The organism is Stenotrophomonas sp. 107298_Sma (genome assembly GCF_056480345.1).
This window is the reverse complement of record NZ_CM151094.1, coordinates 4569059-4625980: the sequence shown is the minus strand read 5'-3', so window position 1 is coordinate 4625980 and position 56922 is coordinate 4569059. Positions and strand designations below refer to the sequence as shown.

General features: G+C 66.8%; 50 protein-coding genes and 2 pseudogenes (2 of these 52 only partly in view). 37 read left to right on the top strand and 15 right to left on the bottom strand.

The window, feature by feature from the left end; all coding sequences use genetic code 11:
• A protein-coding gene (locus ACZK2G_RS21355; protein WP_253078564.1) for a hypothetical protein crosses the window boundary here: on the bottom strand, positions 1 to 38 show its start. It extends 109 nt beyond the left edge of the window; 38 of the gene's 147 nt are visible here — the first part of the coding sequence; the start codon lies at positions 36 to 38; its stop codon lies beyond the left edge, outside the window.
• Positions 39 to 223: 185 nt separating this feature from the next.
• Here ACZK2G_RS21355 and ACZK2G_RS21350 point away from each other — a divergent pair, with 185 nt between their 5' ends.
• Positions 224 to 670, top strand: a complete 447-nt coding sequence (locus ACZK2G_RS21350) for a universal stress protein (protein ID WP_005411629.1) — start codon at positions 224 to 226, stop codon at positions 668 to 670.
• Positions 671 to 805: 135 nt separating this feature from the next.
• On the opposite strand, the gene ACZK2G_RS21345 is transcribed toward ACZK2G_RS21350, so the two are convergent.
• Complete coding sequence (locus ACZK2G_RS21345; RefSeq protein ID WP_478474307.1) at positions 806 to 1090, bottom strand: DUF2782 domain-containing protein; 285 nt, start codon at positions 1088 to 1090, stop codon at positions 806 to 808.
• Positions 1091 to 1188: 98 nt separating this feature from the next.
• On the opposite strand from ACZK2G_RS21345, the gene polA reads away from it, so the two are divergent.
• Positions 1189 to 3963, top strand: a complete 2775-nt coding sequence (gene polA / locus ACZK2G_RS21340; protein WP_046983457.1) for a DNA polymerase I — start codon at positions 1189 to 1191, stop codon at positions 3961 to 3963.
• A 328-nt stretch (positions 3964 to 4291) separates the two neighbouring features.
• Positions 4292 to 4771: a DUF421 domain-containing protein gene (locus ACZK2G_RS21335; protein ID WP_046983458.1), complete on the top strand. Its 480-nt coding sequence runs from the start codon at positions 4292 to 4294 to the stop codon at positions 4769 to 4771.
• A 71-nt stretch (positions 4772 to 4842) separates the two neighbouring features.
• Here ACZK2G_RS21335 and ACZK2G_RS21330 read toward each other — a convergent pair whose 3' ends face one another.
• The 7 genes from ACZK2G_RS21330 to ACZK2G_RS21300 all read right to left on the bottom strand — a co-directional run bounded on the left by ACZK2G_RS21330 (position 4843) and on the right by ACZK2G_RS21300 (position 13235).
• Positions 4843 to 6006 (bottom strand): hypothetical protein, encoded by a 1164-nt coding sequence (locus ACZK2G_RS21330; RefSeq protein ID WP_337302387.1) that lies wholly within the window; start codon positions 6004 to 6006, stop codon positions 4843 to 4845.
• A gap of 93 nt (positions 6007 to 6099) precedes the next feature.
• Complete coding sequence (hemF, locus tag ACZK2G_RS21325) at positions 6100 to 6996, bottom strand: oxygen-dependent coproporphyrinogen oxidase (protein WP_478474305.1); 897 nt, start codon at positions 6994 to 6996, stop codon at positions 6100 to 6102.
• Positions 6997 to 7050: 54 nt separating this feature from the next.
• Entirely contained in the window at positions 7051 to 8667 is a 1617-nt protein-coding gene (locus ACZK2G_RS21320) for a hypothetical protein (protein ID WP_046983461.1), read from the bottom strand.
• Between the two features lie 37 nt (positions 8668 to 8704).
• Positions 8705 to 9826, bottom strand: coding sequence for a hypothetical protein (locus tag ACZK2G_RS21315; RefSeq protein ID WP_478474303.1), 1122 nt, complete (start codon positions 9824 to 9826; stop codon positions 8705 to 8707).
• Positions 9827 to 9861: 35 nt separating this feature from the next.
• Positions 9862 to 10419: a hypothetical protein gene (locus tag ACZK2G_RS21310; protein ID WP_253078569.1), complete on the bottom strand. Its 558-nt coding sequence runs from the start codon at positions 10417 to 10419 to the stop codon at positions 9862 to 9864.
• 30 nt (positions 10420 to 10449) lie between these two features.
• Entirely contained in the window at positions 10450 to 10869 is a 420-nt protein-coding gene (locus ACZK2G_RS21305) for an NUDIX hydrolase (RefSeq protein WP_478474302.1), read from the bottom strand.
• The gene (locus ACZK2G_RS21300) at positions 10866 to 13235 is read right to left on the bottom strand and encodes a S9 family peptidase (protein ID WP_046983465.1); all 2370 of its coding nucleotides are present in this window, start codon (positions 13233 to 13235) and stop codon (positions 10866 to 10868) included. The genes ACZK2G_RS21305 and ACZK2G_RS21300 overlap by 4 nt, the downstream gene beginning before the upstream one ends.
• A 167-nt stretch (positions 13236 to 13402) precedes the next feature.
• Here ACZK2G_RS21300 and ACZK2G_RS21295 point away from each other — a divergent pair, with 167 nt between their 5' ends.
• The 26 genes from ACZK2G_RS21295 (at position 13403) to ACZK2G_RS21170 (ending at position 39203) form a co-directional block, all read left to right on the top strand.
• The gene (locus ACZK2G_RS21295; RefSeq protein WP_053451142.1) at positions 13403 to 13732 is read left to right on the top strand and encodes a hypothetical protein; all 330 of its coding nucleotides are present in this window, start codon (positions 13403 to 13405) and stop codon (positions 13730 to 13732) included.
• 36 nt (positions 13733 to 13768) lie between these two features.
• Complete coding sequence (locus tag ACZK2G_RS21290; protein WP_478474301.1) at positions 13769 to 14422, top strand: RNA polymerase sigma factor; 654 nt, start codon at positions 13769 to 13771, stop codon at positions 14420 to 14422.
• On the top strand, positions 14419 to 14634 hold the full coding sequence (locus ACZK2G_RS21285) for a hypothetical protein (protein ID WP_478474299.1): 216 nt from the start codon (positions 14419 to 14421) through the stop codon (positions 14632 to 14634). Before ACZK2G_RS21290 ends, ACZK2G_RS21285 begins: the two co-directional genes overlap by 4 nt.
• A 321-nt stretch (positions 14635 to 14955) precedes the next feature.
• Positions 14956 to 16251 carry an ABC transporter permease gene (locus ACZK2G_RS21280; RefSeq protein ID WP_478474298.1) on the top strand — a complete coding sequence of 432 codons (1296 nt, stop codon included), beginning with the start codon at positions 14956 to 14958 and terminating at the stop codon, positions 16249 to 16251.
• A gap of 13 nt (positions 16252 to 16264) precedes the next feature.
• Complete coding sequence (locus tag ACZK2G_RS21275; RefSeq protein WP_478474296.1) at positions 16265 to 17452, top strand: ABC transporter permease; 1188 nt, start codon at positions 16265 to 16267, stop codon at positions 17450 to 17452.
• Positions 17453 to 17580: 128 nt separating this feature from the next.
• Positions 17581 to 18978 carry a cytochrome ubiquinol oxidase subunit I gene (locus tag ACZK2G_RS21270; protein ID WP_046983471.1) on the top strand — a complete coding sequence of 466 codons (1398 nt, stop codon included), beginning with the start codon at positions 17581 to 17583 and terminating at the stop codon, positions 18976 to 18978.
• Position 18979: 1 nt separating this feature from the next.
• Positions 18980 to 19993: a cytochrome d ubiquinol oxidase subunit II gene (cydB, locus tag ACZK2G_RS21265; RefSeq protein WP_046983472.1), complete on the top strand. Its 1014-nt coding sequence runs from the start codon at positions 18980 to 18982 to the stop codon at positions 19991 to 19993.
• A 214-nt stretch (positions 19994 to 20207) separates the two neighbouring features.
• Positions 20208 to 20948, top strand: a complete 741-nt coding sequence (locus ACZK2G_RS21260) for a beta-ketoacyl synthase chain length factor (RefSeq protein WP_046983473.1) — start codon at positions 20208 to 20210, stop codon at positions 20946 to 20948.
• Positions 20941 to 21738 (top strand): lysophospholipid acyltransferase family protein, encoded by a 798-nt coding sequence (locus ACZK2G_RS21255; protein ID WP_478474294.1) that lies wholly within the window; start codon positions 20941 to 20943, stop codon positions 21736 to 21738. The genes ACZK2G_RS21260 and ACZK2G_RS21255 overlap by 8 nt, the downstream gene beginning before the upstream one ends.
• Complete coding sequence (locus tag ACZK2G_RS21250; RefSeq protein WP_046983475.1) at positions 21725 to 21982, top strand: phosphopantetheine-binding protein; 258 nt, start codon at positions 21725 to 21727, stop codon at positions 21980 to 21982. Before ACZK2G_RS21255 ends, ACZK2G_RS21250 begins: the two co-directional genes overlap by 14 nt.
• A gap of 18 nt (positions 21983 to 22000) precedes the next feature.
• Positions 22001 to 22258: an acyl carrier protein gene (locus ACZK2G_RS21245; protein WP_046983476.1), complete on the top strand. Its 258-nt coding sequence runs from the start codon at positions 22001 to 22003 to the stop codon at positions 22256 to 22258.
• A 22-nt stretch (positions 22259 to 22280) separates the two neighbouring features.
• Entirely contained in the window at positions 22281 to 22832 is a 552-nt protein-coding gene (locus ACZK2G_RS21240; RefSeq protein ID WP_046983477.1) for a COG4648 family protein, read from the top strand.
• Positions 22825 to 24510: an ApeI family dehydratase gene (locus tag ACZK2G_RS21235; RefSeq protein WP_478474292.1), complete on the top strand. Its 1686-nt coding sequence runs from the start codon at positions 22825 to 22827 to the stop codon at positions 24508 to 24510. The genes ACZK2G_RS21240 and ACZK2G_RS21235 overlap by 8 nt, the downstream gene beginning before the upstream one ends.
• A complete protein-coding gene (locus ACZK2G_RS21230) occupies positions 24500 to 25270 on the top strand; it encodes a glycosyltransferase family 2 protein (protein ID WP_426354844.1) in 771 nt (256 codons plus the stop codon). Before ACZK2G_RS21235 ends, ACZK2G_RS21230 begins: the two co-directional genes overlap by 11 nt.
• A gap of 1 nt (position 25271) precedes the next feature.
• A complete protein-coding gene (locus tag ACZK2G_RS21225) occupies positions 25272 to 26213 on the top strand; it encodes a lysophospholipid acyltransferase family protein (protein ID WP_046983480.1) in 942 nt (313 codons plus the stop codon).
• The gene (locus tag ACZK2G_RS21220) at positions 26203 to 27753 is read left to right on the top strand and encodes an HAL/PAL/TAL family ammonia-lyase (RefSeq protein WP_478474290.1); all 1551 of its coding nucleotides are present in this window, start codon (positions 26203 to 26205) and stop codon (positions 27751 to 27753) included. The genes ACZK2G_RS21225 and ACZK2G_RS21220 overlap by 11 nt, the downstream gene beginning before the upstream one ends.
• On the top strand, positions 27740 to 28171 hold the full coding sequence (locus tag ACZK2G_RS21215; protein ID WP_136639767.1) for an acyl-CoA thioesterase: 432 nt from the start codon (positions 27740 to 27742) through the stop codon (positions 28169 to 28171). Before ACZK2G_RS21220 ends, ACZK2G_RS21215 begins: the two co-directional genes overlap by 14 nt.
• Complete coding sequence (locus ACZK2G_RS21210) at positions 28168 to 28797, top strand: outer membrane lipoprotein carrier protein LolA (protein WP_136639766.1); 630 nt, start codon at positions 28168 to 28170, stop codon at positions 28795 to 28797. Before ACZK2G_RS21215 ends, ACZK2G_RS21210 begins: the two co-directional genes overlap by 4 nt.
• Positions 28790 to 31144, top strand: coding sequence for an MMPL family transporter (locus tag ACZK2G_RS21205; RefSeq protein ID WP_478474289.1), 2355 nt, complete (start codon positions 28790 to 28792; stop codon positions 31142 to 31144). The genes ACZK2G_RS21210 and ACZK2G_RS21205 overlap by 8 nt, the downstream gene beginning before the upstream one ends.
• 216 nt (positions 31145 to 31360) lie before the next feature.
• The gene (locus ACZK2G_RS21200) at positions 31361 to 31846 is read left to right on the top strand and encodes a DUF3261 domain-containing protein (RefSeq protein ID WP_258011311.1); all 486 of its coding nucleotides are present in this window, start codon (positions 31361 to 31363) and stop codon (positions 31844 to 31846) included.
• On the top strand, positions 31846 to 33030 hold the full coding sequence (locus tag ACZK2G_RS21195; RefSeq protein ID WP_295378156.1) for a beta-ketoacyl-ACP synthase: 1185 nt from the start codon (positions 31846 to 31848) through the stop codon (positions 33028 to 33030). Before ACZK2G_RS21200 ends, ACZK2G_RS21195 begins: the two co-directional genes overlap by 1 nt.
• Positions 33027 to 33482: a hotdog family protein gene (locus ACZK2G_RS21190; protein WP_295378158.1), complete on the top strand. Its 456-nt coding sequence runs from the start codon at positions 33027 to 33029 to the stop codon at positions 33480 to 33482. Before ACZK2G_RS21195 ends, ACZK2G_RS21190 begins: the two co-directional genes overlap by 4 nt.
• A complete protein-coding gene (locus ACZK2G_RS21185; RefSeq protein WP_046983487.1) occupies positions 33479 to 34210 on the top strand; it encodes a 3-ketoacyl-ACP reductase FabG2 in 732 nt (243 codons plus the stop codon). The genes ACZK2G_RS21190 and ACZK2G_RS21185 overlap by 4 nt, the downstream gene beginning before the upstream one ends.
• Positions 34210 to 35448 carry a beta-ketoacyl-ACP synthase gene (locus ACZK2G_RS21180; protein ID WP_046983488.1) on the top strand — a complete coding sequence of 413 codons (1239 nt, stop codon included), beginning with the start codon at positions 34210 to 34212 and terminating at the stop codon, positions 35446 to 35448. The genes ACZK2G_RS21185 and ACZK2G_RS21180 overlap by 1 nt, the downstream gene beginning before the upstream one ends.
• A gap of 163 nt (positions 35449 to 35611) precedes the next feature.
• The gene (locus ACZK2G_RS21175) at positions 35612 to 35872 is read left to right on the top strand and encodes a YcgL domain-containing protein (RefSeq protein ID WP_012512459.1); all 261 of its coding nucleotides are present in this window, start codon (positions 35612 to 35614) and stop codon (positions 35870 to 35872) included.
• A complete protein-coding gene (locus ACZK2G_RS21170; protein WP_136639697.1) occupies positions 35865 to 39203 on the top strand; it encodes an ankyrin repeat domain-containing protein in 3339 nt (1112 codons plus the stop codon). The genes ACZK2G_RS21175 and ACZK2G_RS21170 overlap by 8 nt, the downstream gene beginning before the upstream one ends.
• 206 nt (positions 39204 to 39409) lie before the next feature.
• Here the strand turns inward: ACZK2G_RS21170 and ACZK2G_RS21165 are convergent, their stop codons facing one another.
• A complete protein-coding gene (locus ACZK2G_RS21165; RefSeq protein ID WP_046983490.1) occupies positions 39410 to 41197 on the bottom strand; it encodes a monovalent cation:proton antiporter-2 (CPA2) family protein in 1788 nt (595 codons plus the stop codon).
• Positions 41198 to 41542: 345 nt separating this feature from the next.
• Between ACZK2G_RS21165 and mgtE the strand changes: the two genes are divergently transcribed.
• Positions 41543 to 42913 (top strand): magnesium transporter, encoded by a 1371-nt coding sequence (gene mgtE / locus ACZK2G_RS21160; RefSeq protein WP_478474288.1) that lies wholly within the window; start codon positions 41543 to 41545, stop codon positions 42911 to 42913.
• A 147-nt stretch (positions 42914 to 43060) separates the two neighbouring features.
• Entirely contained in the window at positions 43061 to 45787 is a 2727-nt protein-coding gene (locus ACZK2G_RS21155) for a bifunctional acetate--CoA ligase family protein/GNAT family N-acetyltransferase (RefSeq protein ID WP_295378169.1), read from the top strand.
• 24 nt (positions 45788 to 45811) lie between these two features.
• Here the strand turns inward: ACZK2G_RS21155 and ACZK2G_RS21150 are convergent.
• Positions 45812 to 45919: pseudogene (locus ACZK2G_RS21150) on the bottom strand (YbjQ family protein); the annotation flags it as partial.
• A gap of 973 nt (positions 45920 to 46892) precedes the next feature.
• Between ACZK2G_RS21150 and ACZK2G_RS21145 the strand changes: the two are divergent.
• The 3 genes and pseudogenes from ACZK2G_RS21145 to ACZK2G_RS21135 all read left to right on the top strand — a co-directional run bounded on the left by ACZK2G_RS21145 (position 46893) and on the right by ACZK2G_RS21135 (position 48653).
• Positions 46893 to 47270 (top strand): hypothetical protein, encoded by a 378-nt coding sequence (locus ACZK2G_RS21145; RefSeq protein ID WP_478474287.1) that lies wholly within the window; start codon positions 46893 to 46895, stop codon positions 47268 to 47270.
• Positions 47271 to 47635: 365 nt separating this feature from the next.
• Positions 47636 to 47911: pseudogene (locus ACZK2G_RS21140) on the top strand (ATP-binding cassette domain-containing protein); the annotation flags it as partial.
• 40 nt (positions 47912 to 47951) lie between these two features.
• On the top strand, positions 47952 to 48653 hold the full coding sequence (locus ACZK2G_RS21135) for an alpha/beta fold hydrolase (protein ID WP_478474286.1): 702 nt from the start codon (positions 47952 to 47954) through the stop codon (positions 48651 to 48653).
• 119 nt (positions 48654 to 48772) lie between these two features.
• Here ACZK2G_RS21135 and dkgB read toward each other — a convergent pair whose 3' ends face one another.
• Entirely contained in the window at positions 48773 to 49582 is an 810-nt protein-coding gene (gene dkgB, locus ACZK2G_RS21130) for a 2,5-didehydrogluconate reductase DkgB (protein ID WP_136639702.1), read from the bottom strand.
• A gap of 88 nt (positions 49583 to 49670) precedes the next feature.
• The gene (locus ACZK2G_RS21125) at positions 49671 to 50885 is read right to left on the bottom strand and encodes an MFS transporter (RefSeq protein ID WP_046983497.1); all 1215 of its coding nucleotides are present in this window, start codon (positions 50883 to 50885) and stop codon (positions 49671 to 49673) included.
• 107 nt (positions 50886 to 50992) lie between these two features.
• Here ACZK2G_RS21125 and ACZK2G_RS21120 point away from each other — a divergent pair, with 107 nt between their 5' ends.
• Positions 50993 to 51895 carry a LysR substrate-binding domain-containing protein gene (locus ACZK2G_RS21120; protein WP_478474284.1) on the top strand — a complete coding sequence of 301 codons (903 nt, stop codon included), beginning with the start codon at positions 50993 to 50995 and terminating at the stop codon, positions 51893 to 51895.
• Between the two features lie 83 nt (positions 51896 to 51978).
• On the opposite strand, the gene ACZK2G_RS21115 is transcribed toward ACZK2G_RS21120, so the two are convergent.
• Positions 51979 to 54099 (bottom strand): methyl-accepting chemotaxis protein, encoded by a 2121-nt coding sequence (locus ACZK2G_RS21115; protein WP_426354851.1) that lies wholly within the window; start codon positions 54097 to 54099, stop codon positions 51979 to 51981.
• 183 nt (positions 54100 to 54282) lie between these two features.
• On the opposite strand from ACZK2G_RS21115, the gene ACZK2G_RS21110 reads away from it, so the two are divergent.
• Together ACZK2G_RS21110 and ACZK2G_RS21105 are read left to right on the top strand one after the other, a co-directional pair.
• Positions 54283 to 54738 (top strand): Rrf2 family transcriptional regulator, encoded by a 456-nt coding sequence (locus tag ACZK2G_RS21110; RefSeq protein ID WP_337302366.1) that lies wholly within the window; start codon positions 54283 to 54285, stop codon positions 54736 to 54738.
• Positions 54728 to 55633 (top strand): NAD(P)/FAD-dependent oxidoreductase, encoded by a 906-nt coding sequence (locus ACZK2G_RS21105; RefSeq protein WP_337302365.1) that lies wholly within the window; start codon positions 54728 to 54730, stop codon positions 55631 to 55633. Before ACZK2G_RS21110 ends, ACZK2G_RS21105 begins: the two co-directional genes overlap by 11 nt.
• A 151-nt stretch (positions 55634 to 55784) precedes the next feature.
• Here the strand turns inward: ACZK2G_RS21105 and ACZK2G_RS21100 are convergent, their stop codons facing one another.
• Positions 55785 to 56922, bottom strand: partial view of an RtcB family protein gene (locus ACZK2G_RS21100; RefSeq protein ID WP_478474283.1) — the 3' portion only. The gene runs 83 nt beyond the window's last position; only the last 1138 of its 1221 coding nucleotides appear in the window; its start codon lies off the right edge, out of view; the stop codon is at positions 55785 to 55787.

Genomic DNA, 56922 nt, shown 5'->3' with positions numbered 1-56922 from the left:
TTCTGTGAACTCCAGACGGGCGGCTTGTTGTCCTGCATGTCGGTCGTCCTTGGGCGCGGCGGTGCGCCGCCCACCCAGCTTGCGCTGCAGTGTCCGGGTACGCAAGCCGGCGGTGCGCACACGCCGCTGCGCGGCGCCGGATTGATCCTGCTCAAGGCGCGCCCTGCACATCCGGTGTGCAATGGTGTTGTTCCCATCTGGCAGACCGCCACGGAGCCCCACCATGTACAAGCGCATCCTGATTGCCACCGACGGATCCGAGCTGGCCGACAAGGGCCTGGCCAAGGGTCTGGAGCTGGCCAAGGACCTCAATGCCGAGGTCGATATCGTGACCGTTTCCGAGCCGTGGGCCGTCGGTATGTACGACGCCATGGGCTGGAGCGTGGGCTACATGAACAGCCCCGAGTACAAGGCCGACCGCGAGGAAGGCGCACAGAAGGTGCTGCAGCCGGCGCTGGCCAAGGCGGCCGAGCAGGGCATCACCGCCAACCCGGTGCACGTATTGGACCGCTACGCGGCTGACGGCATCATCGAGACGGCGGGTGAGCGCAACAGCGACCTGATCGTGATGACCTCGCATGGCCGCCGTGGCGTGACCCGTGTGCTGCTGGGCAGCCAGACCGCCGAAGTGCTGGCACGCAGCACGCTGCCGGTGCTGGTCATCCGCTGATACAAGCGTTCCCGGGGAGGGGACCCGACGCCGGCCGCAGGATGCGCGCCGGCGTCATCTTTTGTGGGCCGTGGCGATTGCCTTGTTGGGGTCGGATCCCTTTCCGCAGGAAAGGGCTCTGCCCCCCCGGCCACATCACCAGCTGTACAGCTTCCAGTACACCGGCGACACGCCGTCCTTGTCGTTGTCGAAACGGCCATCGCCGTTCTTGTCGTACATGTAGAACGGTGCGCCGCGCGACGGGGTCACCTTGACCATGCGCAGCTGGCCGGACACGCGGTATTCCTCGATGGTGTCGCCGTTGTCCATGGTGCGCTTGGAAATGTCCGCGCCCTTGACGTCCACCGGGGGAGCGCCGGCATCACCCATGCTGGCGCAGCCAGCAAGCAGGAGCACGGAAGCCAGCATCAGGGTCTTCATCGGCGGGGGCCTTTGCCTGGAAAGAGCCTTGATTATGCCCCATCGCCGGGGCTGTGCCGTGTCGTCGCAGTGCAGGCACGGGCGCGTAGAATCGACCCATGAGCAGATTAGTCCTGATCGACGGGTCCAGTTACCTGTACCGCGCGTTCCACGCGCTGCCGCCCCTGTCCAATGCACAGGGCGAACCCACCGGCGCGCTGTTCGGCGTGGTCAACATGCTGCGCTCGACGCTGAAGGAGCGCCCGGCCTACGTGGCGTTCGTGGTCGATGCGCCCGGCAAGACCTTCCGCGATGACCTGTACGAGCAGTACAAGGCCAACCGCCCGCCGATGCCCGACGAGCTGCGCAGCCAGGTTGAACCGATGTGCCGCATCGTTGAAGCGCTGGGCATCAGCATTCTGCGCATCCCCGGCGTGGAAGCCGACGATGTGATCGGCACGCTGGCCCTGCAGGGCGTGGCGCAGGACCTGAAGGTGACCATTTCCACCGGCGACAAGGACTTCGCCCAGCTGGTGCGGCCAGGCATCGAACTGGTCAACACCATGACCGGCAGCCGCATGGATTCCGATGCCGCGGTGATGGAGAAGTTCGGCGTGCGCGCCGACCAGATCGTCGACCTGCTGGCGTTGATGGGCGACACCGTCGACAACGTGCCGGGCGTGGAGAAGTGCGGGCCGAAGACCGCCGCCAAGTGGCTGGCCGAGTACCAGCACCTGGATGGGGTGATGGCGGCCGCGCCGACCATGAAGGGCAAGATCGGCGAGAACCTGCGCGCGGCGCTGGAGCGCCTGCCGCTGAACCGCGAACTGGTGACCATCCGCACCGACGTCGAGCTGGACGCCCGCCCGACCACGCTTGCCCTGCGCGAGCAGGACGTGCCGGAGCTGACCGAGCTGTATGCGCGCTATGGCTTCACCCAGGCGCTGAAGGAGCTGGGTGCGCCGCTGCCGGCGCCGACGGCCGCCAGCGAAGCAACGCCGAGCCTGCGTGGCACCGCCGCCGGGTTCGCCCGTGGCAGCGCCGAGGCACCGGCCGCCGGCACGCTGGATCCGGCCCTGGCCGCGCCGGGTGAATACGAGACCGTGCTGACCGCCGAGCAGCTGCAGGCCTGGGTCGAGCGCCTGCAGCAGGCGGACCTGATCAGTTTCGATACCGAAACCGATGCGCTGGACGCGATGCGTGCGCGCCTGGTGGGTATCAGCCTGGCGGTCGAGCCGGGCAAGGCCGCCTACATTCCGGTCGGCCACGATTACCCGGGTGCGCCGGCCCAGCTGCCGATGCAGCAGGTGCTGGATGCGCTGCGCCCGGTGCTGCAGGACCCGGCGAAGAAGAAGCTGGGGCAGCACGGCAAGTACGACCTGCATGTGCTGCGCCGCCACGGCGTGCACGTGCAGGGCTACCACCACGACACCATGCTCGAGAGCTTCGTGCTCAATTCCACCGCCACCCGCCACGACATGGATTCGCTGGCCCTGCGTTATCTGGGCTACAACACCATCAAGTTCGAGGACGTGGCCGGCAAGGGCGCCAAGCAGATTCCGTTCTCGCAGGTGGGCATCGACGAAGCCAGCCGCTATGCGGCCGAGGACGCCGACATCACCCTGCGCCTGCACCGCGCGCTGCAACCGCAGTTGCTGGCCGAGCCGGCGCTGGACAGCGTGTACCGCGACATCGAGATGCCGCTGGTGCCGGTGCTGACGAGCATCGAAGCCAATGGCGTGCGGATCGATACCGTCGAGCTGCGCCGGCAGAGCCAGGACCTGTCCTCGCGCATGCTGGCCGCGCAGCAGAAAGCCACCGAACTGGCCGGGCGCAGCTTCAACCTGGATTCGCCCAAGCAGTTGCAGGCGGTGCTGTTCGATGAGCTGAAGCTTCCGGCGGTGGTGAAGACCCCGAAGGGCCAGCCCAGCACCAACGAAGAGGCACTGGAGGCGATTGCCGACCAGCACGAGCTGCCGCGGGTGATCCTGGAGTATCGCGGGCTGGCCAAGCTGCGCAGCACCTACACCGACAAGCTGCCGGAGATGGTCAACCCGGATACCGGCCGCGTGCATACCAGCTACCACCAGTCCGGTGCCGCTACCGGCCGCCTGTCCTCATCGGACCCGAACCTGCAGAACATCCCGATCCGCACCGAGGATGGCCGCCGCATCCGACGCGCATTCATCGCTCCGGAGGGCTTCCAGCTGCTGGCGGCCGACTACTCGCAGATCGAGCTGCGGATCATGGCTCACCTGTCCGAGGACCCGGGCCTGGTGCGTGCCTTCGAGCAGGGCGCCGACGTGCACCGTGCCACCGCTGCCGAGGTGTTCGGGCGTACGCTGGAGGAAGTGACCCCGAACGAGCGCCGCGCTGCCAAGGCGATCAACTTCGGCCTGATGTACGGCATGAGCGCCTTCGGCCTGGCCCGCAACCTGGGCATCGACCGTGGCCAAGCGCAGGATTACGTGGCGCTGTACTTCAGCCGCTACCCGGGCGTGCGAGACTTCATGGAGCGGATGCGCCAGCAGGCCCGGGACCAGGGCTATGTGGAGACCCTGTTTGGCCGCCGCCTGTACCTGAACGACATTCATGCACGTAACCAGGGCCTGCGCGCCGGTGCCGAGCGTGCCGCGATCAACGCACCGATGCAGGGCACCGCCGCCGACATCATCAAGCGCGCGATGGTGGACGTGGACCAGTGGCTGCGTGACAGCGGCGCGCCGGCAAGGATGATCCTGCAGGTGCACGATGAACTGGTGTTCGAAACCGAAAGCAGTTTCGTTGAAGAGTTGCGTTTGCAGGTGGTCGAGCGCATGTCGCAAGCGGCCAAACTGCGGGTGCCGCTGGTGGTCGATACCGGCATCGGCAACAACTGGGACGAAGCGCACTGAAGGTGTTTCAGGCCGAAAACGACGTGAATTCGTTCATTCGTCAGAGGTTTCTGACTCGATCATGAATGTTGCCCTGATGGAGGTTCATTAAATTGGGCCCCTTCACGAACCGTTAGTGTTCGGAGTGCTTCTATAACTCTCGACAGGCGCAACGCCTGTTGTGGATCTCTCCCATCCCCTGGAGCAGATCTCGGAACGGGGACTCCTCCCCAAGTGCCCGTTCCCCGGCCCCGTTGACCTCCCCCTGGTCAGCGGGGCTTTTTATTTGTGCCGTTGCCAGATGCCGTGGCCTGCGCCACGCTGGGCCACCGCTCCGCAGGGGAAGACAATGCCCGACCTGTTCGCACTGGCCATGCCGTGGTGGGAGTTCATCCTGCGCGCGGTGGTGGTCTATGTCGTGGTGCTGGGCATGGTCCGGCTCAGCGGCAAGCGCCCGCTGGGGCAGATCACCCCGTTCGACGTACTGCTGGTGGTGCTGCTGGGCAACGCGGTGCAGAACGCGCTGCTGGGTACCGATACCTCGCTGGGCGGCGGCCTGCTGCTGGCGGCGACCCTGATCCTGCTCAACTACGGCGTAGGCTGGGTGAGTACCCGCAGCCGGCGGATCGAGCGCCTGGTTGAAGGAGAACCGGTGGTGATCGCACGCGATGGGCATCTGTTCGAAGCCGTTCTGCGCCGTGAGCAGGTCACCCGTGCCGATTTCGAGGCCGCCATGCGCCAGCAGGGCTGCCTGGGCGTGGAGGATGTGGAGCTGGCCCTGCTGGAGATCAACGGGCACATCACCATCATCCCCAGGAAGAGCACCTGACCCTGTAGAACCGAGCCTGTGCTCGGCTCCGCTTGCTCATCAGCCGAGCATCGGCCCGGCTCTACCTCTGGTCAGGGGGCGCAGTGGGCGTTGCCCGCGGTCGCCTCGCGCTGGTAGTACGCGAAGCGATTGCCGCTGTCGATGCCCACCAGGTTGCCGTTCTGCAGCAGCTGCAGCACGAAGTCGCTGCCGACATCGCGGTGCAGTACGATCCGGCCGTCGCGCAGGCTCGCGCGCAGGCGCACGTCGTCACCGCCGACTTTCACGACGCCGCCGTCGAGGAAACGCAGCTGCGACAGTACGCTGCGTTCGGCGACAAAGCTGCCGCAGGGCAGGGTGATGGCGGCAATCGGCGTGAGTGCCGATGCGGTCGCACCGGCAAGCGCAGCGAGGCCCTTGGCCGGTGCGCAGGACGGGGCATCGGTGCGCTGTGCACAGGCCAGTTGCAATGCATCGCGCGCCTGCTGCAGGCGCCCACTGCTCCACAGGGACTCGGCCGCCTCCTCACAGAACGTCTCGCCGTGCTGCTCGCGGCAAAGGCCAGCCAGCTCATCCAGCTGCGCCGGCGGCAAGGGTGCATCGACCGAATGCCGCAGGCCCAGCAGTGTCTCTCCCATCATCTGCGAGGCGACCTTCCTGGCCGTCGCCATGCAACCTTCGGCATCGAAGGACGGTGATTCTTCCTTGCATATCTCAGGCATCGGCGGGTCCGCCACCTTCGGCGCCGCTGCATTGGCCTGTTCCTGGTAAGTCTCCAGCAGCTGCGTGCAGGCGGCGCCTACGCCTTCGGCACACCAGGCGTGCAGCTTCACCGGTGCGGCCTCCGGCAGCGCCTCCAGGCACTCGGAGGTGTTCATCACGCAACCATCTTCGATGGGCTCGGGCATCGTCCTGCAGGCGGCGGCGTGCTCACGGGTGAACTCACGATAGGGCGTGTTGATCGTGCGGTCGCTGTCCGAAAAGAACCAGTTTTCCAGGCGTCCCGTGGACAGGTTGCCGGTGCCGAGCACGTCTTCCTGGCGGGCGATGCGCAGTTCCTCGGTGGCCTGGTAGGGGCCGGACAGGAAGGCGTGGCCTTCGCTCTCGATGGTCAGCGTGATATTGCCGCCGCTGTCCTTGTAGGTGCCGCAGGCCATCGATTGCGCGGCCGCCGGCAGGCTGGCCGAGGCCAGCGCGAGCAACAGCAGGGAGCGCCAGCCCGCAGCGCGGGGACGAAGGGGAACAGCAGCAGGCATGACGTCATCCTTGAAGAAGAAAAAACACGATCCGCCGATACAGGACGGACCAGGCAGGGGAAAGCACCACGCCTCAGGCGTGGCGCCGGAAGATCAGAGCCAGTCGCGCGGCACCAGGTAATCGGCCAGGCGTGCCTCGGCGCTGCCCGCTTCGGGGGCAAAGCCGTACTCCCAGCGCACCCGCGGCGGCAGGCTCATGAGGATGCTTTCGCTGCGGCCACCGCTCTGCAGCCCGAACAGGGTGCCGCGGTCATAGACCAGGTTGAACTCCACATAGCGGCCGCGACGGTACAGCTGGAACTCGCGTTCGCGCTCGCCGTAGGCGCTGTCCTTTCGCTGCTGCACGATCGGCAGGTAGGCATCCAGGAAGCCATCGCCGACCGCACGCAGATAGTCGAAATCGCGCTCGAAATCGCCGTGCAGGTCGTCGAAGAACAGGCCGCCGACGCCGCGCGTTTCATTGCGGTGGCGCAGGAAGAAATACTCGTCGCACCAGCGCTTGTGTGCGGCATAGCGCTCATCGCCGAACGGTGCGCACAGGTCGCGCGCGACCCGGTGCCAGTGCTGTACGTCCTCGTCGAACGGATAGAACGGGGTCAGGTCGAAGCCGCCGCCGAACCAGCTGGCCACCACTTCGCCGTCGCGCTGCGCCTGGAAGAAGCGCACGTTGGCATGGGTGGTCGGCACGTAGGGGTTGAGCGGGTGGAACACCAGCGACACGCCGGTGGCACGCCAGGAGGCGCCAGCCAGTTCCGGACGGTTGGCCGAGGCCGACGGCGGCAGGCGGCTGCCAGCCACGTCGGAGAAACCGATGCCGGCCTGTTCGAACACCGCACCGTCGCGCAGCACGCGGGTGCGCCCACCACCGCCCTCGGCACGCTGCCACAGGTCTTCCTGGAAGCGGGCCTGGCCATCGGCGGCCTCGATCGCCGCACAGATGCGGTCCTGCAGGTCGGTGAGGTAGGTGCGCACGCGCTCGAATTCGTTCATGGCGCGTACTTTACCGCAGGGCCCGCCCGAAGCTGCGGACAGGCCCTGGCGGGCTCAGCGCTTGCGGTTGGAGTTGCGCGGCGTCGGAGCGTTGTCCACAGCCGCCTCGTCAACCGCCTTCTGCAAGGCACCGCCCAGCGTGATCAGCTCCCAGTTCTGGGTGCCGAGCACGTCGCAGGCCACGTGCAGGCCGCTGCGGTCGGCCTTGCACAGTTGCTCCAGGGTTGCCCGTGCATCCACCTCCGCACCGTTGCCTTGCGCGGTGACCAGGTTCTCGCACCCTTCGCGGACGCCAGCCCGGCAGACCGTGGTGTAGTGCCCGGCGGCCTGCAGCCAGTTCCCGGACAGCGCAAGGCGGTTGCCGAGAATGTTGCAGCCCTGCAGCTTGCCCTGCGTGCAGCAGGCTTCGGCCCCGTCCTCGTTGGCCAGCGCCAGCGGGCAATCCTGTGGCAGTGGCAGCACCTTGAACTGCTTCGGCGCACTGCACCTGGTCGGGCCTTCACCGGTGGGGGTAAACACCTGGAAGCGGGTCCAGGTATCCAGGCCCAGCAGCTGGCCGCCCGGCAGCGGGCGCAGCACGAAGTCGCCGCCCCGGTCGTGGTGGATGCGGATGTCACCCTCTTCGACACGCGCACGAAGATGGCTGCCCCAGCCAACACCAACCAGGCCGGCATCACCGAAATCGAGCGTGTCCATCAGGCCGCCGTCGGCCCGGTAGTTGCCGCAGGGCAGGGCCGTTGCCGGTTGCGGCTGCAACGATGCACCCACCGCCTGCAATGCCGGCAGGCGCTCGCAGGTGGCGGTGTCATTGCCGGGGGGGCAGGCCGCAGCCAGGGCCTGCACTGCCTGCAGGGGATCTCCTGCCTCCCAGGACAGCTCAGCTACGCGGGTGCAGAAGCCGCCATGCGGTACCTCGCGGCATAGCCGCAACAGCTGTTGCCGCCGCTCAGCCGGAATGATCACCGGCACGGTCGGCGCCGTCATCGTCACCATGGCTTCGGTCATGGCGGCCGTCATCGCGGCCTTGACCAGCTGCTCCTGCACTGCAGGGTCGGCCTCGAGTGCGGCGGCACACGCCGGGGTTTCCTGTTCGAAGCCACCATCGTCACAGGCGGCGGGGAGTTTGATGCCAGACAGAGCGGCGTCGAGCGCTGCCTTTGCCAGGTCGGGATCGGCCTCGACCGTGGGTTTGGCCTCCTCCTGCCAACGATCAGCCAGTTGCAGGCACATGCCGGGCACACCTTCCCGGCACCCTGCTTCCAGCGCGGTCGGGGTCGCTTCGCGACGGTTGTCCAGGCACGCCGCCGCATCAGCCAGGCAGCCGCCTTCAGCCGGCATCGCTGCTGCGGCGCACTGTGCGGGGGCCTGCAGGGTGTAGACCGTGCCATCCACCTCGACCGTGCGGCCACGATCGCGCACCTGCAGCGTGCTGGGCAGGCCGTACTCCAGGTTCACCAGTTGCAGCTTTCCGTCGATCTGCTGGAACACGACCGGAGACGGCGCACTGCCGAAGTGCTTCTGCTCGCCACGGTTGGGTGCGCTGATGCGCAGCGTGCTGCTGCCTTCATCGGCCTTGAACAGGCCGCATTGCGGTGACTGTGCGGCGGCCATCGGCGCGGCCAGCAGCAACGCCCAGGCCAGCCAGCGGCGGCGCGGTGCGGGTGAATGCATGTCGTCTCCTTGACGATCTAACGGGAAACTCCCGGCGCTACGGCGAACCACGGCCCTCGCGCGGGGGCGTGCATTGTGCCGTGCCGGGCACGGGCTGGTAACGCTGGTAGGCCGTCTGGTTGTCCATGCCGAGCAGGTCGCCGTTGCCGAGCTGGCGCAGTACGAACGTTTCGCCGTTCTGTTGCAGCTGGACGGCGCCTTCGTGCAGGCGGGCCTGCGTGCCATCGCCGAAATCGAGCATGTCGATCACGCCACCGTCGGCCTGGTAGCGGCCACACGGCACATGTTGGAGCGTTACCAGGCGCAGGTCGGTGCCGAGTTCACGCAGCGGTGCGGTACGTTCGCAGGCACTGATGCGTCCAGCATCGCAGACCACCTGCAGGGCCTGCACCGCCAATGCAGGTTGCAGCGCGTCCAACTGTTGCGCGGCCACTTCCACGCAGAAGCGCCCACCACGGTGTTGCAGGCACAACTGCTGCAGGCGATCGCGTGCAGCAACGGGAAGAGGCGAAGCCAGTGTGTCCTCGTCTTCCTGTTGAAGGCGCTGGTCCACCCGCCACATCGCGGCGGCCAGTGCATCGTCGGTCATGACTTCACAGGCCTGCGGATCGTGCCCGGCCGTGTGTTCGTGGCACGGCGGCGGGCGCTCGAAGACCGTCGGGCCGGCGTCACCGGCTGCATCCGATGCGCTGCCATCACGCATCAACCGCAGCAACGTTGAGCAGCCGGAGCCTACGCCCTCGTCGCAGGCGCGCCGGGCCTGGCCGGGCGAGGCCGTTGGCAGTTGCGCCATGCAGTAGCTGCCAGCAGCGCGGCAGCTGCCAGCCACCGCGGTGGGCTCGCTGGCGCAGGCGCGGGACCGGCGCAGGGTGTAGGTCACCACCACGTTGTCTTCGATGCGCTGCCCATCGGCGCTGATCCGGATCGGCCCTGCCACGCCATCGTCGAGCATGACCAGGCGGGTCTGCGCCGCACTGCGATCGACCCACAGCGGCTCCGGCTCACCGATGCCGTTGTCGCGGTAACCGCTGCTGGGGGTGGTGAACACCAGTGCCATGCCGTCATCGATGCTGCGGTACTCGCCGCAGCGCAGGGCATCGGCGCTGGCAGGCAGCGCGGCCAGGAACAGCAGCGCGGGGAGAAGGTTCAACAGGCGCATGCGACGGTCCTTGTCGTGCGGGAAAGGAGTGTGGCTCAGTGGAAGCGCGAGCGGATGTCCGGCCGCAGCAGGCGCCAGGCCAGCCAGCCCTGCAGACCCAGGAACAGCACCGAAGTGCCGAGCAGGGTGAAGGTCATCATCCAGCGACGCGGCTGCAGCGATTGCTGCATGTCCGGTTCGTCGGCGAGCAGCACGATCATGTCACGCATGAACACGTCCAACCACCAGGTGATCGCGAAATTGGCCAGTGCGCTCAACAGCAGCATCACCACGAAGCTCCACAGGCCCCAGCGGCGCTCGCGCAGCAGCCCCCAGCTGGCCACGGCCGAGACCAGGCAGAGCAGTGCGGCGGTCATCGAGGCACCCACCGGGTGCGCCAGCAGCCAGTTCAGGCTGTGCATCTGCCGATGCTGTGCTTCACCCGCCAGCAGCTGCCAGAGTGGAACGTCGTGCAGCGGCCACACCAGCAGCCCCTGCAGCACGAAATAGCCGGTCAGCAGCACGGACAGCCAGAAGGACGCCTGGACCAGTGGCCGAATCCACGCGTGGTAGGGCGAAGGCTGCAATGAGGGCGGCGGGAGTGGCACTGACATCCGGTGTCCTTGCAATCGGTGCCCGCGCAATCAGCGGGCCGTCACCCGGGTGGCGACGGCCGGCAGGATATGGTGTTCGCTCAACGGTGCCAAGGGCAGGCCATGCGGCGGCTGCAACGGTACCCAGGCCAGTTCGGCGATCTCGGCGCGTGCCCGTGGCGTGCCGTCCACCTGCACCCACCACGCCTGTGCCTGCACGCGATGGCCGGGCTCGTTCACCGCCCAGTCCTCGAAGGTGCCCAGCGCGATGGCGGTCTCGGCGCACAGCTGCACACCGAGTTCTTCGTCCAGTTCGCGAGCCAGCGCCTGCAGTGGCGCTTCGCCGGGTTCGGGCTTGCCGCCCGGCTGGATGAAGCGGCTGGCGCCGTGCTTGCGCACCACCAGCGCCCGGCCGCGATCATCCAGGATGACCGCAGCCACGATATGGATCGTGGCCGCGGCGTTGCTCACTTCAGGTTCTGCTCGAACAGCTTGAGGATGCGCTTGTACTGGTCCAGCCAGGAATCGGCGCGCACGTAGCCGTGGCGCTCCAGCGGGTACGGTGCGATCGACCAGTTGTCCTTGTGCAGTTCGATCAGGCGCTGGGTGAGGTTCACCGAGTCCTGGAAGAATACGTTGTCATCCATCATGCCGTGGGCGATCAGCAGGTTGTCCTGCAGGTTCTGCGCGTACTCGATCGGCGACGACACGCGGTACGCCTCCGGATCGATGTCCGGGGTGTTGAGGATGTTGCTGGTATAGCCGTGGTTGTACTGGTGCCAGTCGACCACCGGGCGCAGCGCGGCGCCGGCCTTGAACGTGCCCGGCGAGCGGAACAGGGCCATGAAGGTCATGAAACCGCCGTAGGAACCACCGTAGATGCCGGCATGGTCACGGTCACCCTGCTGGGTGTCGACCAGCCAGTCCAGGCCGTCCTTGTAATCTTCCAGTTCCGGGTGGCCCATGTTGCGGTAGATCGCCGTACGCCAGTCGCGGCCGTAGCCCTCGCTGCCGCGGTAATCCATGTCCAGCACGATGTAGCCCTTCTGCACCAGCAGGTTGTGGAACATCTGCTCGCGGAAGTAGGCCGGGTAGCGCTGGTGCACGTTCTGCAGGTAGCCGGCGCCGTGCACGAACATGACGATCGGATACTTCCTGCCGGGTTCCTTGTTCTCGGGCTCGTAGTACTTGGCCCAGACCACGCCGGCACCGTGCTTGGACGGCACCGCCACCAGCTTCGGCTGGATCCACTGGCGTGCCTTGTAGTCGGCAGTGCGGGTGTCGGTCAGCACGCGGGCTTGGCCACCGGTGCTCGGCAGCACGGCCAGCTGCGGCGGCAGGTAGGCGCCGGAGTAGCGCACCAGCAGCTGCTGGCCGTCCGGCGACAGCGAGAAGTCTTCCACGCCGTTGAGGCTGGTCAGCTCGCGCACCTGGCGGCTGCCGGTGTCGACCGCGCAGACTTCGTAGTCATGCGGTGCCTGCTGGTTGCACAGGAAATAGAAGCCCTTGCCATCGGCCGACGGCACCGGCGCCGAGGTTTCCCACTTGCCGCTGGTCAGCGCCTGCGGCTTGGCCGTGCCGGCCTGGGTGTACAGGTGCGAGAAGCCCGATTCCTCCGACAGCAGCCAAAGCGTGCGGCCATCGGCCATCCAGCCGAAATCGTTGAATCCCCAGTTGATCCAGCCGTTGTCGGTCAGGCGATGACGGTTCTGCACGCGGCCATCGGCGGCGTTGATGCTGACGATCCAGCGGTCCTTGTTGTCGTTGGCGCGCAGCATCACCGCGGCCTGTTGGCCATCGGGGCTCCAGCGGATGCCACCGCCCATGAAGTCGCTCATCACCTGCACGCTGCGGTCGCCCTTCAGCGCATCCTTGCCGGCCTTGCGGCGCAGCTCGGCCAGCGGGTCGGTGGCGATGCCGGGCAGGCTGGACAGCGAGACCTTCTCGGCCTTGCCGGTGCGCACGTCCACATACCACAGGGTGTGCGGTTCGAAGCCGTTGCGACCGACGCGGGTGCGGGTGTCCTCGGTTTCCTCGTAGCCTGATTCGGTCACGTACAGCGGCATCTTGCCGCCACGGCCGTCGTCGAAGTCCTTCGGCTTGGTCACCACGATCAGGTGGGTCAGGTCCGGCGACAGCACGCTGTCACCGATCTCCACGTCGGCACCCAGGTACACCGGACCCGGCGCGCGGGTCGGGTCGGCCTGGCGCCAGCGCTGGTCCTGGTCCTTCAGCGCTTCGCGCTGGTCACGGTCGCGGCGCAGGGTTTCCAGCGTGCGCAGCTGCTGGTCGCGCAGCACATCGGCCTTCGGCGCCGTACGCGGATCCTTCTCGGCCTTCAGGCTGGCCACCTGCTGCACGCCGCTGGCGGCGGTCCAGTGGAACCAGTTCTGGCCCACCCGCCAGATCACGCCATTGTCGGCGGCGAAGTTCACGTTGCCCGCGCGCTCGTTGCTGCGGGTCAGCTGGGTCAGCGCGCCGCTGCGCAGGTCGCGCACGAACACGTCGCCATTGCGCACGAAGGCGCTGCGGCTGCGGCTGCGGTCGTAGACCGGCTCGGCCACGTCGAGGGTGCCGCGCTGGTCATCGGCCACCTGCGCGGCCACGCCACCGGCCACCGGCTGGCGGAAGGTGTCGCGCACCGGGCTGCCGTTGCGCTTGAGCTGGTATTCCACCTGCTGGCTGTTCCACGACCACCAGGCCTTCTCGACCGGCGGACCGATCCAGTCCGGGTCGGCCATGGCCTGTTCGATGGTGATCGGCGTCGGCGCGGCATGCGCAGCCGGTGCGGCCAGCACGGCCGACAGTAGGAGGGACAGGGGCAGCACTCGGGACATGGGCGGACGGCACCAGTAGAGGAAACCGGGCAAGGGTAGCAGCCGCCCGGGCCGGGGGAGGGGGCCACAGGTCATGGCAGCGGGATTGGCAAAGTGGTGCAACCGGTTGCCAGGGTTGCGCATCCATCCTTCTGAACCCGCATCATCCACCGAACAGGAGCCCGACCATGCAGGAACTGATCCCGATCACCCTCTTCATCTGCATCGCCTATGCGATCCACGCCATTGCCGATGCCCGCGCCCGCAGCAAGCTGGTAGCCCCGCACGTGCCGGAGGAAGTGATCCGCTCGCTGGCCGTGCTGGAAGAAGAACGCCGCCGCCAGGGTGCGCTGCGCTGGGGCATCAGCCTGGTCTGCCTGGCGCTGGCCATGGCCCTGCTGGAAGTCATCGGTGCGCGTGACCTGACCTTCGGTGCCGCCGCCGCGCTGGTCGGCAGTGCCGGCCTCGGCCAGCTGCTGGCCTGGCACTTCACCCGTCCCGCCGCGCGCAAGGGCTGAGGCAGGCATGCCAAGGGCACAGGGGGCGCCCCGCGCATGAGCCTGCTGGGTGAAGCGCTGTCGGCACTGCGGGGCCGTCGTCGCCACGATGCAGCGGCGACGGCGACACCCGCCGCACCGCTGGACGCGGACCAGGCCCTGGTGCGGGCGATAATCGATGGTTCGCAGGCGGCGTTTTCGCAACTGGTCGAGACCCACCAGCGCACCTGCGCGCATGTGATCGGGCGCATGGTGGGCGACCGCGATCAGGTGGCCGACCTGCTGCAGGAGACCTTCCTGGCCGTGTTCCGCCAGCTGCACCGCTTTCGTTTTGAATCCTCGCTGCGCACCTGGGTTTCCCGGGTGGCCTACACCACCGCGCTGCAGCACCTGCGCCGGCGCCGGCTGGAGGCGCAATGGATGGTGGCGGTGGAGGTGCCGGAGGAACTGGGCATTGGCGATGAAGGGCCGGGGCCGGGTGAATTGAGCGAGGCGCTGCAGGCCGGTCGTCATCTTGGCGTGGCGCTGGAGCGGCTGAGTGCACCGCAACGATTGATTGTCGGCCTGCACTACCTGGAGGACTTCGACCTGGCCGAGATCGAGCAGGTGACCGGACTGGCACGCGGTACCATCAAGAGCCACCTGCACCGCGCGCGCCAGGTCCTGAAGCAGGAACTGACGCGGCATGCCTCCGCCGGAGAACTGCTGTGACCCAATCGACCGACCCTCGTGACGCGGAAGAACGCGCACTGGCACAGGCGTTGCGTGAGCAGGCGCGGCAGGAAGAAACGCCGGATGTGAGCGAAGCGCTGCAGAAGCGCATTGCCGTTGAGTCGCGCGACAGTGGCGTGGGTTATGTGGTGGTGCAGGTGCTGTTGCTGGGGGCGTTGGTGGCGGCGGCTGTCTGGTGTTTCTGGGTCTAGAGAAACGCTGACGCCTGCACCTGCTTCTGGACGCTTCTTCCTCCAACACCCGATCAGATGGCCAGGCATCGGGTGTCATCTGCAAATCGACAGTTGGCCTTCCCCGTCAGATTCCGTCACGACGGTCTCGTCGTCAGTGGCCGTGGTTCTATCCAGGACCTACGAGCTGCGCGTGTTTCCTGAGGAAAGTTGCAAATTCCATATCTCCACTTGAGGCGGCGTTTCACAATCAGAGATTCTCAACCATCAGCTTCCAAGGGGATGGAGTGAGAATCACATGGACAGGTGCGCGAGTAAGCCAATGCCGGATGCAGTTGGATGATGCTCTATTACATCCAGCTTTCGCTTGTCCGATTCAAGCAGCGAATCGGCACTCATCTGGCAATCGCTCTTATGTTGGGTGCAGGGGTAGGGATCACCACCGTGATGCTTTCCATTGTTCTCCAGGCATCGTCCGATCCCGCACCAGGCCGGAGCTCGGCATTGTTCCGCCCGTACCTTGACGCGCGTCCAGATGCACTGCGCAGTGGCTCTCCGGATCCTGGTCAGGCACTGACCTGGCCGGACGCGAAGGCGCTTCTGAATCAAGGCCGGACGTGGAAACAGGCAGCAATGGCAGGGGGGGCGGTGACGCTCTCCCGGCCGGGAGAGTCCAGCGCAAGACTGCGCGCCAGGTTCGCCACGTCCGAAGTCTTCAGTGTCCTTGGCATTGCCGTCGTTCAAGGGCGGGCATGGACTACCGAGGAGGGACATGCTGCGAGTCGAATGGTGGTCCTGTCGCGTGCGCTCGCCCAGCGTGAATGTGCACAGGATTGCATTGGTCATCCGTTGGAACTGGGCAGACGCACCTATACCGTTGTGGGTGTCGCAGAGGATTGGCATCCGGTGCCGATGTTTCAGGGAGATCTCACGCGCCGGCCGTTTGTGGAGCCTGACGAGATCTACCTGCCAGTTGAAACCGCAATCGCGGACAAGTTGACTGTTGTGGACGGGACGGCGATCTGGGGGGGTGACCAGGACACGGATCTTGCAGGGGGCAACGTTTCATGGCTTCAACTGTGGGCGTGGCTGCCTACCGCAGATGATGTCGCCGCCTACCGCGCGAGTCTGAACGCCTATGCGCAGGCAAAGGGCCTTCGGATCGAACCAGACACGCAGCAGGTGGCACTCTGGCCGTTGATGGATTGGCTGGACAGGCTGGGATTGGTTCCGGAGCGGGCCAGGATGCAGCTTCGGCTGTCACTGATCCTTCTCGGTGTGTGCGTCGTCAACGCGGCGGCACTGCTGAGCTTCAGTCTGGGGCGCCGTAGGCGGGAGCTTGCGATACGACGTGCGCTGGGAGCGCGACGCCGAGACGTGTTCGTCCAGCTCATGTGGGAATCCATCGCGGCGGGAGTCGCAAGCAGTGCACTCGCTGTCGTCACCTATGCGCTGGGAATCCGGGTGGTTGCTGCGGGAGACGTTCTGCCCAGCGCGATAACAGCGATGCATGCTGGGGCAATGCTGATGGCGGCTGCCCTGGGAGTCGTCACGACGTTGCTCTGCTCATTGGTCCCATCGTTTGAAATCTGCAGGGTCAGCTCACTGTCGAGTGCCTTCGCGAAGGGGGCTGCCTGAAATGTTCGAATCAATGAGGGAGACCCGACGACATCTGGGAAGCGCCGCATTGCTTGCAGTGCAGGCTGCGCTTGCAAGCCTGGCATGTGCGTTCGCACTGCAATCGGCGCTGGACAGCTTCGCCAGATTGAACACCGGGAGCATCCAGGAGGCAGTATCGATTGGTGTGGTCAGGGTCTCGGATGTCGAAGAAGGCGCGGATGCTGCAGTGCTGCGGGCAGACCTGTCCGCGATCCGGCTGCCCGGTGTTCAGGACACGGTTGTGAGCGACGCTGTTCCGTTCGGGGGAAGAGCCCATCGATACGGCGTGTGCACCAGCGAGTCGGCCATGACGTACTCGATGAACGCGGGTACGACAGACGTTGCTGGATGTGATCGCATTCCCGTGGCAACTGCCAGCTCTGGCTTGCTGGCGATGCTGGGCGCGGGAATCGTCCTGGGGCGGGATGCCACAGAGGACGACATGGCTGAAGGTGCTCCGGTAGTGCTGATCAGTGAAGCGCTGGCTGCCCGTCTGTTCGGAACGGAGAGTGCTGTTGGCCGCCACCTGTATTTCGGCCCCGGCAGCAGCCGGATCATCGTGGGTGTATTTGCGTCTGTTGCTGGACCGGCACCAGGAGGCAATGAGCGGGACTCGCAGTGGGCGCTGCTTCCGGGCCTTCCCATGGGCGCCAGTCGCTATTATCTGGCGAAGTGGAAGTCGGAGGTTGATCGTTCATCGCTTGATCGCACTGTCGATGCGCTGCAGCGGCCGTATCGGATCGTGAATTCGACCGGTGTCGAGACGCTGGCGGGATATCGCGACGCCTACGTCAAAGCTGATCGCTTCGCTACGACCGTGCTCGCGGTCATGACGGCCGTTGTTCTCGGTGTGCTGATGGCCGGAGTTTCCGGTGTCGTAGGCGCCTGGCTTGATCGGCGCCGGCACTCCATTGGGGTTCGACGGACACTGGGTGCTCGCGGCTCCGTGATCTTTGCCGAAATCATGTTCGAAGTTTCACTGTTCACCACACTGGGCGCCCTGCTCGGCGCGTCGTCGTTGCAGTGGATAGGGCCGCCACAGGATGGCATCACAGATTCACTGTGGTTCTCGATATCGATCGCTGTCGTGCTGGTGATGGCGGCCTGCTTGATTGCACTGGTACCCAGGGCCCTGCGAATCGCCAAGGAGCCGCCCTTGACCTTGCTGAAGCCCCTGTAGCCCATTCATCCTGTCATCCAGCTTCCCTGCGACAAAGTGAAGCAGCGCGTCACCCGGTCGCATCCCGTTTTAACAATATCCACCTAAAGTGGTGCGGTATCCCACCGGCACCTGGCAGGAGGCGTCCCTTGGACGCGTTGTTGTTGTCGCGGATCCAGTTCGGATTCGTCATCAGTTTCCACGTACTGTTCCCCGCCTTCACCATCGGTACGGCCAGCTGGCTGGCCTTCATCGAATGGCGGTGGCTGCGCACGAAATTGCCCGTGTGGCGCGAACTGTATTTCTTCTGGCAGAAGATCTTCGCAGTGTCGTTCGGCATGGGCGTGGTCAGCGGCATCGTCATGGCCTTCCAGTTCGGCACCAACTGGCCGAGGCTGAGCGAGGTCGCTGGCACGGTCATCGGCCCGCTGCTGACCTATGAAGTGCTGACCGCCTTCTTCCTCGAAGCCAGCTTCCTCGGCGTGATGATGTTCGGCTGGGGCCGGGTCTCGCCGCGCCTGCATTTCCTGTCCACCTGCATGGTGGCGCTGGGCACGCTGTTCTCCACGTTCTGGATCCTGTCGTCCAACAGCTGGCTGCATACCCCGGCCGGCTACGAGATGGTCAATGGCATCGTGCATCCGGTGGACTGGTGGCAGGTGGTGTTCAACCCCTCGTTCCCGTACCGCCTGGCCCACATGGCGCTGGGCTCGTTCATCACTACTTGTTTCGTGATTGGTGGCGTCGGCGCGTGGTACCTGCGCAAGGGCACGCACGTGGAAGCGGGTCGGCGCATGCTGATCGCGGCGGTGGCGTTCGCGGCGCTGACCGTACCGGTGCAGATTTTCGTCGGCGACATGCATGGCCTGAACACGCTCAAGCATCAGCCGATGAAGATCGCGGCGATGGAGGCGCACTGGCATGAAACCAAGGAAGGCGAGGGCGTGCCGCTGGTGGTGTTCGCGCTGCCGAACGAGAAGGAAGAGCGCAACGACTTCGAAGTGGCCATTCCGAAGCTGGGCAGCGTGATCCTCACCCACAGCCTGGACGGCACCTTCGATCCGCTCACCTCGGTGCCGGCCAGCGAGCGCCCGCCGGTGACGCCGGTGTTCTTCGCCTTCCGCATCATGGTCGGGCTGGGTACGTTGATGCTGTTGCTGGCCTGGGTCTCGGCCTTCCAGCTCTGGCGGAAGAAGCTGCTGGACTCGCCGTGGCTGCTGCGCGGCTGGAACTGGATGCTGCCGAGCGGCTTCATCGCGCTGCTGTCGGGCTGGTTCGTCACCGAAATGGGGCGCCAGCCGTGGGTGGTCTATGGCGTTCTGCGCACCGCTGATGCGGTCGGCCCACAGAGCGCGTGGATGACCGCGCTGTCGCTGGGTGTCTACGTGGTCGGCTACGCATTCGTATTTGGCTGGGGCATCTGGTACCTGGTGAAGATCCTGCGCCATGGGCCGCAGCCGTATGCCGAGGGGCCGTCGCTGGACCATGGCAGCCATACCCCGGCACGTCCGTTGTCGGCCGCCGACGAACCGCTGGAGGAGCATTGAAATGGACCTGATGACCTGGCTGCCGGTGGCGTGGTTCGCGGTGATCGGCTTCGGCGTGCTGATGTACGTGGTGCTGGACGGCTTCGTGCTCGGCATCGGCATCCTCGCCCCGTTCGCCGAGGACGAGGAACAGCTGGACCTGATGATGAACACTGCCGCGCCGATCTGGGACGGCAACGAGACCTGGCTGGTGCTGGGCGGTGCCGGCCTGCTGGCGGCCTTCCCCAAGGCGTATGCGGTGCTGCTGTCGGCGCTGTACCTGCCGGTGCTGCTGCTGGTGGTGGCGCTGGTGTTCCGCGGCGTGGCGTTCGAATTCCGTTTCAAGGCGCATCGTTCGCGCCGACTGTGGAGTGTGGCGTTCGGCCTCGGTTCGCTGCTGGCGACCTTCGCCCAAGGCGTGATCCTGGGCACCCTGGTGCAGGGCATTCCGCTGGTGGATGGTGTCTACCAGGGCGGCGCGTTTGCCTGGTTCAGCCCCTTCGCGATGCTGACCGGTGCTGCACTGGTGGCTGGTTACGCGCTGCTCGGCAGCACGTGGCTGATCCTGAAGACCGAAGGGCGCGTGCAGGCGCTGGCGCGGCAGATGACCCGGCCACTGGTGGTGGCGGTGATCGCGGCGATGGGCCTGGTCAGCAGCTGGTTGCCGTTCCTCGATTCGCGCCTGATGGAACGCTGGTTCAGCGATGGCAATTTCTGGTGGCTGTCGCCGGTGCCGCTGCTGACCCTGGCGGTGGCTGCCGCGCTGTGGCGCAGTGCCACTCACCCGCGCCGCGACCTGCCGCCGTTCCTGCTCAGCCTGGCCCTGTTCGTGCTCGGCTTCCTTGGCCTGGTGCTGGGCATGTGGCCGTACCTGCTGCCGCCGTCGATGACGCTGTGGCAGGCCGCCGCGCCGGCGTCTTCGCTGGGCTTCACGCTGGTTGGGCTGGTCATATTGCTGCCAGTCATCCTCGGCTATACAGCGTGGTCCTACCGGGTATTCCGCGGCAAAGTGCACGCCGACGCGGGCTACCACTGAGAATCCTGCGCGGGAACTGCGGCTGGCAGTTCCCGCGTTGTTGTTTGTGAAGACTGCATTCCCTGCGTTGGACGTGATAGCGTGCGCTCCTTTCCGGCAGCCAAGGGGGTAGCCGGCAACGTCCTGGACGGACGCACGGCTGCAGGAAGGGGGAGCCGCGCGTCGCCTTGAGTGGCCCGTGCCTATCGTTCCCCCAGTGAAACACCACCGCTAGATGATTGAATTCTCCGTCGTCGACTGGGCCGCCTGGGCGCCTGGCCTGACCGAGCGCAGCCAATGGCTGCGCTGGGCCGATGTGCCGTTCCTGCCCGTGGGCGAGGGCGCGCCAGCGCTCACCGAAGTCCCGGCGATGCAGCGTCGGCGTATCGAACGGCTGGGCCGGATGGCGATCCAGGCCGCATGCTGGTGCGAGGACGCGCAGGGTGCCGACAGCCAGGTGCCGCTGGTGTTCGCCAGCCGCCATGGCGACGTGGCGCGCTCGATGGATCTGCTGGCATCGCTGGCAAGCGGAGAACCCATGTCGCCCACGACCTTCGGGCTGTCTGTGCACAACGCCATTGCAGCGCTGTACTCGATTGCCCGCGGTCACCGGGGCAACTACCTGGCGTTGGCCGCGGGCCAGGCCACGGCAGAAGCCGCCTGCCTGGAAGCGGTCGGGCTGCTGGCCGACGGCGCCCGTGAGGTGCGTGTGGTGGTGTACGAATCGCCCCTGCCGGGCATATACGCGCCGTTCGCCGACGAACCCGACGTGTTCTTCGCATGGTGCTGGCGTCTCACCCAGCCTCGCGAAGGCTGCCCGACCCTGTCATTGCGCTGGGAGCCGGCGAGTGCCGCCGAGGGGGTGCCGGGCCATCTGCCGCACGCACTGGACCTGCACCGCTTCCTGTTGTCGGGAATGCCGGCGCTTGAGCATGTAACGCAGGGACAACGCTGGTCCTGGGGCCGCCGTGGCTGAGAGGCTGCGCCGCCTCGATCATGCGTGGCGTGTGTTCGGCACGGCGCTGTGCTTTCTTGCTTTTGGCCTGGGCGGGCTGGTGCTGGGAACGGTGGTAATGCCGCTGCTGCTGTTGATGCGCAACCCACTCGCGCGCCGCCGCCGTGCCCGCCGTCTGGTCCAGCTCGCCTTTGCCGGCCAGCTGCGGCTGATGCGCAGCCTGGGTGTGATGACCTGCGAGATCGAAGGGCGCGAACGCCTGCAGCGCGACGGTCTGTTGGTGCTGGCCAACCATCCAACGCTCATCGATGTGGTCTGCCTTGTGTCACTGCTGCCCAACGCGGAGTGCGTGGTCAAGCGCGCGGTGGCCAGCAACCCGTTCATGCGCGGTGCGGTGCGGGCCGCCGGCTACATTGCCAACGACGATGGGCCCGGCCTGGTCGATGACTGCGTGAAGGCGGTCCGTGCGGGTGGCAGCCTGGTCATCTTTCCGGAGGGCACCCGCAGCGTGCCCGGGCAGCCACTGCGGCTGCAGCGCGGCGCCGCCAACATCGCCGTCCGCGGCCGTCTGGACATCACGCCGGTGCGGATCACCTGTACGCCGCCAGCCCTGGCCAAAGGGCAGAAGTGGTATCGTATTCCCTCACGTTGCTTTCACGTTCGGCTGCAGATCGGCGAAGATATCCCGATCTCGCCATTTCTGGTCGAAGAGGACTCGCCAGGAGGGAATGCCCTGGCGGCACGTCGCGTCACCGAGCACCTTTCCCGTTACTTCGACCTGTCTGGAGACCCCACCCGTGCAAGCACTTGAGCACGAGATCAAGGTATTGATCATTTCCTCGCTTTCACTGGAGGACATCACGCCGGAGGATATCGATCCGGTTGCGCCGCTGTTCGTCGAGGGCCTTGGCCTGGATTCGATCGATGCGCTGGAACTGGGCCTGGCGCTGCAGAAGAAGTACGGTGTGAGCCTGTCATCCGACTCGGAAGAGACCCGCCGCCATTTTTCCAGTGTGCGCGCGCTTGGCGAGTTCGTCGCCGCCCATCGGTCGTAACCGGTGCCAGGAACTGCCATGACCAAGAATGAACTGTTCGATCGCATCGTTTCCATCCTCACCGACAGCTTCGAGATCGAACCGGCCCGGGTCACGCCCCAGGCCCGCCTGTACGACGATCTGGACATCGACAGCATCGATGCGGTCGATCTGATCGTCCAGCTCAAGCCGCTGCTGGGTCGCAACCTGCAGCCGGAAGCATTCAAGGCCGTGCGTACGGTGCAGGACATCGTCGATGTGACGCATGGCCTGCTGCCGGACCAGGCGGCCGCCTGACCGCAGCGCGGGCGTCGTTCCCATGGCACGCGCACGCACGGTGGCGGTGGCTGCGATCTCGTTGGCCTATCCGCTGCTGGTCTATCTGGCGATGGGCCGTTTCGAGCCGCGCTGGTCGTCGCTGCTGCTGTTCGCACTGGCCCTGCTGCGGGCACTCGGCACGCGCCAACCGGTGTGGTGGGGCGCGGCAGCGGGTGCCGGCCTGCTCGCGGTGCTGGCGACGGTACTCAATCAGGCGCTGCCATTGAAGCTGTACCCGGCGCTGGTCAATGCCGTAATGCTGGTCGTGTTTGCCGGCAGCCTTCGATTCGGTCCTCCCGTGGTCGAGCGCCTGGCCCGGTTGCAGGAGCCGGACCTGCCGGCGTCGGCGGTGCCCTATACCCGTCGCGTCACCCAGGTGTGGTGCGGCTTCTTCGTCTTCAACGGCAGCCTGGCCCTGCTTACCGCGCTGTATGCGTCGGACCGGGTCTGGATGCTCTACAACGGATTGCTGGCGTACGTGTTGATGGGAATCCTGTTTGCGGGTGAGTGGCTGGTGCGGCAACGGGTCAGGGCGGTGCACACGCATGGCTGAGTGGATTGCCCTGGACCGGCTGCTGCTGGATGCGCGGCCGCAACGCCCGGTCGGCGTCTGCGACGGTGTGCTGCTCGATCACGCCGGGTTCCGCCGGCGCGTGTTGGCGTGGCGCTCGGCCTTTGCCGCTGCCGAGGGGCGCGACTGGGCCCTCTACTTCGACGATGCCGTGGCCTTCGCCGCAGCGCTGTACGGTGCCTGGCATGCCGGCAAGCGGGTGTTCCTGGCTGCCGACAACCTGCCGGCCACGCTGCAGGCCCTGCAGTCACAGGTGAGTGGTTTTGCCGGCGATGTCTCCACCGACTGCCGCCCGCTGGCGGCGGTGGATGCAGCTGCGGACGGCGCGTTGCGGATGCTGGACGAGCGCGCCTGCGAACTGTGCGTGTTCACCTCCGGCAGCACCGGCCAACCCAGCGCGATCAGCAAGCGCCTGGACCAGCTGGCGCGCGAAGTCGACGCGCTGCAGGCTGCCTTCGGCGCGCAGCTGGAGGGGGTGGAGGTGCATGGTACGGTTTCGCACCAGCACATCTACGGCCTGCTGTTCCGCGTGCTGTGGCCGCTGGCGGCCGGTCGCCTGATCCATCCACGCCGGTTCTTCCATGAAGATCTGGTGGCGGCGCTGTCCGGTACCGATACGATGCTGGTGGCGACTCCGGCCCACCTCAAACGCCTGCCCGAACAGTTGGATTGGGCCAGCCTGCGCGGCCGCCTGCGTGCGGTGTTCTCCTCTGGCGGGCCGTTGCCGGAAGAGGCGGCCCGGCAGGTACGGCAGTGGCTGGGTGTGGCCCCGACCGAGGTCTATGGCAGCAGCGAGACCGGCGGCATTGCCTGGCGGCGCTGGGATACCGATCTGCCGCCGTGGCAGCCGCTGCCGGGCGTGCAGTGGCGGATCGAGGACGATTGCCTGGCCGTGGCATCGCCGCATCTGGAAAACGCCGATTGGTGGCGCACCCAGGACCGCGTCGAAGCGCTGGCCGACGGACGCTTCCGCCTGCTGGGCCGAACCGATCGCATCGTCAAGATCGAAGAGCGGCGCGTCTCGCTGGATGCGCTGGAACGTGCGCTGCGCGAAGACACCGAAGTGGAGGATGCACGCGTGCTGGTGCTGCCGGGCCAACGCGAACAGCTTGCAGCGGTGGTGGTGCCGGTAGATCCCGCGCTGCTGGACGGCGGTGATGCGGCGCGTCGTGCTTTCGGTCAGCGCCTGGGCGCGCGGCTGGCCAACGGCCACGACGCAGTGAGCCGTCCACGTCGCTGGCGACTGGTCCCGTCGCTGCCGTTCAATGCGCAGGGCAAGGTCACCCAGGCAGCGCTGGCGGCACTGTTCCAGCCGCTGATGCCGGTACCGCAGTGGGATCACCGCGATACATCCAGCGCGACATTGCGCATGACCCTCGACCCGGCGCTACGGCCGTTCCAGGGCCACTTCCCGCAGGCAGCTATCCTGCCCGGTGTGGCCCAGTTGGACTGGGCGGTGCGTTTCGGCCGCCAGGCGTTCGCGATGCCGGCGGGTTTCCTGCGCATGGACGCGGTGAAGTTCCAGCACGTGGCCCGCCCGGGTGACGTGCTGACCCTGCAGCTGGACTGGGATGCCGCGCGCAGTGTGCTGGCCTTCCGCTATACCTCCAGCCACGGGATGCACTCGAGCGGAAAAGTGGTGTTTGCCGATGCGGATTGATCCCTCCATTGCCAAAGCCGCGTTCGCGCCATTGGTGGTTATTCCTGTCTACGACCACGAACATGCGATCGCGGCGGTGGTCGACGGCGTGCTGGCATCCGGCCTTCCGTGCCTGCTGGTGGATGACGGCTCACATGACGCATGTGCGGCAGTGCTGCGCTCGCTGGCGCAGCGTCAGGGGGTCGACCTGCTGCGCCTGGACATCAACCAGGGCAAGGGCGGGGCGATGCTGGCCGGTTTCGCCGAGGCCCACGCGCGTGGCTACAGCCACGTGCTGCAGATCGATGCCGATGGCCAGCACGACACCGGAGACCTGCCGCGCTTCATCGAGGCGGCGCGTGCGCATCCGGATGCGGTGATCTGCGGTATCCCGGCCTACGACGCCAGCGTGCCGAAGGCGCGCCTGTACGGCCGCTACGCCACCCACATCTGGGTCTGGATCAATACGCTGTCGCTGCACCTGCGCGACACCATGTGCGGCTTCCGCGTGTACCCGTTGCCACCGGTTCTGCGCCTGATCGGCGAAGAGACCATCGGCCGGCGCATGGATTTCGATACCGAGGTGATCGTGCGCCTGTACTGGCGGCAGGTGCCGGTCGAGCACCTGGCCACGCGCGTGACCTATCCTTCCGATGGCGTGTCGCACTTTGATATGTGGCGCGACAACGTGCGCATCACCCGCATGCACACCCGCCTTTTCTTCGGCATGCTCTGGCGCGCACCGCGCCTGCTGCGCCGCCGCCTGCGAGGACATCGCTGAAATGGCGACCCCGCAGGGTGCCCCGCACTGGGCCGATATCGGTGAATCCACCTCGGTGGCCGGCGTGCTGGTCCTGTACTGGGTGCACCGCTGGTTCGGGCGCTGGCCGTTCCGCATGTGCGTGTGGCCGGTGGTGGCCTGCCACTGGCTGGGCAACCGCGTTGGCCGCGAGGCTTCGATGCAGTATCTGCAGCGGCTGCAGGCCTACAGCGGCGTGCTGGGACGGGTGCCGACCCGGCGCGACAGCCTGCGCCACTTCTTTGCGTTTGCCGACACGATGCTGGACAAGATCCTCGGCATCGGCGGGCGCTATCCGCCCGAACGCATCCACCTGCATCGCACCCCGGTGCTGGAAAGGATCGCGCAGCGCGAAGGCGGGCTGATCCTCACCGCGCACATCGGCTGCCTGGAACTGTGCCAGGTGCTGGCCGAGCGGGTTCCCGGCCTGCGCATCACCGTGCTGGTGCACACCGCGCATGCGCAGCGCTTCAACCGCCTGCTGCGCCGGCTGGATCCGCTGGCAGCGGTGGAGCTTGTGCAGGTCACCGAAATGGGGCCTGCCACGGCAATGATGCTGGCCGACAAGGTCGCCGCCGGCGGTTTCGTGGCCATTGTCGGCGACCGCACGCCGGTCGGCGGCGGGCGCAGCATCAGCGTCGATTTCCTCGGGCAGCGTGCGCCGTTCCCGATTGGTGGTTATGTGCTGGCCGCTGCACTGGGCTGCCCGGTCTACACCATGGCCTGCCTGCATGAGGGCGAAGGTTACCGGGTCGTGTTCGAGCCGTTCGCCGATCGCATCGTGCTGCCACGCGGGTCGCGTGATGCCGCGCTGTCCGGGCAGGTGCAGCGCTACGCGGGTTGGCTCGAACGCCAGGTCATCCAGTCGCCGCTGGACTGGTTCAATTTCTTTCCCTTCTGGGATCAGGCTCCGCATGACGACTGACGCCGTACCCGTGTGTCGCTTTGGCGATGCACCCTTGACCATCGAAGACGTGGTTGCCCTGGCTCAGCGCCGTTGCGAAGCCGCACTGAGCGAGGCGCCGACGTTCCGCGCACACATCCAGCGCGGTGCCGACTTCCTCGACCGCCTGCTGCGCGATGACGGCGTGATCTACGGCGTGACCACCGGCTACGGCGACTCGTGCACGGTCAACATCCCGCCGGCGCTGGTAGCCGAGCTGCCGCACCATCTGTACACCTACCATGGCTGCGGCCTGGGCCGTTACCTGGACCCGGTCGAGACCCGCGCGGTGCTGGCCGCGCGCCTGGCGTCGCTGGTGCGTGGCATGTCCGGTGTCAGCGTACCGCTGCTGGAAGGGCTGGCTACGCTGCTGCAGCACGATGTACTGCCGCTGGTTCCGGCCGAAGGTTCGGTCGGTGCCAGCGGTGACCTGACCCCACTGTCCTACGTGGCGGCGGTGCTGTGTGGCGAGCGCGAGGTGCTGCACGACGGCCGCGTGCAGCCGGCGGCCGACGTGCTGGCGAAGATCGGCATGGCGCCACTGAAGCTGCGGCCGAAGGAAGGCCTGGCGATCATGAACGGCACCGCGGTGATGACCGGCCTGGCCTGCCTGGCCTGGCAGCGCGCCGACTATCTGGCACGCATGGCCACGCGCCTGACCGCCTTCAATGTGCTGGCCAGCGACGGCAACGCGCACCACTTCGACGAAGACCTGTTCGCAGCCAAACCACACCCGGGCCAGATGCGCATTGCTGCGCGCCTGCGCAGCGACCTGCACAGCGAGTGCCCGCCGCGCAATGAACAGCGCCTGCAGGACCGTTACTCGCTGCGCTGCGCGCCGCATGTGATCGGCGTGCTGGAAGACAGCCTGCCGTTCCTGCGCCAGCTGATCGAAACCGAACTGAACAGCGCCAACGACAATCCGCTGATCGATGCCGACGGCGAACGCATCCTGCACGGTGGCCACTTCTACGGAGGCCACATCGCGCTGGCGATGGATACCCTGAAGAACACGGTAGCCAACGTTGCCGACCTGCTCGACCGCCAGCTGGCGCTGGTGGTCGATGCGCGCTACAGCCATGGACTGCCGGCCAACCTGTCGGCCGCCACCGGCCCGCGTGCGGCCATCAACCATGGCCTGAAGGCACTGCAGATCAGCGTTTCGGCGTGGACTGCCGAAGCACTGAAGCAGACAATGCCGGCCAGCGTGTTCTCCCGTTCCACCGAATGCCACAACCAGGACAAGGTCAGCATGGGCACGATCGCTGCGCGCGACTGCCTGCGGGTGATCGAGCTGACCGAACAGGTAGTCGCTGCAATGCTGATTGCCGCTCGCCAGGGCCTGGCGCTGCGCCAACGGGTTGGCCTGAACGCGCAGCTGCGTGGCAGTCTGGCCAACATGTACGCCGACCTGGGGCAGCGCATCGCCCTGGTCGAAGAAGACCGCGCGCTGGATCGCGAACTGCGGGACCTGCTGGTGGAGATCCGCGCGCAACGTTGGGAGCTGTATGCCGGTGAATGAAGCAATCGAACGGATGGCCGAAGTTGCGTTGGCCCCGCCCTTCCATGACTGCGACCCGATGAACGTGGTCTGGCATGGCCATTACTTCAAGTACTTCGAGATCGCGCGTTGTGCACTGCTGGGTCGTTACAACTACGACTACCCGCAGATGCTCGAATCGGGTTACCTCTGGCCGGTGGTCGACGCACGGGTGAAGTATGTGCGCCCGCTGCTGTTCAACCAGCCCCTGCGCGTGGTCGCACGCCTCGTGGAATGGGAGAACCGGCTGAAGATCGACTATGAAATCCTCGATGCGCAGAGCGGCCAGGTGCTGACCCGCGCAATGACCATCCAGGTGGCGGTGGACGCGGCCAGCAGGGAAATGCTGTACCAGTGCCCGCCGGTACTGTGGGAGCGCCTGGGAGTGCCTGCGCCATGAACCGAGCCAACCGTTTTGCGCGTGCGCTGCTGGGCGCGGTGTTGCTGCTGGCCGCACCGCTGGTGCAGGCCGCCGATCCGGCCATCGACGCGATCACCCAGGCGGTGGCGCGGCCGGACGTACTGCGTGGCCAGTTCACGCAGGAAAAGCAGGTCAGCGGCTTCAAGAATCCGTTGCGCTCGCAGGGCCGGTTCGTGGTCGCGCGCCAGCATGGCGTGATCTGGACCACGCTGAAGCCGTTTCCCTCCGAGGTGGTGGTTACTGCCGACCGCATCCTGAGCCGCCAGCGTGACGGCAGCACCCGCGTCGAGCTCGATGCGCGGCAGCAGCCGGCGATGCGCTCGGTGAACGCGATCATGTTCGCGCTGATGAGTGGCGACGTGCAGGCACTGTCCGGCCCGTTCAACGTGACAGTCAGCCGCGAAGGGCAGGGCTGGCGGCTGCAGCTGAGGCCGAAGTCAGCGATGCTGGCCAAGGCGTTCCAGTCGCTGACCCTGCAGGGCGACCGTTACGTGCGCCAGGTCGAGATCGTCGAGGCCAGCAAAGACCGCACGCTGATCCATTTCGACGCGCTCAGCGAGGCTCCGGCCGCGCTCAGCGCAGACGAGGCGCGCCGCTTTGAGTGAGGACGTTGCGTTGAATGCACCGGACCGGTTGCGGCGCTGGTGGCATTGGCTGGGCATCGCCTGGCTGGTGCTGCTGCTGGCGCTGGGCGTGCAGCAGTGGCACCTGTGGAGCCAGCAATCGCGGATCGACACCGACATCCTCGCACTGTTGCCGCAGGACGCGCACGACCGTCTGTTGAGCGACGTCACCCGGCGCATCGCCGATGGCAGTTCGCGGCAGGTGGTGGTGCTGCTGGGCAGCAAGGACGGCGCTGCCGCCAAGCGTGCGCAGGCCGCGTTTGCCGCGGCCATGGCCAAGGACGCCGATCACGCGTTGCTGGTGCCCAGCGGCTCGATCGAAGGCTGGTTCGATGAGGCGCGCGCGTTCTACGCGCCGTACCGCGACCGCCTGCTGACCCCGGCCCAGCGCAAGCAGCTGCAGGGCGGCGAGCCGGGCGCGCTGGCCGAGCAGGCGCTGGCTGCGCTGTATGGCCCGATGGGGGCCCCACGCCTGACCGAGTGGCGACAGGACCCGTTGTCGCTGTGGCCGCAGTGGTGGCAGCAGCAGGCGCAGGGCTCGGGCCTGCGGCTGGGCGATGATGGCCTGCTCGACGCCGAAGGCAGGCACTGGGCTGCACTGCAGTTCGATACGCCGGGTTCGGCGTTCAAGCTCGATGGCGAGCGCCATCTGGATGGATTGCTGGAACGTGCCGGGCAGGCCGCGAAGGCGGCCGCTCCGGATCTGGAGATCCTGCATGCGGGCGTGCCGCTGCATGCCGAAGCTGCGGCGGTGCAGGCCAACCGGGAGATCAATACCATCGGCTGGGGCTCGCTGGCGGCTGTGCTGCTGCTGGTGTGGCTCGCGTTCCGCTCGCTGCGGCCGATCCTGCTGGTGGCCACGTCGCTGCTGATCGGCTGTGGCGTGGCGCTGGCGGTGACCGTGCTGGTGTTCGGCAACGTGCACGTGTTGACCCTGGTGTTCGGTGCATCGCTGGTGGGCGTGGCCGAGGACTATGGCATCCACTGGTTTGCGTCGCGGCAGGCCGAACCGGCTGATCGCCGCTGGAAGCTGCTGCGGCACCTGCTGCCTGGCCTGTGGCTGGCGCTGCTGACCAGTGCGCTGGCCTATCTGGCACTGGGCCTGGCGCCGTTCCCCGGGCTGCGCCAGATGGCGCTGTTCTCGGTGGTCGGCCTGGCGGCCGCGTTCCTGACGGTGATCTTCTGGTTCCCGTGGCTGGATGGTGGTGAGATCCGCCAGACCCGTTTCTCGCAGTGGCTGGGCAGCACGCTGGAGCGCTTCCCGCGTCTGCATGGCCGCCGTCCGGTGACGATGTTCGTGGTGATCACGCTGGCGCTGTCTGCGATCGGCATCGCCCGCCTGCAGAGCAACGATGACCTGCGCAGCCTGCAGTCCTCGCCGCCGGCATTGATGGCACAGCAGATCCGCCTCAGCCAGTTGCTGGGCATGCCCAGCCCGGCGCAGTTCTACCTGGTGCAGGGTGCGGATGCCGCGCAGCTGTTGCAGCGTGAGGAAGCACTGACCGAGCGCCTGCGTGTATTGGCCAACGACAAGCGCATTGGTGGCTACCGCGCGATCAGCGATTGGCTGCCGTCGCCATCGCGCCAGCAGGCCGATGCCGGGCTGACCGCGAAGGTGGAACCGGGTGTGCTGTCTGCCGTGTCGGAGGTGGTCGGTGAACCGCTGCAGCGACCGCAGTTCGCGAACGCACCGCTCACCGCCGAAGCCTTCCTGGCCTCGCCGGCCTCGCAGCCGTTCCGCCACCTGTGGGTGGGCGACGTGGGCGGGCAGATGATCAGCGTGGTGATGGTCGATGACCTGTCGCGTGCCGATGCGCTGGCCACCCTGCAGGGCGCGGCCGAAGGCCTGCCGGGCGTGCGCTGGGTGGACCGCACCGCCGATTTCTCGCAGCTGCTGGGTCACTACCGCAAGCTGATGGGTGGGCTGCTGCTGGTCGGTATCGTGCTGGTGTTCGGCGCGCTGTGGCTGCGCTACCGCCGCCAGGCCTGGCGAGTATTCGCGCCGACGCTCATTGCCGGTGCGCTGACCCTGGGTTTGCTGGGCCTGTTCGGCCAGCCGCTGCAGCTGTTCAACGTACTGGCGCTGATGCTGCTGCTCGGCATGGGCATCGACTACGGCATCTTCCTGATCGAGCACCGTGGCGATGCCAGCGCATGGCTGGCGGTGTGCGTGGGCGCGGCCAGCACCTGGCTGTCGTTCGGCCTTCTGGGGCTGTCGCAGACCCCGGCGCTGCGCGCCTTCGGCCTCACGCTGTTGTTCGGCATCGGCCTGGTCTGGCTGATCTCGCCATTGTTCCGACCGTCACCCCATGCATTGCCGCCGTCCTGAATCGGAGTGCGTGTGCCACAGCCCGACGCTGGCGCGGCGACCACTTCGGGAACATCATCTACCCCCCCTCGACCCGTATCCGGAAGGGCGCTACATGAACAATTCCATCAACAGCGGCTGCCGTACACGTGTGCTGGAGGCCGCGTGCCGCAGCTGATCGTGCGCAGCATTGCAGCGCTGCTGCTGTGCGCGCTGCTGTGCGCCTGCGCCGGGCGCATGCCGAGGCCGCAGGTCGAGCTGCCGCCGCTGCGGTTGGCTCCGTCCAGCCTGCCGACGCCACTGGCGCTGCAGCAGCAGCTGCATTTCCGCTTCGGGCGCCACGAACGTGATCTCGACGCTCTGCTGGAAGCCGATGCGCAGCAGGTGCAGCTGGCGGTGCAGGCCATGGGCCAGACCGGCGTTCGTCTGCGCTGGGATGGCCGGCAGTTGACCGAGCAACGTGCATCGTGGTTGCCGCCGCAGGTTCGCGCGGAGCGTGTGCTGGACGATCTGCAGTTCGCGCTGTGGCCGACGGCCGCGATCGCCGCCGTGCTGCCGGCTGGCTGGCAGGTCGGTGATGACGGCCACCAGCGCAGTCTGTCGCGCGACGGTACGGTGTGGCTGCAGCTGCAGCGCCTGCAGGACGGCAGCCTGCAGCTGGACAACCGCGCAGAAGGCTACGCGCTGCGCATCGAATCGATCGATATGGCTGGACAGGATTGATGGACACTGCCGTTTTCCTCAACGATCTGGGCATTGTCTGCGCGCTGGGTGATGGCCGCGCGGCGGTGGCGGAGGCGATGTTCGCCGAGGTGCCGGGTGGGTTGAGCAACAACGACAGCCTGTTGCCGGGGCGGACCCTGGCGCTGGGGGAGGTGTGCACGCCGCTGCCGTCGCTGGACGAACTCCCGCTGGCCCTGCGCGGGCGCAACAACGCGCTGCTGGCGGTTGCGCTGGCGCAGATCGCGCCTGCGGTGGCCGCGGCCATCGCCCGCTATGGCGCCGAGCGCGTGGCTGTGGTGATGGGGACCAGCACTTCGGGAATTGGTGAAGGTGAGCGGGCCATGTGCTCCCACGCCAGCAACGGTCATTGGCCGGCGGACTACGACTACGCGCAGCAGGAAATGGGAGCCGCCGCGCAGTTCGTGCGGCTGCGCAGTGGTGCGCAGGGCCCGGCATGGACGCTGTCCACGGCATGTTCATCCAGTGCCAAGGCCCTGGCGTCGGCTGCGCGCCTGTTGCGCGCCGGCGTTGTCGATGCGGTCATCGCTGGCGGCTCCGATTCCCTGTGCCGCTTTACCGTGGCGGGTTTCAGCGCGCTTGAGTCGGTGTCCGCGCTACGCTGCAATCCGTTCTCGCAGCATCGATCCGGCATCAACATCGGGGAAGGAGCCGCGCTGTTCCTGCTCACCCGCGAGATCGGTCCGGTGGTTCTTGCGGGCTGGGGTGAATCGTCCGACGCCCACCACATGTCCGCACCCGACCCGCAAGGCCAGGGCGCCATCGATGCGCTGCAACAGGCACTGAAGCGCGCTGGCTGGTCGCCCACTGATGTCGATTACGTGAACCTGCATGGCACCGCCACCGACCACAACGATGCCATGGAAAGCCTGGCGGTTTCGGAGGTGCTCGGTACCGGTGTACCGGCCAGCTCGACCAAGCCGCTCACCGGGCATACGCTCGGCGCCTCCGGCGCGATCGAGGCGGCATTGTGCTGGATGATGCTGGCCGAGAACCCGCTGCAGCGGCTGCCACCGCACTGGTGGGATGGCGCCGTGGATGAGGCGCTGCCGGAACTGTCACTGGTGGCGCCGGGCACCCGCCTGGCACGGCCGCTGCGACGGATACTGAGCAACTCGTTTGCCTTCGGCGGCAGCAATGCGGTGTTGGCACTGGAACGCCGATGAATCCTCTCTACGCGATCGAGGAGGTGGTGCCGCATCGCCAGGATATGTGCCTGCTGCAGCGGATACTGCGATGGGACCAGGACAGCATCGAGGCCGAACTGGTGGTACCCGCGAGGGGCTTGTTCATCCAAGACGGCGAAATGCCGGCCTGGATCGGCATTGAGTACATGGCACAGGCAATTGCCGCCTGGGCAGGTTGCCGCGCGCGCGCGGCCGGCAGCACGCCGCAGTTGGGGTTCCTGCTGGGCAGCCGGCGCTACAGCAGCCAGCGTAGTGGTTTCCCCAGTGGCTCCAGGCTGCGCGTGCAGGCGCGTCGTGAACTGCTGGGCGACAATGGGCTGGGGTTGTTCGCCTGCCGGATCCTGGCGGGCGAGGAAGAATGGGCGGTTGCCAACGTGTCGGTGTACGAACCGGCCGACGCGAAGGCCTATCTGGAGAGTGGACAGGCATGACCGGGAATCGATGCGTGTTGGTGACGGGCGCCAGCCGGGGGATCGGCCGCGCCATTGCGCTACGTGTTGCCCACGATGGATTCGACGTGGCGGTGCATTGCCGCAGCCGGGTGGAGGAGGCACAGGCCGTTGTGGCCGAGATCCAGGCACTGGGCGTGCAGGCGCGCGTGCTCACCTTCGACGTGTCCAATCGTGATGCCGCGCGCGCGGCGCTGGAGGCCGACGTGGACGCGCACGGCGCGTATTACGGCGTGGTCTGCAATGCGGGCATCGCCCGTGACGGCGCTTTCCCGGCGTTGTCGTCGGAGGATTGGGACCAGGTCATCCACACCAACCTGGATGGCTTCTACAACGTGCTGCATCCGTTGATCATGCCGATGGTGCGGCGGCGCAAACCAGGCCGCATCGTCACCCTGTCGTCGGTGTCCGGCATTGCCGGCAACCGTGGCCAGGTCAACTACAGTGCGGCCAAGGCCGGCATCATCGGCGCCAGCAAGGCCCTCGCACTGGAGCTGGCCAGCCGCCAGATCACGGTCAACTGCGTGGCTCCGGGCCTGATCGAGACGGAGATGCTCAGCGAGGACGTGGTGGCGCATGCCCTGAAACTGATTCCTGCCGGCCGCATCGGCCGTCCCGATGAAGTGGCGGCGACGGTGGCCTTCCTGCTGTCCGAGCCGGCCGGCTACATCACCCGGCAGGTGATTTCGGTCAACGGAGGCATGCTCTGATGGCCACCGATCATCGCGTGGTGGTGACCGGTGCCGCGGCCATCAGTCCGCTTGGCCACGACTGGCCGACCATCCACGCGCAGCTGCGCAGCGGCCGCAACGCTGTGCGCGCAATGCCCGAGTGGGATGTCTATGCCGGGCTGAACACCAAACTGGCCGCACCGGCGCAGCCATTCGAGTTGCCGCCGACCTACAACCGTAAAAGCACCCGTTCGATGGGCAAGGTGGCGATCATGTCGGTGCGTGCCACCGAAATCGCGCTTTGCGAAGCTGGACTGATTGATCATCCGGTGCTGCGTAGCGGGCGCACCGGGGTGGCCTATGGCTCCTCCTCCGGCAGTCATGAGGCCATCGGCGAACTCGGCCGCATGCTCAACGAGTTCACCACCGAAGGCATCAGCGCCACCACCTACCTGAAGATGATGAGCCACACCGCGCCGGTCAACATCGGTGTGTTCTTCGGCCTGTCCGGGCGCGTCTACACCACGTCCAGTGCCTGTACGTCCGGCAGCCAGGGCGTCGGCGCGGCCTATGAGGCGATCCGCAGCGGCAAGCAGACGGTGATGGTGGCCGGCGGCGCCGAGCAGCTGGACGCCGCCGCGGCTGCCGTGTTCGATACCCTGTTCGCGACCAGCGTGCAGAACGACGCCCCGCAGTCGACGCCACGTCCCTTCGATGCCGGCCGCGACGGCCTGGTGCTGGGCGAGGGCGCCTGCACCCTGATCCTGGAGGAACTGGGCCACGCGCAGGCTCGCGGCGCGACCATCCTCGCCGAAGTGGTGGGCTACGGCACCAACAGCGACGGCCAGCACGTCACCCAGCCCAGTGCCGACACCATGGCCCAGGCCATGCGACTGGCGCTGGAGGATGCCGGACTGGATGCGGCGCAGATCGACTACGTCAACGCCCACGGCACCGCGACCGATCACGGCGACATCGCCGAAACCCAGGCCACCGCGCAGGTGTTCGGCCCACGGATGCCGATCAGTTCGCTGAAGAGCTACGTCGGCCACATGCTGGGCGCCTGCGGTGCATTCGAGGCCTGGGTGAGCATCGAGATGATGCGTGCCGGCTGGTTTGCCCCGACCCTGAACCTGGTGGAGGTCGATCCGCGCTGCGGCCAGCTGGACTTCATCACCGGTCAGGGCCGCGAACTCCAGGCCGAGTATGTGATGAGCAACAATTTCGCTTTCGGCGGCATCAACACCTCCCTGGTGTTCCGCCGCTGGAGCGAGTGATCCTGCAGTCGGCAACGGTGCGTGTGGCTGAACGCCGCCGCCACATTGCTGAATCCCGTCGGGGAAACGCCGTCAATCACGCCGCCATCGTCGGCTGACGGCTTTCCCCGGTGTCGGCTTTCCGACACAATCATGGCTCTTCCCGGGTTATCGTCCCGCGGACATGCACGCCTACGTCTATAAAAGCCAACTCAAGCCAGACACCTACGTCTACGTCCCCCGACGCGATGATTTCAGCGCGCTGCCCGCGCCGCTGCTCACCTCGCTGGGGGCGCTCACCTTCGTCCTGGACGTGGCCCTGGAGGCCCGGCGCCGCCTGGCCCAGGCTGATCCGGACAAGGTCCGCAGCGAAATGAACGAACGTGGTTTCTACCTGCAGGTGCCGCCGTCGGTGTCCAGCCTGATGCCGCGACACTATGACTGACGCCTCCCGTCCACGCGTCCTGTCGATCGTCTTTGCCGTGGCTGCCGTGCTGGCGCTGGGTGCCGCTGTGGGCGGCATTCCGGGGGCCATCCTTGCCGCACTGGCGCAACCGGCGTTCGCGCTGGGCGTGTCCTGGTGGCGGCGCAGCCGCGCGCTGCTGCCACTGAAGGTGGTCGCGCGGCAGGACCTGCCCGCGCTGTTGGCGCTGTGGGCTGCCGCACCGCTGCTGCTGGCGCTGCTGCTGGCCTGGCCGCTGGCGGCGCTGCGCGATAGTGGCAGCCTGGCCGCAGTGCTGGGCCTGAGCGTGCTGGTCAGTGCAGGCCTGCTGGCGGCCTGGCGTACCTGGCCGTTGTGGAACGACGTTGAACGGCTTGATGGCAGCCTGGCCCAGCATTGGCAGGCACTGGCCGGGCGCGACCTGACCGCCTGGCGCGGCCTCGGTGTGGCCGCGCTGGTGATTGCCCTGGCGGCACTGGTGGTACTGCCGGCCTGGCCGGACCTGCTGCCGGAAAGCGCGCGTTGGCCCGCCGCACTGGCAGTGCTGGTGCTGTCGCCGCTGCTGCACCTGTTGTTGCAACGGGTGGCGCCGGCGCCGTTGGTGTCACTGCGTGCGAGCCCGTTGGCCACGACCAGCAGCGAGTACGAACCGATGTTCTCCGCCGCGGTCGAAACCGTGCCGCTTGAGGCGATGGCGCCGCAGGAGCTGACTCCGGCGCTGTATGAAGCCGCGCGCCACGGCCGCATCGACCGTGGCCTGCAGCTGCTGCAGGCCGGCGCCGATCCCTATGCGCTGCCGGACCCGAACTGGCGCGACCAGCGCAGCCTGGCGGTGCTGGCCGCGGTGCTGCCGGACCTGCGCCTGCTGCGCGAACTGATCGCCCGAGGCGTCGACGTGAACGCGCCGCACCGGGGCATGACCCCGCTGCTGGCCGCCACCCGTGACAGCTGGCACGGCCGCCCGGAAGCGGTGATGACCCTGCTCGCCAACGGCGCCGACTCGCGTGCCATCGACAGCGATGGCAACACCCCGCTGCATCATGCCGCGCGCAGTTCCGACCCGGGCGTGGCCGCGCTGCTGCGCGATGCCGCCGCCGAAGTGGATGCGCTGAACAGTGACGGATGGTCGCCGCTTGCGGTGGCCTGCCAGGTCGGCAACTGGCGCCTGGCCCGCTTCCTGCTGGAGCGCGGTGCGCGCAGCGAACCGGCCGAAGGTACGCCGGTGCTGCTGGCCGCCGCCGCCACCGAAGACGATGATCCGGCCGGAGTGCAGCTGCTGCTGAAGCACAAGGCCCGGGCCGATGCCCGTGACCGCCAGCGCCGCAGTGCGCTGCATGAGGCGGCACTGGCCGGCCACGTCGAGATCATCGGCGTGCTGCTGGGCGCTGGCGCCAACCTGGAAGCGCGCGACGCGCTCGGTCGCACGCCGTGGCTGGAAGCGGCCCGCGCCGGCCGCGCCGGTGTGATGGAACATCTGCTGCCGCACAAGCCCGACCTGGTCGCGGTGGACGGCGAAGGCCGCAATGCGGTGCAGCTGGCCGTCATGGCCGAGGATGTCTCGCCGCTGCTGATCAAGCGCCTGGTCGATCTGGGCATTGCCGCCGATGCCACCGATCCGGTCGGCCGCCGTGCGGTGGACTACGCCGCCGAAGCCGGCCGCTGGGCGATCGTGGCGCTGCTGGATCCGTCCTATCCGTTGCCGGCGGCGGTCAGCGATGGTCTGGCCGAGCGCGGCGAAGCGGCCACGGCCAGCGGCCTGCTGCCGGACCGTCCGCCGTTGACCCTGCTGCGCGAGGCGCTGGGCTTCGGCAACACCGACGGCATGGCCGCGCTGGCCAAGCTGTGCCAGCCGGAAGAGCTGGGCGGGCTGCTGCTCGACCCCGAACTGGCGCTGGAGCCGGCCGCGGTCGATTGGCTGCTGGCCCACGGTGCGGATCCCTATGTGCGCGACGCCTGCTCCGATACGCCGATGTTCGCGCTGCTGTCGCGCGGCATCGATGCAGTGCCTGCGCTGCAGGTGATGCTGCAGCGTGGCCTGTCACCGGCCGGCCGCGGTGGCCTGGCGCGCTTCCTTGCCGCCTGCGCGCAGCACGACCAGGCCGCCCGTGGCTTGGAACAGCTGGCGCTGGAACTGCTGGAACGTGGCGCCGATCCGTTCGCGGCTTCGCCGGCGGGCGATCCGCCGTTGTCGCTGGCGGTGCGTCTGGGCTGGCTGCGCCTGCAGCAGGCCCTGCTCAAAGCCGGGGTCGACCGCGAAGCGCGCGACAGCCACGGCATGACCGCTTTGCACCTGGCCACCGCACTGGCCCGCGAAGGCGCACTGAAGCTGCTGGTGCAGCACGGTGCCTCGCCGGAAGCACGGGCGGCCGACGGACAGACGCCGCTGGGCGTGGCGCTGTCGATCGGTCGTCGTGATCTGGCCGACTGGCTGGACTGGCGGGTGTGGCCGTTGCCGCGCCGCACCCTGCGCGAGGCCGACCTTCCGGCCGCTGCGATGGCCGGTGACGTCGATGCGGTGCGCCGCCTGATCGATCTCGGGTTCGCCGTCGACGCGGTCGATGCACAGGGCTGCACCGCGCTGCTGCGTGCGGCCGGTGGTGGCCATCTGGCGGTGACCGACCTGCTGCTGGCACGTGGTGCCGATCCGCAGCACGCCGCTGCCAGTGGCGCGACGCCGCTGTCGGCTGCGGTCAGCATGCGCCAGGTGGACATCGTTTCGGCCCTGCTCGACGCCGGCGCCAAGCTGGAACACCGCCTGCCGGGCGGGGTGACCGTGCTGATGCTGGCCTCGGCGCTGGGCCTGCCGGACATCGTCGCGCGCCTGCTCACCGCTGGTGCCGACGTGCATGCCGGTGACGCGCAGCAGCTGGGCCCGCTGCATTGCGCGGCGCTGTACGGCTTCAGTGCCCGCGACCGCTCGCGCCTGCTGGCCCTGCTCGACACCCTGCTGCTGGCCGGTGCCGAACCGGACCAGGCTGCGGCGGGCTCGGTCACGCCGCTGCTGCTGCTGCTGGGCGCACGCGCCGAACCGGGTACCGCGTGCGACGAGCAGGTCGTGATGGCCGCGGTGGAGCGCCTGCTGGACGAGGAAGTGAGCCTGGAGGTGCGTGATCCGCGTGGCTTCGGCCCGCTGCACCTGGCCGCTCTGCATGGACTGCCGCTGCTGGTGCAGCGCCTGTTGCGTGCCGGTGCCGATCCGGAAGTACGCGACAGCCTCAACCGCAGCCCGCGCGAGATCGCGGTGATGCGTGGCTTCATCGACGTTGCCGGTGAGTTTGAACCGCGCGTGCCGGGCGTCTCGTCGATGGCGCGGTTCCTGCGCGACAACGGCTGATCAGGCCGGGGTCGGATCCCTTTCCAGCGGAAAGAGCTCTGACCCCAACACCGTGCTGCCGGAATCTGCAGTGGGTAGTGCCGGCCGCTGGCCGGCAGCCCCATGAAACCTCCCGGGATCCAGAGGCTGCCGGCCAGCGGCCGGCACTACCGGGTCCGCCATCCATCGGGTGGGTGCCGACCGTTGGTCGGCACACCGGCTGGCTGTCACCGCTCCTTGTCGCCGTCGCTTTCCGCGTCGGCTTCAAACAGGTGCATCAGGTCGTTGCGTGCATCGCGCGAGGTCTGGATCACTGCAGCCTCGTCGTCGTACACCAGATACTGGTCGCGCAGCAGCTGCTCGTCGTGCTCGCGGAAGCGCTGCACGTGGCGTTCAGCCACGTCCGCCGCCACGCCCAGCGCGGTCAGCACGCGGCCACTCATTTCCAGGCTGGTGCCGAACACTTCGCGGAACGGCTCGGCCGACATGTCCATCAGGCGCCACGCGTGCTGGCGGTTACGTGCGCGCGCCAGCACCTTTGCGTCCGGATACAGCCGGCGCACCATGCGCACCGCACGCAGGTTGGTCTCCGGGTCATCCACGGTGATCACGAACACATCAATGTGTTCGCCGCCGGCTGCGCGCAGCATCTCCGGCCGGGTCGGGTCGCCGTAATACAGCTGGTTGCCGAAGCGGCGCAGGTCGGCCACGGTATCCGGGTTCGCTTCCAGTGCCACGAACGGCACCTTCTGCGCGGTCAACAGGCGCGCGATCACCTGGCCAAAGCGGCCCATGCCGGCAATCAGCACCTTCGGCCGGTTGTCCGGCGCCACCTTGTCGGCCTCGGCCGCCTCGCGCGGCGCCGCCTTCTCCTGGCCGAGCAGCTTGAGCAGCGCGATCATCAGCAGTGGCGTGATCGCCATCGACAGGCCGACGATCGCCACCAGACGGTCATGGTTGGCGTTGCCCAGCAGGTGCGCGCGCTGCGCTTCGTTGAACACCACGAAGGCGAACTCGCCGCCCAGCCACAGCACGCTGCCCAGCAGCAGCGAGTGCCGTGAACTGAGCTTTGCGATGCGCCCGATCACGTACAGCAGGCTGAACTTGACCACCAGCAGGATCGCCACGCCGGCGGCGATCAGCCACGGCTCGGCAACGATGCGGTCCAGGTCGATGCCCATGCCAACTGCAATGAAGAACAGGCCCAGCAGCAGGCCCTTGAACGGCTCGATCTGCGCTTCCAGCTCATGCCGGAACTCCGAATCGGACAGCAGTACGCCAGCCAGGAACGCGCCCAGGCTGGGGCTGAGACCGGCCTCCTGCATGAACCAGGCGGTACCCAGCACCACCAGCAGGGCAGTGGCAGTGAATACTTCCGGGCTGCGGGTGCGCGCGATGATGCCGAACACCCTGCGCAGCACCGGCCGCCCGCACAGGATCACCACCGCCAGTGCACCCAGCGCCACGGCCGCATCTTCCCAGCGCAGCGTCTCGTTCTTCACCCCGCCCAGCAGCGGGATGGCCGCCAGCAGCGGAATCGCGATCAGGTCCTGGAACAGCAGGATGGCAAAGCCCAGGCGGCCGTGGTCGCTGTTGATCGCCTTGTGCTCTGACAGCAGCTGCAGGCCCACCGCAGTGGATGACAGCGCCAGCGCCACGCCCACCACCAGCGCGCTTTTCCACTGGAAGTGGTCGAGCAGCAGCAGGCCGCCCAGCACCAGCCCGGACAGCGCCACCTGCGCCGCACCGGCACCGAATACCGAGCGCCGCATCACCTTCAGGCGCGCGGGCGACAGCTCCAGCCCGATCACGAACAGCAGCATCACCACGCCGATCTCGGCGGCGCCGAGGATACGGTCGGCATCCTGCACGAAGCCCAGCCCGTCCGGGCCCAGTACCACGCCGGCCGCCAGGTAGCCCAGCACCGCGCCGAAGCCGAATTTCTTGAACACCGGCACGGCGATGACCGCCGCCAGCAGCAGCACCAAGGCCAGTTCCAGACCACCGCTATGCATGGGAATACCTGGTCATCGGGAAGCTGCTGCGCGTCCGTTCGGGTAGGAAAAGCGTGGCGAGCGCCACCCCTCCATTATGCGCGCCGCTCCGTACAGGCACGAGAACGACCTGCGGGGCGGGGCCGGGCCATGCCGCGCGGCACGGGTTGACCTGCAATGCCACCGGGTCCAGACTGCCCGCCGCTGGCGGCGCGTCTGCCAGCACACGCATCCCGGAGTCCCCAACCCATGTCCAGCGACAGTAGAAGTCGACCTCGTTCGACGCCAGTGATGGCCACCGCCTGACATCGGGACGGTTTGCCTGCGTTGGCGTTGCGCGAGGTCGCACCCCCACAAGGCAATCCGATGAACCAGAAGCAATTGCTGCGCCCGGTGGCCGATGCCGCCGCACTGGCCGCACCCCTGGCGAACTACAACACCGCCGACGCGGTGGAATTCCTCAATACGCTGGAACTGACGCGCGCCGCGGAAACGCTGGCGGCGCTGTCATTGCCGCGTGCGGTGAAGATGCTCGAAGCACCGGAGCTGCACCGCAGTGGCGAGCTGGTGGCGGCACTGCCGCCGGCCCGTGCCGCGGCCCTGCTGGGGTTGATGGCCGACGACCGCGCCACCGACATCGTCCACGAGCTGGACGAAGAAGAACGCGCGCGGCTGATCCCGCTGCTCGGCACCGATGCCCGCCAGGCCATCCAGAAGCTGCTCAGCTACCCGCCGAACACCGCCGGCGCGCTGATGACCACCGAGTACGTGGCGGTACCCGCCAGCTGGACCGTTGCGCAGACTCTGCAGCACATTCGCCAGGTCGAGCGCACCCGCGAGACGGTGTACGCGATCTACGTGCTGGACCCGGCCAGCCAGCAACTGCAGCAGGTGGTGACCATGCGCCGGCTGATCACCGGCCTGCCCGAGGAGTCGATCCTGGACGTGGCCCAGGTCAATCCGCCGGTGACGGTGGATGCGCTGATGGACCAGGAGGAAGTGGCGCGGCTGATCCGCCGCCACGATCTGCTGGCGATTCCGGTGGTCGACGCGCAGCAGCAGATGCTTGGCATCGTCACCGTAGACGACGTGCTCGATGCGCTGATCGAAGAGTCCACCGAAGACGCGCACAAGTTCGGCGGCATGGAAGCACTGGACAAGCCGTACATGCAGATCGGCTTCTTCGAGATGCTGCGCAAGCGCGCCGGCTGGCTGAGCGTGCTGTTCCTGGGTGAGATGCTGACCGCCAGCGCGATGCAGCACTACGAGGATGAACTGGCGCGCGCGGTGGTGCTGACCCTGTTCATTCCGCTGATCATGAGTTCGGGCGGCAACTCCGGCTCGCAGGCCACCTCGCTGCTGATCCGCAGCCTGGCGCTGCGCGAACTGCGCCTGCGCGACTGGTGGAAGGTGGCCCTGCGCGAAGTGCCCACCGGCATGGTGCTCGGCGCCATCCTCGGTTGCCTGGCCATCGTACGCATCGTCATCTGGCAGCTGGGTGGCCTGCACGACTACGGCGAGCACTGGATCCTGCTGGCGATCACCATCGGTGCCGCGCTGGTCGGCATCGTTACCTTCGGTTCGCTGTCCGGCTCGATGCTGCCCTTCATCCTCAAGCGGCTGGGCTTCGATCCCGCAAGCGCCTCGGCCCCGTTCGTGGCCACCCTGGTGGACGTGACCGGCCTGGTGATCTATTTCAGCATCGCCGCGATGATCCTGCACGGCACGGTGCTGTAGGCCGGAACCACCGCGCTCTGGCAGGTGCTGACCTTGGTCGGCACGCAGGGGACAGAACCCTTCTCTGCGCGAAGGAATCCGACCCCGGAGAAGGGGGACTTGCGCTGGATCATGCGCCTGGCGCGCCGGTGCGTGTACCGTAGGCGCATGAGTACCTACCACCTGCAGTCTGTGTTCCGTCCGCAGTCGGTCGCGGTGATCGGCGGCAGCCCACGTGAGCGCTCGGCCGGCCGCGCGGTGATGCGCAACCTGCGCGGCACCGGCTTCCCCGGCAAGGTGGCGTGGATCAACCCGCGGCACGCCGAGATCGATGGCATCCGCACGGTCAAGCGGTTGAAGGACCTGGACTGGGTGCCCGAGCTGGTGGTGATCACCGCCCCGGCGGCGATCGTGCCGCAGGTGGTACGCACCGCCGCCGAGCGCGGCGTGCAGTCGGCGATCATCCTGACCGCGCACCTCGGCGAAGGCCCGGGCTCGTTGTCGGCACAGGTTGAAGCGGTCGCGCGCAAGCATGGCCTACGCATCCTCGGCCCGCACTGCCTGGGCGTGATCGCTCCCCATGCACGGCTCAATGCCAGCATCGCCGCGCATTTCCCGCAGGCCGGCGACCTCGCCCTGATCTCCGAGTCCTCGGCCATTGCCGCCGCGCTGGTGGAATGGGGCGTGGCGCGTTCGGTCGGCTTCTCCGCCGTGGTGTCGTTGGGCGACACATTGGATGTGGATTTCGGCGACCTGCTCGATTACTTCGCCACCGACTACCGTACCCGCGCCATCCTGCTCTACGTGGAGCAGATCAAGGACGCGCGCAAGTTCATGTCGGCTGCGCGTGCCGCCGCTCGTGCCAAGCCGGTGGTGGTGGTGAAGTCCGGCCGCGCCGAGCGTGTGCAGCCGGGCAGCCGCGATACCCATGTGCAGGCGCTGGCCCGTGCCGACGATGTCTACGGAGCGGCGTTCAACCGTGCCGGCCTGCTGCGCGTGAGCGCGCTGGATGAGCTGTTCACCGCCGCCGAGTCGCTGGGACGGCTGGGGACGTTCCCGGGCCGCCGCTTGGCCATCCTCAGCAACGGTGGCGGCGTTGGGCGCCTTGCCGTGGACCAGCTGATCGCATTGCGTGGCACGCTGGCCAACCTGTCTGACAGCACGGTGGAGAAACTCGACGCGGTGCTGCCGCAGGGCTGGTCGCGCAGCAATCCGGTCGACATCGTGGTTGACGCGGATGGTGATCGCTATGCCGCGGCCATCGAAGCGCTGCTGGCCGACAACGAGAACGACGCGGTGATGGTGGTCAATGTGCCGACCGCATTCACCTCGTCGGCCGACGCCGCACAAGCACTGACCCGCACGCTGGGCCTGCGCCCGCGCCAACACCGCGACAAGCCGGTGTTCGCTGTGTGGCTGGGCAACGATGACCAGGCAACCGCCACGCTCAACGCGGCGCGGGTGCCGACCTATCCGACCGAGGCGGAGGCAGTACGTGGCTTCCAGCATCTGGTGCGTTACCGCGAAGCGCAGAACGCGCTGATGGAAACACCGCCCAGCCTGCCGCAGGACTTCAGCGTGGATGCGGCGGCCGCACGCGCGCTGGTTGATGCCGCGCTGGCCAACGGCCAGCAGTGGCTGGACCCGCTGGCCACGCATGAACTGCTGAAGGCCTACGGCATTCCTTCCGCGCCGGTGATGCATGCACGCGATGCGCACGAGGCGATGGACCTGGCACAGCCGCTGCTGGAACGCGGTGCCACGGTCGCACTGAAGATTCTGTCGCCGGATATTCCGCACAAGTCCGAAGTGGATGGTGTACGCCTGAACCTGGCGACGCTGCCGGCGGTGCAGAGTGCGGCCCATACGATCCTGTCGCGCGCACGCCAGCTGCGGCCGGATGCGCGCATCGATGGCCTGCTGGTACAGCCGACCATCGTTCGCCCGAAGGCGCGCGAGATCATCGTCGGTATCGCTGATGACGCGACGTTCGGCCCGGTAATCGTGGTCGGACGTGGTGGTACCGCAGTCGAAGTGATCAACGACAAGGCACTGGCGCTGCCGCCATTGGACCTGCGCCTGGCCCATGAACTGATCGGCCAGACCCGCGCCTCGCGCATCCTCAAGGCCTATGGTGATGTGCCCGCCGCCGATGAGCGCGCACTGGCGCTGGCGCTGGTGAAGCTGGCGCAGCTGGCCGCCGACATCCCCGAAGTGCGTACGCTGGACATCAACCCGCTGCTGGTCGACAGCAAGGGCATCCTCGCCCTCGACGCACGCGTGGCGGTGGCGCCGTCGCGCATCCTGCACAAAGGCCGTGGCCATCCGCGCTTCTCGGTGTTCCCGTACCCGAAGGAGTGGGAGCGCACCATCGAGCTGTCAGACGGTGGCCGTGCCTTCGTGCGCCCAGTGCGGCCGGAAGACGATGCGCTGTTCCGTGCGTTCTTCGCCCGCGTCAGCGACGAGGACCTGCGCCTGCGTTTCTTCCAGTCGGTGAAGCACTTCAGCCACGAGTTCATCGCGCGCCTGACCCAGCTCGACTACGCACGCTCGATCGCGCTGGTGGCGATCGAACCGCGCAGCGGCGAAATGCTGGGCGCGGTGCGGCTGCATGCCGACGCCGACTACCACCGCGGCGAGTACGGCATCCTGATCCGCTCGGACCTGAAAGGCCACGGCATCGGCTGGCGCCTGATGGCGATCATGATCGAGTACGCCAAGTGGCTGGGCCTGGACGTGGTCGAAGGCCAGGTGCTGCGCGAGAACAGCACCATGCTGGCGATGTGCCAGAGCCTGGGCTTCAAGACCAAACTCGATCCGGACGACCCGACGGTGATGATGGTGACCCTGCCGGTGCAGCAGGTTGAGGTGCCCGAAGTGCCGCCGGCGGCGTGATCCGCGCTGGGCGATGCACCGGTCTCACCGCATCGGTTCCACCACCACCCCCGTGCCATAGCACAGCACCTCGGTCAGCCCGATCATCACGTCGGTGGCGTCGTAAAGCAAGCTCATGCTGATGATTGCGCTGCTGTCAGTCGTTCTGACGATTGAATACAGACTACAACGATGGCTTGTACCCTGCGCCAGTGATGTCCGAGTGGTCCACGCATGTCGGCGTACCGGGTGCCTGCTGTGTCTCTTGCGTAGGAGTGACTGAATCACCAGAAGGAAAGAAGCGGCTACTGACGCATTTCGCTCTTCAACTCAGCGAAGAAGCAACGCTACCATTGCGCCACTGTGTGGCGGCGGCCCTCCGTGACCTTATTGAAAGAAGATGTTTCCCGATGTTGCAGGCACGAGGAAATTTGTGAGGATCCAAGGTATCAACGAAAAGACCTTCACCAGCTGCATGTGCTGCCTAGCTATGGTGGCGGCAACTGCAGGCGGTCGGATCTTGCCGTTCTTGTTCATAGGAGCGGTTGTCATTGTGATAGCGAGGCGTGCCGAAGTCAGGCGAGAGCGGATTCGGGAAGAGCACGCGTCGAAATGATCACTTTGCAAGGATGCCGCTTGAGCTGCTCCTGCGGCTGATTCCTGAAAGGACGCCAAGTCCGTACTGGTTTCAATGCGGCAGTTGATGGACCAGAGCAATCGTCATGACTCTTCTCGACGCTTGGCATGGAGTCCGCGCGAGTCATGCAGGGTATCTTGACCTGAGAAAGACTGGTGAGCCGTTCGAACAGCCGCATCGAATCAATCTCGTGCAGCGCTTGCTACACGCCCGGATCGCTCAAACGCATATCACTGCAGCAGCAGGTGGGTCCATCTCGTAAAGGAGAATCTCGAGCCGGGTCTGCTTGCGCTTGCCCAGGCCCTGCGCATCCCCAAATGTCAGTCGTATGATGTATTCCACTATGCGACTTAGTAGTGTCCCCCAAAGCGGAAATCTGTGGCGGGCACTGCTGCAAAGTTCGCAGGGAGCTGTTCAGAACATCCTTAGCTCTGGTAAATCATTAGCTGGATCGCGGCGCTTTCGCCCTGCGATCCTTTGAGGGTCGATATGAAGATTACTGATGGATTTGATGGGCGGCATGGCAGGTTCTATTTCATTTCCCTGGTAGCAATGGCGTCTGCCTCAGCGCTGATGCTGGTGGCGGCGCTTCGAGGTGCTGAGCCTTTGCAGGTTCCTCAGGAGGTCGGAGTTTTTGTTGCCGCATTTTCGCTGCTGTGTTCGACGGCAAGTTACCTGTCAATAGGGAAAATTAAGTACTCGTTCCTGCTGCTTGGGATTTCGGCTGCCGTATTTTCTGCCGCTCTATGGTCGTTCGGTGCGCCTTTGTCGTTCGTGCTGCTTTTGGGGCTCCCAGCTCTGCTATTGTCTTTAATTTCAGTTATTCTTCGGGATAAGGTCGATGTGCAGGTCGAGAGGGATGACTGACGTTTCTTATCTATAGAATGATCTATTCCTAGTCCATTGGTCGCTGATGGCTGAGCGATATTTGCCGTCCTCATGACCTGCATCTACGGATGCTCTGAACAACTACTTCGGTAGTGCTGTCCGCTGGCCGGCGGCCTGAGAGACAATAGAGGCACACGTTGAGAAGCCATCCATGCAGCTGACATTTGGCGATACGCAGGGTCTGGGCAAGCGCAAGCAGACCCGGCTCGAGATTCTCCTTTACGAGATGGACCCACCTGCTGCAGCAGTGATGTGCATTGAGCGATCCGCGCATGTAGTAAGCGCTGAACGAGATTGATTCGATGCGGCTGTTCGCCCGGGTCAGCGAGCTTAATGCGATCCCGGATGACCAGTTGTTTGCCGGAAGCATTGCCGACAACATCAGCGGCTTCGATAGCGCCTTCGATGAACAGCGCATCGAGGAAGCTGCTCGGATGGCAGCCGTGCACGACGATATCACGGGGCTGCCGATGGGTTATCACGGTCTTATCGGAGACATGGGCAACTCGCTTTCAGGCGGTCAGAAACAGCGAGTGATTCTGGCCCGTGCCCTCTACCGCCGGCCTCGGATTCTGTTTCTGCATGAGGCCGCCAGCCATCTTGATGTCATGCGCGGTCGCTGGCATGGCTCCGTCACCGTGATGGCGCGACAATACCCCCATGACCGACCGTATCCCCCTGTTGCTGCTACCCGGCCTGCTCAACGATGCCGAGCTGTGGCGCGCGCAGTTGGCCGACTTGGCCGACATCGCCGAATGCACGGTGGGCGACCAGACCCGTGGTGAAACCCTGCAGGCAGTGGCCGAGGACGTGTTGGCGCAAGCGCCCGAGCGCTTTGCGCTGGCCGGTTTCTCGCTGGGCGGTTTCGTCGCCCAGCAGATCCTGCGCATCGCTCCGGAACGTGTGCTGCAGCTGGCGCTGATCGACACCTCGATCCACGCCGATTCACCGGAACGTGCCGAGCAGCGCCGCAGCCAACGTGCCAGCGTGCGCCTGCCGGGGAAGTTCCATGGCTTCGGTGACGCGCTGATGCGCAGCTACATCGACGCCTCGCGGCTGGACGACTACGTGCTGGTGCAGCGTGTGCGTGATATGACCGCCCGCATGGGCGCGGAAGTCTTCCTGCGCCAGAGTGCGCTGGAACGCCGTGATGGCCACGATGTGCTGGCCGGGTACCGCGATCCGCTGCTGATCCTCTGCGGTGCGAATGACCGCATCACGCCGCTGGTAGTGAGCGAAGAGATGCATGCGATGGTGCCGCACTCGCAGCTGGTGGTGGTGCCCGATTGCGGGCACCTGGCACCGATGGAGAAACCAGATGAAGTGAGTGCATCGATGCGCGAGTGGTTGCTACAGGAGTAGACCAAAGCCGCTTCTGGTGGGTGCGGACCTTGGTCCGCACGGTGTTTCAATGATCGATCAGAGGTCAGTGCCGACCAAGGTCGGCACCTACCGATTCCAATCCGTAACCGCGGTTGGCCTCAATCCCAGGCCGGGGCAATCCCTTCCGGATTCGCCAGGCGATGGCCACGATCCAGCTTGGCGATCTGTGCCATGTCTTCGTCGGTCAGTCGCACGGCCGCTGCTTCCAGGTTGGCTGCCAGGTTTTCGCGCTTGGTCGACGACGGGATCACCGAGAAGCCCTGCTGCAGCGCCCAGGCCAGCGCAACCTGCGCCGGGGTGGCCTGGTGACGGCCGGCAATGGCCTGGATCACCGGGTCCTTCAGCACTTCGCCATAAGCCAGGCTCATGTAGGCGGTGATGTGGATGCCGTTGTCCTGCAGGAACTTCACCAGCAGGCGGTTCTGCAGGTACGGGTGGATCTCGATCTGGTTGGTGGCGATGGCTTCGGCACCGAGGATCTCGATCGCCTTGCGGGTCTGCGCGATGGTGAAATTGGAGATGCCGATCGCCTTGGTCAGCCCCTGCGCCTTGGCCTCGGCCAGTGCTGGCAGGTATTCCTCCATCGGCACATCGACCTTGTCATTCGGTGACGGCCAGTGGATCAGCGCCAGGTCGACGCGGTCAGTGCGCAGCTTCTCCAGGCTGATGCGCAGGCTGGCCAGCAGCGCATCGCGCTTGAACTCGGTGATCCACACCTTGGTGGTCAGGTACAGATCATCACGCGGCACGCCGGACTCGGCGATGGCCTGGCCGACTTCGGCTTCGTTGCCGTAGATCTGCGCGGTATCAATGGCGCGGTAACCGACCTCCAGCGCATTGCGCACCGAGTCGATCACGGTCTGGTCTTTGAGGCGGAAGGTGCCGAGACCGAAAGCGGGGACAGTCATGGGAAGCTCCAACGGGGGGAAGGGAGTAGCAGAGGGAAGAGGGTAGGACAGGCACCGTATGCATGCCGGCAACGGTGCATTGCATGGATCAATGCGCGGTGGCGGCAATACCGTCGGCGCGGTGGTCGACGCCATCGCGGCGGTCGAGGCGGCCACTGAGCACGGTCAGCGCGTAGGCCAGTACGACCACCAGCGCGCCCAGCCAGGGCGTATGCATCAGGCCGACGTGCTCCACCACCAGGCCGCCCAGCGAGGCGCCCATCGCGATGCCGACGTTGAACGCGGCGATGTTCAGGCCCGAGGCCACGTCGGCCGCCTGCGGCGCATAGCGCTGCGCCTGCTTGACCACGTAGACCTGCAGGCCGGGCACGTTGCCGAACGCTACCGCGCCCAGCGCCAGCACCGTCAGCAGCATCAACCAGGTGTTGTAGGCAGTGAACGTGAGGACGAACAACACCAATGCCAGCAGTCCGAAGATGCGCTTCAGCGCGGGCACTGGACCCAAGCGGTCGGCCATGCGCCCGCCCCACAGGTTGCCGATCGCCACCGACACGCCGTACACCAGCAGCACCAGGCTCACGGCGTTGGCCGGAAGGCCGGTGACGTCCTGCAGGATCGGCGCCAGATAGGTGAAGGCCAGGAAGGTGCCACCGTAGCCCAGCGCGGTCATCGCATAGACCAGCAGCAGGCGTGGCTGGCCGAGCACGGCCAGCTGTTGGCGAAGGCTGGCCGGCGCACTCTGCGGCAGGTTGCGCGGAACGAACAACAGCGCGCCGATAAGGGCGACCACGCCGAGGCCGGCCACCGCCAGGAAGGTCGCGCGCCAGCCCAGATGCTGGCCGATGAAGGTGCCCAGCGGCACGCCGGTCACCAGTGCCACGGTCAGGCCGGTGAACATGATGGCGATCGCGCTGGCTGCCTTCTCCTTCGGTACCACGGCGGTGGCGATGATCGCGCCGATCGAGAAGAACACGCCGTGCGCCAGGCCGGTCAGGATGCGGGCGATGATCAGCGAGGTATAGCCGGGTGCCATCCAGGCGACGACATTGCCGAGCGTGAACAACACCATCAGTGCCACCAGCAGTTGCTTGCGCGGTACGCGTCCGGTCAGCGCAGTCAGCACCGGCGCACCGATGGCCACACCCAGCGCGTACAGCGAGACCAGCAGGCCGGCCGAGGGCAGGCTGACCTGCAGGTCGCCGGCGATGGTCGGGATCAGGCCGACGATGACGAATTCGGTGGTGCCGATGGCGAAGGCACCGAGGGTCAACGCCAGCAGGGCGAGGGGAATGCCACGGGTCATGACAGGGTCCAGCAGGAGGAAGAGGCTGCGCAGTCTGCGCCGCCGACCTTTGCCGAAAAACCGGTCTTCACGCCAATCACTATTGCCGTGCAGTCAATAATAGGGACATGAAGACCACTCTCGATGAAATGCAGGCGTTCCTTTCGGTGATCGACAGCGGCTCGATCAGTGCCGCCGCCGAGCAGCTGGGGCAGACGCCCTCGGGCGTGAGCCGCGCCCTGGGGCGGCTGGAGGACAAGTTGGGGATCACCCTGCTGACCCGTACCACCCGCCGCCTGCACCTGACCGCCGAGGGCGAGGCGTTCCTGCGCCATGCGCGCGCGATCATCGATGCGGTGGAATCGGCCGAGGAACAGATGGCGGCGCGCCGCGAGCGCCCGGCGGGGCGCCTGCGCGTGGATGCGGCGATGCCGTTCGTGCTGCACGTGATCGCGCCGCTGGTGGCCGGCTATCGCGCGCGTTACCCGGAAGTGCAGCTGGAGTTGAACAGTTCCGACCGCTACATCGACCTGCTCGAACGGCGCACCGATCTGGCGATCCGGATCGGCCCGCTGGCCGACTCCACCCTGCATGCGCGGCTGCTGGGCCGCTGCCAGCTGCGGCTGGTGGCCAGCCCGGCCTACCTGGCCAAGCACGGCGAACCGGCCAGCGTCGCCGCGCTGGGCCAGCACACGCTGCTCAGCTTCAACGAGCCGGAATCACTCAACCGTTGGCCGCTGCCCGGAGAATCGGATGGGCTGCTGCTGGTGCGGCCGGATATCGCCGTGTCCAGTGGCGAGACGTTGCGCCGGCTGGCGGTGGAAGGTGTGGGCATCACCTGCCTGTCCGACTTCGTCACCGATCGTGACCGCAGCGCCGGCACCCTGGTGCAGGTGCTGACGGCGCAGACGCTGGATGTGTACCAGCCGATCCATGCGGTGTACTACCGCAACACCGCCGTGTCGTCGCGGATCAGCTCGTTCGTGGATTACCTGGCCGACGCGATGGCGCAGAGTGATTACGTGCGCTGAAGTCGTGGTGGGTTGCCGGCCAGCGGCCGGCACTACCGCTCATCGCACGGGTAGTGCCGGCCGCTGGCCGGCAACCGGATCCCTCAGGCCGCGCGCGCCAACGCGTCCTTCGCTGCCGCCGTAGTCGACAGATCGAACACATCCACCGCGTCGATCAACCGGTTCGCCTGTTGTTCCAGGCTGCGTGCCGCAGCGCTGGCTTCCTCCACCAGCGCGGCGTTCTGCTGGGTGGTGCCATCCATCTGGATCACCGTCTGGCTGACCTGTTCAATGCCCGCGCTCTGCTCCTGCGAGGCAGCGGAAATCTCGGCCATGATGTCGGTCACACGCTGCACCGACGCCACGATCTCGGCCATGGTGTCACCGGCCTCGCGCACGCGCTGCGCGCCGTGGCCGACCTGCTCAACCGAGGTCTCGATCAGTGCCTTGATCTCCTTCGCGGCAGCGGCCGAGCGCTGCGCCAGCGTGCGTACTTCACTGGCGACCACCGCGAAGCCGCGACCCTGTTCGCCGGCACGCGCCGCTTCCACCGCAGCGTTCAATGCCAGGATGTTGGTCTGGAACGCTATGCCATCGATCACGCTGATGATCTCGGCGATCTGCCGTGACGAGGTTTCGATCGCGCCCATCGTCGTCACCACCTGGCCGACCACGCTGCCGCCGTGAGAGGCAACGGTATGCGCGCCGATCGCCAGCTGGTTGGCCTGGCGTGCATGCTCGGCGTTCTGGCGCACGGTGGAGGTCAGTTCCTCCATCGACGCGGCGGTCTCTTCCAGATTGGCCGCCTGCTGCTCGGTACGACGCGACAGATCGTTGTTGCCGGCGGCGATCTCCGCCGCCGCGGTGTGGATGTTGCCGGAGGCGTGCTTGATGTCGGTGACGATGGTCGCCAGCTGCGCGGCAGTGGTGTTGGCATCGCCGGCGATGCGCGCGAACACACCCTGGAAATCGCCGTGCATGCGCGCGCCGAGGCGGCCATCGGCAATCGCGCGCAGCATGCTGGAGACCTCGCCGAGGTTCAGTTCGGTCGCCTGCATCAATCGGTTCAAGCCGTCGACCATCGCGCGGAAGTCATGCTCGAAGCGCGCGCTGTCGCCACGCTGGCTGAAATCACCCATGGCAGCGGCTTCGGCCAGGCGGCGGATCTCGCCATTGATCATGCCGAGATTGACCTTGGCGGTATCCAGTGCGTCGGTGATCACTGCCTTCTCGCCGGGCAGGCGTTCCATGTCCTGGCTGAGGTCACCGATCGCGTAACGGCCCATGATCGCAATCGCGCGCAGCTTTACCTGGATGTGCGCATCGACCAGCGCGTTGCTGTCGGCCACCATCGTGCCGAATGCGCCGGGGAAGGCACTGGCATCCATGCGGTGGCTGATGGTGCCGGCTTCATGCGCCTGTGCCATCGTGGCCTGTGCATCGAGCACACCGCGCAGCGTGGACTGCACGGCCTGCATGGCCTGCGCGAGCCGACCGATCTCATCGCGGCTGCGCACCTGCACAACATGCTGCAGATCACCGGCGGCCACTGCACGCGCAGCGGCTTCCACCGCCAGCACCGGCTGCACCACCGCACGCCGCAGCCACCAGCCCAGGCCGATCAGCAGCAGCACGGCGGCCAGCACGGTCAGCGCCGCGCACAGCAGCAGCGTCTGCCGCGCCTGCTGCGAGCGTGCCGCCACCGCCGCTTCGGCCACCTGCGTGGCGTGCGTGCTCAACGCATCCAGCGCGGTTGCCACCGGGCGGTCCTTGCCGCGCACGAGGTTGTCGCCGGCGGCGGGATCGTAGCTGGCCTCGGCGAACGCCTGCAGCGCCGCGTGATAGTCCTGCTGCAGCCGCGCGTGCAGGCCGATGAACGCCTGAGCCAGTTCGCGCGTGCGTGCATCCGGGCTACTGACCAGGCCCTTGGCCAGCTGCTCCACCAGACGGCCCTCGCTGTCGAACGCCTCCAGGTGGCGCTGGCGCAGTGCGTCGTCGTGACCGCGCAGCAGTACGTTCTTCCATTCCTGCACCTGCCCGCGGAACTCGCGCTGCAGGCGCTCGGCGTCGCGGCTGTGGGCGACTTCGGGCGGAACCTCGGTGGACAGTTTCAACCAGGCGGAGGCGAGGCCGGCCAGAGCACACAGGAGGACCACGGCCAGACCAACGGAAACCGCGCCGAGCAGCTTGGACTGCAGGCGCGGAGCACGGACAGACGCATTCATGGGGAAGCACTCTCGGGAAGGGGCACTGCGGTATCGACCCGCTGCGCACGCCCTGAAGTGGGATGTTCATCACATTCGCGTTTCGTTTAGTGATGTGAAGAAACTATTTCATAGGACAGATATGTCCATATGGAACGAAAGCAGACCCTCGACAGAGGAATTAAATGTAACTATTGTCGTTACATGAAATCCGCGAACCCGCTTTCCGACGCTCTGCATGTGATGGCGCACCTGGTCGGCCATGCCGCACCGCGTACGTCCGAACAGCTGGCGTCGTGCCTGCCGACCCATCCGGTAGTGATCCGCCGCCTGCTGGCGCAGCTGCACAGGGCCGGCCTGGTGCGCAGCACGCGCGGCCATGGTGGCGGCAGCGTGCTGGCCCGCGACGCCGCAGCGATCACCCTGCATGACATCTACCTGGCCGTGGGTGCACCGCCGCTGGTGCAGGTCGGTGCCCGCGATTCCGGTGGTGGCTGCCCGATCCAGCAGCTGGTCAACAGCGCCCTTCTCGAAGGCGCGCGCGAGGCGCAGCGGTTGCTTGAGCAGCGCCTGCAGGCGACCACGCTGGACCAGCTCGGCGCCGACTTCGCCCGCCATCTCGCCCATCACCGTTCCCTGGAAGGTCACCATGAATCCTGATGTGCTCATCGTCGGCGGCAGCTATGCCGGCATTGCCGCCGGCCTGATCCTGGCCCGTGCCCGTCGCCCGGTCACCGTCATCGACGCCGGTTCACCGCGCAATCGTTTCGCCAGTCATTCGCACGGGGTGATGGGGCTGGATGGCATCAGTGGCGCCGAGCTGCTGAAGACCGCGCGTCAGCAATTGCTGGACTACCCCACGGTGCGTTGGGTGCATGCCGAAGTAGAGCACGCCCGCACCACCGCCGAAGGCGTGGAAGTGCGTACCGCCGATGGCCAGGTGCTGGCCGCGCGCAAGCTGCTGCTGGCAAGCGGCATCGCCGACCAGCTGCCGGAACTGCCCGGACTGGCCGAGCGCTGGGGCAGCACTGTGCTGCACTGCCCCTACTGCCACGGCTATGAAGTCGGTGGTGGTGCCATCGGCCTGCTCGGCGGCCATCCGATGTCCGCCAGCAAGGCGCCGCTGTTCGCCGACTGGGGCAACGTCACGTTCTTCAGCATGGGTCTGGAGATCACCGATGAGGAACGCGCCGCCATGCAGCAGCGTGGCGTGCACATCGAGACCTCGCCGGTGCTGGGCGTACACGGCGACCAACCGACCTGGCTGGAAGTGGAGCTGGCCGACGGCCGCCGCATCGCACAGCGTGCGCTGTTCGTGCCGGCCACCCAGGCGATGGCCACGCCGCTGGTGCAGCAGCTGGGGTGCACATTGGTCGAGAGCCCGCTGGGCGTGCTGATCGAGGTCGACATGATGAAGCAGACCTCGGTGCCGAACGTGTATGCCGCAGGCGATGCGACCACGGTAGGCAACATCACCCTGGCCGCCGCCGAAGGCGTGCGGGCGGGGATCGGCGTGCATCATGCGCTGGTGGCCGAGGACAGCGTGCCGCGCTGATCGCAGCACCGGTAGCCGCCGACCTCGGTCGGCGCCGCTCCATCCACGCATGGCGTGGAAGAGCAGTCGAGCAAGCTCGACGCTACGGATCCCGGGCATCCATTCGCCCGTGCCCGTCGAGCAGGTGCCGGCCGAGGCCGGCACCGTTCCATCATCCCTTCACGCACAGCACCTGGCGCAGGGTGTGCAGCACGTCGACCAGGTCCAGCTGTGCGGCCATTACATCGTCGATCGACTTGTACGCGGCCGGCGACTCATCCAGCACGCCGCTGTCCTTGCGGCATTCCACATGCGCGGTGGCCTCGCGGTGCTGGGCCAGCGTGATCTGCTGGCGCGCAGCGCCACGGCTCATTACCCGGCCGGCACCGTGGCTGCAGCTGTGGAAGCTGTCCGCGTTGCCCTTGCCACGCACGATGTAGCTGCGCGTGCCCATGCTGCCGGGAATGATGCCCAACTCGCCCTCGCGGGCACTGACCGCGCCCTTGCGCGTCACCAGCAGCTCCTGGCCGTGGTGCGTCTCCCTCTGCACGTAGTTGTGGTGGCAGTTCACCGCCATCGCCGCCAGCTGGAACTTCGGCAGCCGGTGGCGCATCTCGCCCAGCACCCGCGACATCATTGCCTCGCGGTTCTGCCGGGCGTAGTCCTGCGCCCACGACACCGCCTCGACGTAGTCATCGAACAGCGGCTCGCCCTCCATGAAGAACGCCAGGTCCTTGTCCGGCAGGTGGAAGCCGAGCATGCGCCGGGCCAGTTCCTCGCGCGCCTTCTCGATGAAGTAGGTGCCGATCAGGTTGCCGGTGCCGCGAGAGCCGCTGTGCAGCATCACCCACACCGTGTCCGTCTCGTCCAGGCACAGTTCGATGAAGTGGTTGCCGCCGCCCAGCGTACCCAGCTGGCGATCCAGCTTGTCGGTGCGGATCTTCCGGTGCTTGTCCTTGATCTTCTCCAGGCCGGCGGCCAGCCCGGACTGCACCAGCCGGGTGTGGATGCTGTCGGGCATGCGGTGATGCTCGCCGCCACGGCCATTGCCGACCGGGATGCTGCGCTCGATGCTGTTGCGCAGCTGCCGCAGGTCATCGGGCAGGTCATTGGCACGCAGCGTGGTACGCACGGCGGCCATGCCGCAGCCGATGTCGACGCCGACCGCGGCCGGGATGATCGCACCGCGGGTCGGGATCACCGAGCCCACGGTCGCGCCCTTGCCCAGGTGCACGTCCGGCATCACGGCCACCCACGGCCCGACGAACGGGATCGCGGCGATGTTGCGCAGCTGCTCATGCGCCTGCGCC

Bases quoted from the DNA above. Each gene is read 5' to 3' on its own strand.
- ACZK2G_RS21350 (WP_005411629.1), top strand. From the start codon at position 224: ATGTACAAGCGCATCCTGATTGCCACCGACGGATCCGAGCTGGCCGAC.
- ACZK2G_RS21345 (WP_478474307.1), bottom strand. From the start codon at position 1,090: ATGAAGACCCTGATGCTGGCTTCCGTGCTCCTGCTTGCTGGCTGCGCC.
- polA (WP_046983457.1), top strand. From the start codon at position 1,189: ATGAGCAGATTAGTCCTGATCGACGGGTCCAGTTACCTGTACCGCGCG.
- ACZK2G_RS21335 (WP_046983458.1), top strand. From the start codon at position 4,292: ATGCCCGACCTGTTCGCACTGGCCATGCCGTGGTGGGAGTTCATCCTG.
- ACZK2G_RS21330 (WP_337302387.1), bottom strand. From the start codon at position 6,006: ATGCCTGCTGCTGTTCCCCTTCGTCCCCGCGCTGCGGGCTGGCGCTCC.
- hemF (WP_478474305.1), bottom strand. From the start codon at position 6,996: ATGAACGAATTCGAGCGCGTGCGCACCTACCTCACCGACCTGCAGGAC.
- ACZK2G_RS21320 (WP_046983461.1), bottom strand. From the start codon at position 8,667: ATGCATTCACCCGCACCGCGCCGCCGCTGGCTGGCCTGGGCGTTGCTG.
- ACZK2G_RS21315 (WP_478474303.1), bottom strand. From the start codon at position 9,826: ATGCGCCTGTTGAACCTTCTCCCCGCGCTGCTGTTCCTGGCCGCGCTG.
- ACZK2G_RS21310 (WP_253078569.1), bottom strand. From the start codon at position 10,419: ATGTCAGTGCCACTCCCGCCGCCCTCATTGCAGCCTTCGCCCTACCAC.
- ACZK2G_RS21300 (WP_046983465.1), bottom strand. From the start codon at position 13,235: ATGTCCCGAGTGCTGCCCCTGTCCCTCCTACTGTCGGCCGTGCTGGCC.
- ACZK2G_RS21295 (WP_053451142.1), top strand. From the start codon at position 13,403: ATGCAGGAACTGATCCCGATCACCCTCTTCATCTGCATCGCCTATGCG.
- ACZK2G_RS21290 (WP_478474301.1), top strand. From the start codon at position 13,769: ATGAGCCTGCTGGGTGAAGCGCTGTCGGCACTGCGGGGCCGTCGTCGC.
- ACZK2G_RS21280 (WP_478474298.1), top strand. From the start codon at position 14,956: ATGCTCTATTACATCCAGCTTTCGCTTGTCCGATTCAAGCAGCGAATC.
- ACZK2G_RS21275 (WP_478474296.1), top strand. From the start codon at position 16,265: ATGAGGGAGACCCGACGACATCTGGGAAGCGCCGCATTGCTTGCAGTG.
- cydB (WP_046983472.1), top strand. From the start codon at position 18,980: ATGGACCTGATGACCTGGCTGCCGGTGGCGTGGTTCGCGGTGATCGGC.
- ACZK2G_RS21260 (WP_046983473.1), top strand. From the start codon at position 20,208: ATGATTGAATTCTCCGTCGTCGACTGGGCCGCCTGGGCGCCTGGCCTG.
- ACZK2G_RS21245 (WP_046983476.1), top strand. From the start codon at position 22,001: ATGACCAAGAATGAACTGTTCGATCGCATCGTTTCCATCCTCACCGAC.
- ACZK2G_RS21240 (WP_046983477.1), top strand. From the start codon at position 22,281: ATGGCACGCGCACGCACGGTGGCGGTGGCTGCGATCTCGTTGGCCTAT.
- ACZK2G_RS21235 (WP_478474292.1), top strand. From the start codon at position 22,825: ATGGCTGAGTGGATTGCCCTGGACCGGCTGCTGCTGGATGCGCGGCCG.
- ACZK2G_RS21230 (WP_426354844.1), top strand. From the start codon at position 24,500: ATGCGGATTGATCCCTCCATTGCCAAAGCCGCGTTCGCGCCATTGGTG.
- ACZK2G_RS21225 (WP_046983480.1), top strand. From the start codon at position 25,272: ATGGCGACCCCGCAGGGTGCCCCGCACTGGGCCGATATCGGTGAATCC.
- ACZK2G_RS21220 (WP_478474290.1), top strand. From the start codon at position 26,203: ATGACGACTGACGCCGTACCCGTGTGTCGCTTTGGCGATGCACCCTTG.
- ACZK2G_RS21215 (WP_136639767.1), top strand. From the start codon at position 27,740: ATGCCGGTGAATGAAGCAATCGAACGGATGGCCGAAGTTGCGTTGGCC.
- ACZK2G_RS21210 (WP_136639766.1), top strand. From the start codon at position 28,168: ATGAACCGAGCCAACCGTTTTGCGCGTGCGCTGCTGGGCGCGGTGTTG.
- ACZK2G_RS21200 (WP_258011311.1), top strand. From the start codon at position 31,361: ATGCCGAGGCCGCAGGTCGAGCTGCCGCCGCTGCGGTTGGCTCCGTCC.
- ACZK2G_RS21195 (WP_295378156.1), top strand. From the start codon at position 31,846: ATGGACACTGCCGTTTTCCTCAACGATCTGGGCATTGTCTGCGCGCTG.
- ACZK2G_RS21190 (WP_295378158.1), top strand. From the start codon at position 33,027: ATGAATCCTCTCTACGCGATCGAGGAGGTGGTGCCGCATCGCCAGGAT.
- ACZK2G_RS21185 (WP_046983487.1), top strand. From the start codon at position 33,479: ATGACCGGGAATCGATGCGTGTTGGTGACGGGCGCCAGCCGGGGGATC.
- ACZK2G_RS21180 (WP_046983488.1), top strand. From the start codon at position 34,210: ATGGCCACCGATCATCGCGTGGTGGTGACCGGTGCCGCGGCCATCAGT.
- ACZK2G_RS21175 (WP_012512459.1), top strand. From the start codon at position 35,612: ATGCACGCCTACGTCTATAAAAGCCAACTCAAGCCAGACACCTACGTC.
- ACZK2G_RS21170 (WP_136639697.1), top strand. From the start codon at position 35,865: ATGACTGACGCCTCCCGTCCACGCGTCCTGTCGATCGTCTTTGCCGTG.
- ACZK2G_RS21165 (WP_046983490.1), bottom strand. From the start codon at position 41,197: ATGCATAGCGGTGGTCTGGAACTGGCCTTGGTGCTGCTGCTGGCGGCG.
- mgtE (WP_478474288.1), top strand. From the start codon at position 41,543: ATGAACCAGAAGCAATTGCTGCGCCCGGTGGCCGATGCCGCCGCACTG.
- ACZK2G_RS21155 (WP_295378169.1), top strand. From the start codon at position 43,061: ATGAGTACCTACCACCTGCAGTCTGTGTTCCGTCCGCAGTCGGTCGCG.
- ACZK2G_RS21145 (WP_478474287.1), top strand. From the start codon at position 46,893: ATGAAGATTACTGATGGATTTGATGGGCGGCATGGCAGGTTCTATTTC.
- ACZK2G_RS21135 (WP_478474286.1), top strand. From the start codon at position 47,952: ATGACCGACCGTATCCCCCTGTTGCTGCTACCCGGCCTGCTCAACGAT.
- dkgB (WP_136639702.1), bottom strand. From the start codon at position 49,582: ATGACTGTCCCCGCTTTCGGTCTCGGCACCTTCCGCCTCAAAGACCAG.
- ACZK2G_RS21125 (WP_046983497.1), bottom strand. From the start codon at position 50,885: ATGACCCGTGGCATTCCCCTCGCCCTGCTGGCGTTGACCCTCGGTGCC.
- ACZK2G_RS21120 (WP_478474284.1), top strand. From the start codon at position 50,993: ATGAAGACCACTCTCGATGAAATGCAGGCGTTCCTTTCGGTGATCGAC.
- ACZK2G_RS21115 (WP_426354851.1), bottom strand. From the start codon at position 54,099: ATGAATGCGTCTGTCCGTGCTCCGCGCCTGCAGTCCAAGCTGCTCGGC.
- ACZK2G_RS21110 (WP_337302366.1), top strand. From the start codon at position 54,283: ATGAAATCCGCGAACCCGCTTTCCGACGCTCTGCATGTGATGGCGCAC.
- ACZK2G_RS21105 (WP_337302365.1), top strand. From the start codon at position 54,728: ATGAATCCTGATGTGCTCATCGTCGGCGGCAGCTATGCCGGCATTGCC.